Genomic DNA, 57,671 nt, shown 5'->3' with positions numbered 1-57,671 from the left:
AGGCTACGAATGGCTGAAGAAGCTGGATGTCAACACGAAAGAATATACCCAGGACCCTACGAATCTTTACTTGAAAATGGCTCGCCAGGAAGGCTCGCTTTCGTTGTGGAATCTGCAGGACATCATGATTCAAAAGGAGACGAAAAATCAGCCGTTTGACTTCATCTATCCGGCCAGCGGAGCTCCGATCCTGGTGGATGGCGTAGGCATCATCAAGGGCAGCAAAAACGAAGAAATTGCCAAGAAGTTCTATGAGTTCCTGTTCGAACCGAAGCTTCGTTCGGAGCTTGCGGAGAAGCTGTTCCAAATTCCTACACGCAGTGATATCAGTAAAGATACGCTCCCGGCGTGGCTGAAAGGCATTGAACTCAAGCCGATGGAACTGGACTGGGCAACGATGGCCGCCAAGGAAAAGGAATGGATGGACTATTGGGATCAAAACATTAAAGGCAAAGGCGCAAAATAAAGGGCATGCGGGCGGAGTGAAAGCTCCGCCCCAACATTCCAGCCGGGGGGTTAACGTTTTGATTGATGTGACTTTGGAGCATGTAGGCAAGCTGTTCGGCACGGTCAAGGGCGTGGACGACGTCCATATCCAAATTAAGCCGGGGGAATTTTTCACGTTTCTGGGACCGAGCGGCTGCGGCAAAACGACGACGCTGCGTATGATCGCGGGCTTCTACATCCCCAGCTCGGGCCGAATTTTGTTCGGCAACCGCGAGGTCACGGGGCTGCCTCCCCACAAACGCAATACCGGTATGGTGTTTCAAAACTACGCGCTATTCCCCCATTTGACGGTGTTTGAGAATATTGCCTTCGGTCTGCAAGTCCGCAAAAAATCGAAAGCCGAAATTAAGGAAAAAGTGGAACAAGCTCAAAGATTGGTTCATCTTGAAGGATACGGCAGCCGCCGAATCGATCAGCTGTCGGGGGGCCAGCAGCAGCGTGTCGCTTTAGCGCGCGCATTAGTCATCGAGCCGCAAATCTTGCTGCTTGATGAACCCTTGTCCAATTTGGACGCCAAGCTAAGGGAAGAAACCAGACTCGAAATCAAGAGGCTTCAGCTAGAGCTCGGCATCACGACGATATACGTCACGCACGACCAATCCGAAGCGATGTCCATGTCGGACCGCATTATGGTCATGCAAGGCGGAGTCGTGCAGCAGATTGGAAGCCCTCAAGACATATATAACAAGCCCGTCAACCGGTTTGTCGCTTCGTTTATCGGCGAGACCAATCTATGGGAGGGAACGGTGGAACGGGTGGAGGACGGAGAAGCCTACGTGCGCTTGACTCCGGATACGGTCATCCGGGGTTACTGCCGGAACGCATCCTCCGGGAACGTCATCCGACCGGGCTCCCGGATTACCGTTTCCGTCCGCCCGGAACGAATTCGCGAAGCGGATGCCGGTTCCGCGGATGAGACGAATACGGTTCAAGGCGATGTGGTGATCTCCGAGTTTACCGGAGTCAGTATGAATTATATAACGGAAACCGGCTTCGGCCCGTTGAAGGCGATGTTCCTGGGTCAAGGACACAATCTGAAGGCAAGCGGCGACCGGGTTTTCTTGATCATCCCGAAAGAGAGCGTCTATTTCTTAAATGACGGGAGGGAGTGACTGATGAAGACGCCGTTGGAGCCGGCAGCCCCGCCCGTCAACCGCTGGACGCTGCTCACTTCGTCCCGTTATTTCATTTATGTGCTTGTCGCCCCCTTGTTCCTGGTGCTGCTTGCTTATGTGGTGTTTCCGTTTTTTCAAACGTTTGTCGACAGCTTTAGGATTCAAGGGCAATTCTCGATGCAAAATTACGCCAAGTTTTTCAGCCTGAAGCATTCCGCGAACCTGGAGGCGCTTTGGACCTCCGTTTACATTTCCGTGATTAGCGTCATCACCTGTGCGATCGTCGGCGTCACGATGGCTTTTCTGCTGGAGCGGTACGAATTTCCGGGCCGCAAAATGTTAACGGTGCTGGCTATGGTGCCGATGGCGCTGCCTCCTTTAATCGGGGTGCTGTCGTTTACCTTTTTATACAGCGAAAGCGGAATTATTCCCCGCACATTGAAGCTGTGGTTCGATCTGGAGCAGGTTCCTTTTTCGTTAAAAGGTTTCTGGGGCGTTATTATGGTTCATACGTTCACGATGTACACGTATTTCTACATGACCGCCTCCACGGCGATTAAAGGTCTGGACCCTTCTCTGGAGGAAGCGGCCGCCTCGTTAGGCGCAGGACGCTTGTACGTATGGAGACGCGTCATCCTGCCGATGCTGACGCCGGCGATGGTTGCCTCCTCCTTGCTGGTATTCATGATCTCGATGGCTTCGTATACGGCTCCGCTTATTTTCGGCATCGACCGTACGATGACCATGCAAATTTATTTGTCGCGGACGAACGGCTCTCTGGATATGGCGGCGACGCAATCCACGATCCTATCGATCGTATCGATCCTCTTCCTGCTGCTGATGCGCTGGTATCAAGGGCTTCGCAGCTACCAGAATGCGAGCAAGGGGGTCAGCATTCACCGGACCGAAGTCAAGAGCGCGCTAGGCAAGTATACCGCTATGGCGCTGTCGACGCTCGGCGTGACGATCCTGCTGCTGCCCATTCTCGTGCTCGTGCTTATTTCCTTTTCCGTGGACGGGACGTGGACGTACCAAATCCTGCCGCCGGAATATACGACCAGACACTATGTAGAGCTGTTTACCGACAGTAAAACGTGGAGACCGATAGCGAATTCGTTCGAGATGAGCGCGATTGCCACCCTCGGCAACGTCCTGTTCGGCGTAGCGGCTGCGTATGCGATGGTTCGTCTGAAATTTAAAGGTAAATTTCTGCTCGACCTGCTGATCATGCTGCCTTGGGCGCTGCCCGGTACGGTCGTAGCGGTCAATCTGATTTCCGCGTTCAGCGAACCGTCCGTTTTCTCCTTCAATCAGGTGCTGATCGGGACGTTCTGGATTTTGCCGATGGCTTATTTCGTCCGGCATTTGCCGCTGGTCTTCCGCTCTACCTCGGCGACGCTGATGCAGATGGACAGTTCGGTAGAGGAAGCCGCCCGGAATTTGGGCGCTACGTGGTGGTACAGCTTTCGGCGCGTTGTGTTTCCGATGGCTTTAAGCGGTATTCTCGCGGGAACGCTGCTCGCTTTCGTGCAGGGCATCGGGGAGTTCGTTTCTTCGATCCTTCTGTTTACGAGCAGAACGTCGCCGATTTCGGTAGAGATTTTCCAGCGTATGTACGCCTTTGACTTTGGTACCGCATGCGCCTATGGGGTGCTGCAAATTGTACTGATCGTTATCGTTCTGTTCGTCACCCGGAAAATGACCGGAGGCAATGCCGGGACCGCCATCTAAGGGGCTCCCGGAGGCACCCTTGTTCGCCAACCATTCGTTCGATCATCTCGCGGTGAATTCCTAGGGTTCGAATGCCGCGTTGTGATATAGGGCGGGAAACGGCCGTTTCCGCTTAATTAGGAAGGGATATAAGGAGGAACAGGATGAGTCTACGTGCACGCGTTACGAAGAAATATGTATCCGCCGTTACCGGTCTTGCCGTGGCAGGCACACTAGTTCTGTCGATGGCACCCGCGCCGGCGAATGCGGATCGTGGAGTCGTGGATCTGTGGAAGTCGATCAAGCCGTTAACGACCGTCGCTTCCGCCATGAACACAGGCGCCCACCCGGACGATGAGCACAGCGCGACGCTGGCTTACCTTTCTTTGGGCAAAGGGGTGAACACTTACAGTATCATCGCGAATCGCGGCGAGGGCGGACAGAACGAAATCGGCAGCGAGCTGGGCAACGCTCTCGGCATCATACGGACCCGTGAATTGCAGGAAGCCTCCAAAATTACGAATGTCTCGCTCCGTATGCTGAGTGAAACCATCAACGACCCGATCTATGATTTCGGTTTCTCCAAAAGCCCGGATGAAACTTTGCTGAAATGGGGAGATTCGGTTGTCTACGAACGGCTGATCAGGCAAATTCGCGAGCTGCGTCCCGACGTGGTCGTGCCTGCCTTTCTGAACGAAGATTCGACCCACGGGCACCACCGGGCTATTAATGTGATCACGGTGAGAGCTTATCAAGATGCCGCAGACCCGAAAGTGTTCCCTGAACATTTGCAGAACGGGCTGCAGCCTTGGCAAATTAAAAAACTGTACGTGCCGGCAAACGACAAGACATACAGCGTAGCCGTTCCCGTGGGAGATTACGATGAAATTTACGGCGCCTCCTACACGCAGCTCGGGGAAGAATCCCGCTTCATGCATAAGAGCCAGGGCATGGGCCGCCATGTGGATGAAGGTCCGATCAACAGCTATTATACGTTATTGCAATCCACCGTACCCGGTAAGGAGAAGGAAAAGGACTTCTTCGAAGGGATCGCTTTTACGTTTGAAGATTTGGCCAAAGAGCTGGAAGCGAAAGGAAAGGATGCTCAAGTTGTCAAGGATTTGCGCAGGCTGCAAACCGATGCCGATCAGGTGATTGCCGCTTATCCCGCGTTTTCCGAAGTTGCCGGGAAAGTGGAGGCCATGAAAGCCGGCGTTCAGAACGCTTTGACGGATGTAGCGAAATCCGCTTTGGATCAGGCGACGAAATATGATCTGACTTACCGTCTGCACGTGAAGGAAGAACAGTTGAACAAAGCAAGCATGGAAGCTGCATCTTTGGTGGCCAAGGTGAAGCCGGAGACCGGTGAGCTCGTGCCGGGCCAAACGATGAAAATAACGGTAACCGCCTATAACGGCGGGAAGGTGCTGCTGAAGAACGTTACGCTGAAGCTGAACGTTCCGGAAGGATGGACGGCCAAGGCGGCGGGCAGCAACGTTGTCGGGCTTCTCGCTTATAACCAGACGGCTTCAACGGTTTTTGAAGTAAACGTGCCGGAGGACGCGGCGGAATTTAAGCCTTATGACAAACCGATTATTACCAGCGATGTCGAATACGAAGTGAATGGAGTGAAGAACAAGGTTCAGGTTGTGCCGCCCAATGCGGTCGCCGTGCTTCCTCCGTTCTCCATGTCACTCAGCCCAAGCGCGGCGATCTTGAATACATTGAAGACCGATGAGCCGATTCCTGTGAAAGTGACCGTGCGCAACTACAACCCGGGCGCAGCCAAGGCATCCATTTCGCTGAAGCTGCCGGAAGGCTGGAAGACGGATGCGGCGCAGGAACTGAGCTTCGCGGCCAAAGGGGAAGTGAAGTCCGCAGGCTTCTCGGTCGTCCCTGCTGCGCAAGTGGCGAACGGCAGCTACACGATTCAAGCCGTGGCTACGAGCGGCAGCAGCCAAACCTCGAGAGGCGCACAGGTGATTCAATACGCTCATATCGGCAAAACCTATATGCTGCAGCCTGCGGAGGTGAAGGTGGAGGCCTTCGATCTGGAAGTGCCGAAAGGCTTGAAGGTCGGCTACGTATCCAGCGGGTTCGACAACATTGACCAATACCTGCAGCAGGTCGGAGTCGACGTAACGAAGCTGGAGGAGAAGGACATCCAGTTCGGCGATTTGTCTTCCTATGACACCATCGTTCTGGGCATTCGCGCCTATGCTTTCCGGCCGGAATTGATTCCAAGCAATCAGCGGCTCTTAAGCTACGTGGAGAACGGCGGAAATCTCGTCGTACAGTACCATAAGCCGGAAGACAAGTGGTCGCCGGGCTTGGCTCCGTATCCGATTAAAATCGGAGAACCGTTGATTAAATGGCGCGTTACGGACGAAAATTCCAGAGTGACCCTGCTGGCGCCGGATCATCCGATGTTCAACTATCCGAACAAAATTACGGATGCCGACTGGAATAACTGGATTCAGGATCGTTCCGCTTATAACCCGGCGGAATGGGGTAAGGAGTACACGGCTTTAATTTCCAACGGCGATCCTGGAGAGAAGGAGTTTACCGGCACGTTCCTGACGGCTCCATACGGCAAGGGCATCTATACGTACAGCTCTTTGGTCTGGTATCGCGAAATTCCGAGTCTTGTTCCAGGCTCGATCCGGTTGTTCGTTAACATGATCTCCCAGCATCAGTAAAGGCGCGAACCGGAGGACCTTCCCGGGTCCTCCGGCATTCGAAAATTTCAGGTGAAGCGAGGCAACAGGAATCCATGAATGTAATGACGATCCACGGAAGAGATGCCGGGAAGCTTATGGCACAGGCACGATTTGCCGTTGTGCCTTTAGGGTCGATTGAGTATCACGGGCCGCATTCCCCGCTGGGAACGGATGTCCTGCTGGCTCAAGGCTTTGCCGAGAGGATCGATCCGGACCTGCAGCCGTTGGTCTATCCTCCCATACCCTATACGGCCTGCCCCGGTAAAACTCGTGATTATCCCGGGACGATTTCCATTCGACCGTCCGTATTCATCGAGTATTTGACGGACTTAACCGAGGGCATCTGTTCCTCGGGAATTCGCCGCATTTTGCTGCTTAACGCTCATGATGCCAACATGGGGCCTTCCAGAACCGTCGCGGAAGCCGTGACGGCCCAGTACCCTGACGCCGGCTTTTTATTGGTCAATTGGTGGCAGATGGTGGAGACGGGGCTCATGGAGCGGAAGGGATTGTTCCACGGAACGGCCGGACGCGGGCACGGAGGTCCTTATGAAATGTCCGCGGTCAAAGCGATGCATCCCGGCTTGGTCGAAGTGTCCGATTCCGACGTGGAGTTAGATTCATGTCCTCCTTTATCGCCGCTGCCTTATGTGCTTGTAGAAGGCAAACCTCAAGGCTGGGACGGCTATACAGGCAGAATCAAGCAAACTTCGCTGGAGGCCGGCAAAGTCATTGTGGAGGAAGCCTCGCGCCAGATGAACATGCTGATCCGGAACTGGCTGAAATGAGTAGAAAATAAACGGGAGGAATAGCCGTATGAGCTGCAAAGATCAGATTATCCAGTCGGAAGGTCATCTGTTTCCTGGGAAAACCTATGCCGAATGCGTATTGGAGCCCGCCTTTAACGAAGCCAAGAGGCATCTGCTGGGTCCGATGATGGCGATTAACAAAGCCCATCTCATCATGCTTGCGGAGCAAAAGCTTGTATCCCCCGAAGAAGCGGGGGCGATCGCCAAGGCTCTTCACGGGATCGATCTGAATAAACTCAGGCAATGCTCGTACACGGGACAATTTGAAGACCTGTTCTTCCAGGTCGAACATGAGCTGCTGGACAAAGCCGGGGATATCGCCGGCAATTTGCATCTGGCCAGAAGCCGCAACGACATGGGCATCGCCATCTACAGGATGACGCTTCGGGAGAAGCTGCTGGTTACGGTATCCTCCGCCTTGTACTTAAAGGAAAACCTGCTCGCTTTCGCCGAGGAGCATGTCCATACGATCATGATCGGCTACACGCATACGCAGCAGGCTCAGCCTACTACTATGGCTCATTACACCATGGCCGTCGTCGATTCCTTAAGCCGGGACGTAGAAAGGATGTTTCGCGCCTACGCAAACTGCAACCGCAGTTCCATGGGCGCGGCGGCTTTGACGACATCCGGTTTTGCTATTTCCCGGGAAAGAATGCGTGAATTGCTCGGGTTTGACGGCTTGGTCGAAAATTCTTATGACGCGATCGGAGGAGCCGATTATGTGGCCGAGATCTGCACGGCGGCTCAGCTGGCTGCGATAAATCTGGGCCGTGTCGTGCAGGATCTGCTGCTCTGGTGCACGCAGGAATTCGCCGTGCTTCAAGTATCCGCTCCATATGTGCAAATTTCATCGATCATGCCGCAAAAGCGCAATCCGGTTTCTCTCGAGCATATGCGATCCCTGCTGTCCTCCTGCGTGGGCAGCGCGAATACGGTACTGACGATGATTCATAATACGCCTTTCGGCGATATTGTCGATACGGAGGACGACCTGCAGCCGTATGCCTGGAAAGCGCTGGCGATTCTGGATAACATCTATCGGCTGTTGGCTTCCGTAATTGGCACCATGGAGGTCAATAAAGAAGTGCTGCGCAAACGAACCGAGGGCAGCTTCGCTACCGTAACCGAGCTTGCCGACACCTTGGTGCGAACGGACGGGCTGTCCTTCCGCAAGTCCCACCATATCGTAAGCGGCATCGTAAACAAGGCGCTTGCGCAGGGCTTGGCGGCTAACGGCATTACGCTTGAACTGGTGAATGAAGCTGCGCAAGACGTGATCGGCCGCAGCGTTACTTTGAATGAGGATCAGCTGAGGCAAGCCCTGGATCCCGTTCATTTCGTCACGATCCGTTCGCTGCCGGGCGGGCCGAGTCCCCTTGAGATGGAGCGCATGATCGCAGACCGGAGGGAGCGGCATATCAGCCATTTGGAGTGGAATTATGCGTCCGAAGAAAGATCCCGTCAGGCGCTTCAACATTTGGACACGGTCATTCAAGACTGGAGCCGGTCTTAGTGGGCGCGCGGACATTCTCTCTGCTGGCCGTCGATGGCGGAGGCACGAAGTGCCGTGCGGTCGTTGCGGATGTTCGGGGCGGTTGGCTCGGTGAAGGTCGGGCCGGCTCCAGCAATTATCAAAGCGTCGGCCAAGACGCGGCCGCGCGGGAAGTTTCCCTTGCCGTGAAGGCGGCTTTGACAGACGCGGGTTATGCGCCGGAGCGGGACGGAAGCGGCGGCGTCAAGCTCGGCTGTGCGGTATTTGCTTTGGCGGGGCTGGATACGGAACAGGATCGGACTGTGCTGACGGCATTGGTAGTGGAAGTTCTTCACGGGCTGGACATTCAGGTTGACCGGTTAATCATTGAGAATGACGGCTTCGCCGCTCTGCTGGGAGCAACCGATGGGGCGCCCGGCGTTCTCGTTATCGCCGGCACCGGATCGATCGTGTACGGCGTGAATAAGGAAGGGATGAACTGCCGGGCGGGGGGCTGGGGACACCTCGTAGGCGACGAAGGCAGCGGCTACTGGATCGGCAAAAAAGCCATCACGGCGGTTATGAAAGCCGAAGACGGCCGGGGGCGACCGACCCGGTTAACGGAACGGCTCCTCTCCCATCTCGGCTTGAATAATGCCGAAGAGCTGTACAATTGGACCTTCTCTCCGGAATATTCGGTTGAACGGGTAGCCCAGCTGTGGGAAGTCGTCAGCCAAGCCTTGAACGACGGGGATGAGGCCAGCCGCTTGTTAGTTGAAGAGGCGGCTGATGAACTGTACCAGGGAGCGTCTGCCGTCATCCGCAATTTGAGTATGGAGAACGAGAAATTTTCCGTTATTTTGCAGGGAGGCGTACTGCAAAACGCGCCGTACTTGCGAGGGCTGATTTGCGGGCGGATCCGTTCCGATTTTCCTTCGGCTCAGTGGGATTCCGCCAAGAAAGAACCGATTTACGGCGTTATTTCCATGGGACTGGCTCATATACGCCAAATAGGGCTGCACGAATCGTAGCTCCAATCTTATGGAGGTGAATGGCATGGAAAACAAAAAGAAACTGCTCTTTATTTTTGCGCATCCCGACGATGAATCGTTTGCCTGCGGGGGGACGATGGCCAAATGCTCCAGCATGGGTCATGAGCTCGTTCTGGTATGCGCCACATCGGGTTGTAAAGGCAGATGCGGCCCGTTTTCCTTCCAAACGCGTGAGCAATTGGTTGCCCATCGGGAAGGGGAGCTGAGGCAGGCCTGTCATATTCTTGGCGTCTCGAGCTTGATTCTTTACCGGTATCCGGACGGATATTTGAAGGACCAGGACCGCACGGAACTGATCGGGAAATTGAAAGACACGATTGTCGATCAGCAGCCTGACGTTGTCGTTACTTTTCCGCCGGACGGGGTTACGGGACATCCCGACCATATCGCGATCTCGGAAGCTGCGGAGCAGGCGATGCTGCTGGCGGAGGAGCTGCTTGCACGGAACCGGCTCCCGGCGTTCTATTATTCGTCGATTCCTCATTACTATAAGCACTGCGCGGACAAAGGCCCGGACCGGTTATTTCCGATTACCGGCAAGGTCGATATTCGTGAATTCCGCGCGATCAAGGGACAGGCGCTGCAAGCCCACCAAAGCCAGGTTTACTCGGTTAATCGCGCTTACCCCGGCGTCATGGAGGGCGACTTATCGGTCATCGGACCTTACGAATACTTCACGCTGGTTCGTCAACATGGACAACCGGTACCTATAAACAAGGATGTCAAGGACATTCCGCTCATGGAGCTGATCTAAAACATTCCATGCGGGTATTTCCGTTTAGGGATGCGTATTCTTGTCAAAAATGAGATACTAAATGCACTAAAAGACGGGGAAAAGGGGCCTGAACATGAATAAAGCGGGTTTGCTGCGTGAACCGAAACAACGGAAGCTGCTGTTCAGCGCTGGACTTAGCTGGTTATTCGATGCGATGGAAGTCGGGATGATCTCATTTATCGTTGCTGCGCTAGCTGTCGATTGGCATTTAAACGCGCAGCAGGTTGGATTTCTGACAGCGGTTAATTCAATCGGAATGGCCGTCGGAGCGGCAGTGGCGGGCTCGTTTGCGGATCGGTACGGACGCCGGGCCGTGTTGCTCTGGACGCTTCTCATTTTCTCTGCCGCAAGCGGGCTGTCCGCCCTGGCGACCAGCTTTGCCGTATTGTGCGCGCTTCGCTTCATCGCAGGCTTCGGATTAGGCGGGGAGCTTCCGGTCGCTTCAACGCTTGTCTCCGAGTCGGTGCCTGCCCATGAGAGGGGGCGTGCCGTTGTGCTGCTCGAGAGCTTCTGGGCCGGCGGATGGATCGTCTCCGCACTGATCGCCTATTTCATCATTCCTCATTATGGCTGGAAGACTGCCTTTATCATCGGCGCTTTACCGGCATTATACGCTTTGTACCTAAGACGGGCGATACAGGATTCGCCTCGTTATACCGCGCAGCAAGACCGAAAGCTGTCGTTTGGGGAGCGGCTGGCTTCCGTATGGTCATCGTCGCACCGCAGATCCACGATCACGCTCTGGATCTTGTGGTTGATGGTCGTATTCTCCTATTACGGCATGTTTCTGTGGCTTCCGTCCGTTATGGTGATGAAGGGCTTTAGTCTCGTGAAAAGCTTTCAGTACGTCTTCATCATGACGCTTGCACAGCTGCCCGGATATTTTACCGCCGCTTACTTGATTGAAAAGCTCGGCCGAAAGTTCGTGCTCGTCACCTACCTGCTGCTTACGGCTGCCAGCGCTGTATGGTTCGGTAACGCCGGTACGGAAGCGATGCTGATCGCGGCCGGGGCTTCCCTCTCCTTCTTTAACCTTGGGGCCTGGGGAGCCATGTATGCCTACACACCGGAGTTGTACCCGACGGCAGTCCGCTCCACGGGTGTCGGGCTTGCGGCTGCCTTCGGACGGATCGGCGGTGTAATGGGTCCCTACCTTGTAGGCATACTGATAGCACAAAACGTTGCGCTTAGTTCGATATTTATAATATTTTTCGTTGCCATTATTATCGGAGCGCTTGCCGTGTTATTCTTCGGAAAGGAAACAAAAGGGACGAACCCGGATCAAGTCGCCGATGAGCGCAAGGGCAGGCAGTGAAACAAATAGGCCCGCGATCTCGTCTGAATTTGGAAGGGTGACGATAATCGTATAAACGGAGAAGGATTACAGGATGCAAAATCGGATAAAGACATTGGAATTTAAAAGAAAATGTTTGGAATTTCATTATAGTCAAGCGGCAAATGCGGCTAACGCATTGACGCCTGATCGTTTCCATGTATGCGTGAGCGAGTTTGCAGCTATGATGGAGGTCATGCATACCTGTATTGAAATCGCCAGATCTTGTGTATTTGATAATAACGCTGTTGATTTCAAAGCGTATCTGAAAAGCATGGATGATGAAGTGAAAGCGGAGTTGCTTTATATACAGCAATGGGTTGAAGCCAACAGAGTCGATCATCTCATTCATTTGCGGGAAACCCCTGAATTACATGCGGTCATCAAGCCGCTGCCTAAGCGTCATGAAACCGGATATTATCAACAAAGGGAATTAGTTCCTTATATGATGAAAGTAAAAGGTTTGGCTGAACAAGTCATATCCGATTTGATGGATCTGTACAGGCAGGATCATATAAGCTTTGATCAAAGCTGGAGAACGGTTGATGTGTACAGAAGTTCTCTGGCTTGTAAAGCTTGCGGTACGCAGGTTACAAGGACGCTAAGGCACCTGGGGGATTTGAGAGAAATTTCTTTAAAAGAAAAAGAAAGTTATGTACCGCGGTTTTCCTATGTTTATGGGCATGAAATCATTAGGGCCGATCTTCTTCCCTACCAGGGTGCGAATGAAATAACGGATGCTGAACTTATCGTCCATATCGAAAGTCTGGATACGACGACAATCCGAAAGACAGCGGGCGGATGCTGCGGTCCTGATGCATCGGTTTTTAATATTTTTTGTAAAAACGGACATCCTATCGGAAAAGAAGGTTCCGATTGCTGGATGCCGCACTTTATACGCATTCCTTTGCAAGGTATCAAGAAGCATGACCTGATCAGATCGAAAGTTCGTCAAATACAGTCTCCTTCCCGCGCTCAATCGCAGAGGATTAGCCCATAAGGACCTGGCGGTGATCTTCCGCCAGGTTTTTCTTCGTTCGCGCGCCTCGCGCCCAGCCAGTAGGGGCACAACTAACGGGAGCGAGTCCGGTCGAGGCAAGCAAGTGTCCAAGTGTCCCCGGCTTGTCATCCGTTGACATAGCAGGATTTGCCAAGTAAGATAAATTAACGGATTCGCACAGTTGATTTGAAACCTTATACAATACTTGTAAGCATGACGATGCGACGTCCATTTTTATCAATATATCGGGGTGCAATTTTTATGGCAAGCATTAAAGAAATCGCCCAATTGGCTAACGTTTCCCAGGGAACCGCCTCTATTGTGCTAAACGGCAAAGGAGATCAATACCGCATTTCCGCCCTCACGCAGCAAAAAATATATGAGGTTGCCAGGCAGCTCAACTATCGGCCCAATATTTCGGCCAGACGTCTTCGAAGCGGAGGCGAAACGGTACTGCCGATCATCGCTCTCTTCTGGGCGCTGGATACCCGAACCGTGTTAATCAGCCGGTTTTTGCACGGGCTGCAGAAGGAGCTTGCTTCCATAGAAAGTGAGTACGAGCTGCTCATTCAGCCTTATGTCGGCACCAAATTGAAAGAAATGCGAAGCTTGATTACGGGCACAAGGTTTAACGGTGCAATTATCGCTATTCCTACGGAAGAAGACGAGGAATTTTTGGAGCAGGCTCAATTGAATGTGCCTATCGTGCTGTATCAGAGAAGTTCGGCAAAATATGCTTCGGTGTACGTTGACAGCTACGGAACGGGGAAAGACGTTGCCGCCATGTTTGCCGCGCGGGGACACCGTAAAGTAGGGGCGCTCGTGCCGAACGTTTCGTCCAAGGCGATACGGCTTCGCAAGGAAGGCTTCTTGGCGAAAGCCGCAGAGCTCGGTCTGCATGTGGAGCCGGAGCATATCCTATTCTCCGATTTCTCGGAACGCGGAGGGTATGAGGCGATTCAGCGGATGGTTGAGACCGACGGGCAGCTGCCGTCCGCATTGTTTGTCATCAGCGATCAAATGGCGGTCGGTGCATTGTCGGCGCTGCACACCTATGGAAAGCGCGTCCCGCAGGACATCGAAATGATCGGCTATGACGACGATGAAGTGACCCGGTTTACGATCCCATCCCTGTCAACCGTACACTTGCCTGTAGAAGAAATGGCCGGCGAGTGCGTCCGTATGCTGACGGATTTAATGCATCACAAAACGACGGGGCCGTCATCAAAAATCTTCGATGCGCATATCGTCGTTCGCCAGTCGTGCGGGGCCAATTGAATCAAGCGAAAGCGAAGGAAGACGGGCCGGGCGCTCAACCGATGGGAATCGGTTGAAGCGCCCGGTCCTTTTTTTAACCGCCGAAAGGGGCTCCGATCAGGTGCTTTTTTTCTTGCTAAAACGTTTTTACAAAAAGGATTGACGTGAAAACGTTTGTAAAATATAATAAAAACGTATTAGCAATACGATTTAGCAAAACGTATTAGCAAGAAGCGTCAGACCGCATTGCTTGCAAGGAGGTGAAGCATGGCCAGTATTAAGGAGATCGCTCAATTAGCAAACGTATCTCAAGGAACGGCATCCATGGTACTGAACGGCAAGGGCGATCATTATCGGATATCGGCCGCTACGCAGGAGAAGATTATGGAGGCGGCCAGGCGGTTAAACTATCAACCGAACATCTCGGCCAGACGCTTGCGAAGCGGCGGAGAAACCGTTCTTCCGATCATTGCGTTATTTTGGTCGATCGATACCCGAGCTGCGCTCATCAACCGGTTTTTGAAAGGGCTTCAACAATCCATCAATGCCATAGCGGATGAGCAAGAATACGAGATATTGATTCAGCCTTACGTTGGCACCAAGCTGAATGAAGTTCACAGTCTGCTAACGGGCACGCGATTTAACGGGGCGATCATTGCGAACCCGACAGAGCAGGATGAAGCGTACTTGGAAGAAGTAACCCCGATGGTGCCGATTGTATTGTACCAACGCAGTTCCAACAAATACTCGTATGTCAATGTCGACAGTTATTTGACCGGCGAGAAAGTGGCGGAGTTGTTTGCGAGCCGCGGCCATCGTCAGGTGGGAGTGATTGTACCGGACGTTTCTTCCAGCGCGATCCGGCTGCGTATGGAAGGGTTTCTGAATAAAGGACGCGAGCTGGGCATGGAAATTCAGGAGCAGCATCTGGTGTTTGAAGATTTTTCCGAAAGAGGCGGTTATCAAGCCGTGCAGCGTCTGCTCGCTCATGGGAGCGCTCTTCCTACGGCGTTGTTCTCCGCGAGCGACCAAATGGCGGTCGGCGCGTTGATGGCATTAAACGAAGCGGGGAAAGCGGTTCCGCAAGATGTGGAAATCGTGGGTCATGACGATGATGAAATTACGCAATACACAGTGCCGACGCTGACGACGGTTCATCTGCCCGTTGAACAAATGGCGGACGCCTGCTTCCATTTGCTGGCCGGGATGATGCAGCATCGGTATCAGCAATCCGTCAGTAAAGTGTTTGAGACGCATCTGGTCATTCGCCGGTCCTGCGGCGATTTTCAAGGAAGAACAAGCAGCTTAAATGCGGATTCGGACGTCACATAGCAGGATCGACGCTGGAACGCTTTAAGATATAACCAACAACTACGGGAGGGTTTCACGAATGAAATTCAAAAGGGTGTCGGCGATTCTTGCATCAACCGCGTTATTTACAGTATTTGCAGGTTGTTCGAACAATAGCGACCAGCCTGGCGCCGGACAGCCGGCCGCGAGCGGCGGAACGGCTTCGCAGAGCGGACCGGTCAAGATCGATTATTGGGGCGGCTGGACGGGTCCCGACCTGGAAACGATGAAAGGCTTGGTTGAAAAGTTCAATGCCGAGCAGAGCAAAATTCATGTTGAATTCAGCTCGATGCAGTGGACGCCGTTGTTTACGAAATTTTTGACCGAAATGAAGGGCGGAGAACCGCCGGAGGTTCTGGCTATGCATCCGTTCGAAATCGGACAATTTGCCGAGATGGGCGTATTGGATGCGAAAACCGTTGAGTCGGTCAAGATGAATAAAGCGGATTACTCCGAATTTGCCTGGGGCGGTACGCTGTATAAAGGAACGCAATATGCGGTGCCGCTTGATGTGCATATGCACGGTGTTTTCTATAACAAAGATCTGTTCGCTAAAGCCGGTGTAAGCGCTCCACCGACAACGGGAGAAGAACTTATCGCCGCCGCCCAGAAGCTGACGGTAGACAAGAACGGCAAGCATCCGAACGAAGCGGGCTTTGACGAGAACAACATTACACAGTACGGCTTAGGGTTCAGCATGAACCATCACGCGTTCTATCAGTTCTACGCTTTGCTCAACCAACAAGGAGACAATCCGTTCAAGGAAGATATGAAGAAGCTGGTGCTCGACGAGCAAAAAGCGGCTAAAGCTTTAGGCTTCCTGGAGGATCTGATCTTTAAATACAAAGTGGTGCCTAAAGGCCAAAAATCTCCTGTCGATGACTTTACGTCCGGCAAAGTGGCAATGATCGTGGACGGCCCGTGGCAAATGCCGAAGCTGGAAGCTTCCGGCATCCAGTGGGGCAGCGCGCCATACCCGAAAGTGTTCGATAAGCAGGCCGCATGGGGCGCAGCAGAAGTTCTGACCTTCCCGGTGAACTCGAAGGCAAGCGCGGAAGAGAAAGCCGCTGCCGTTGAATTCGTGAAATGGCTGGACAAAAACTCGGGCGATTGGGCCAAATCCGGACAGCTTCCTTCCAGCAACGCAGGTATGGAAGTCGCCAAGAAAATGCCGGGCCGCGATGCATTTGTGAACAGCCTGAACAACGCGGTTCTCTTGCCGGCGCATCCGAAAGCCGCTCAGTTGTTCTCCAGCACGGCGCCAAGCCCGATCTTGACGGCTGCGCAGGATGCTGTGTTGAACAACAAGGATCCGCTTGAAATCGTGAAGAAGCTGCAGAAAGATATGGACGCCTTGCTCGCGGAATAATCCCGATCCCACCAAGGATACGGCCGAATGAACGTTCGATCGATCGTCCGTTCGGCCGTATCCGATTCACTTATCAACTACATGTTATTTTAGCGGAAGGGTTGTAGAATCTATGAAAAAACAAGGAAAGGTTGCGGCGCTGTTTCTCTTGCCTTACTTGTTGGTCTTTCTCGTATTCCGTTTCGGACCGAGTGTGGCCGGCTTATTCGTCGGCTTTATGAAGTGGAACATCGTAGGCACGGCATCCTTCGCAGGCTTGAACAACTTTATTAAGCTGTTTCGCGATCCGATTTTTTACACATCGTTAAAAAACACATTGGTTTTTCTGCTCATGACACTGCCGCCGCTCGTTGTATTCAGCTTGCTGCTGGCGATCCTGCTTAACCAAAAATTGCGGTTTCGCAATGCGGTACGGACCATTTCGATCATTCCGTACGTCTTGATTCCGGCTGTCGTCGGGATTATCTGGAACTGGCTGTATGACAACAACTTCGGGATTTTGAACTATTATTTGAAGCTGGTCGGGCTGAACCCGGTTGAATGGCTGACGAATGAAAAATACGCGCTGTTCTCTGTAGCGATCGTGACCGTGTGGTCTTTCCTGGGCTATAACATGATTCTGTATTTGGCCGGTTTGCAGGACATTTCCAAAGACTTGTATGAGGCGTCGGAGATTGACGGAGCGAACAAGTACCAGACGTTTCTGAAAATCACGTTCCCGTTATTGAAGCCGATCACCTCGATGATCATCACGCTAACGCTCATTAACACGATCCAAGTGTTTGACCAAATTTTCGTCATGACCAACGGCGGACCAGGCACGGCGACCCTGACGCTTGTTCAATACTTGTACGGCACCGCTTTCCAAAATTACAACTTGGGTTACGGATCGGCGCTCGGTGTTGCCATCTTGGCTATCTTGATCGTGATGGTTCAAATCCAATCCAAATTGCTGAAGCTGGATGACTAGGAGTGAATGTTAGCATGAATGCGAAAAAGTTACCGGTATACCTTGTCATGATTGTCGTGAGCATCATATTCTTGTTCCCTTTGCTCTGGTCATTCCTATCGTCGCTCAAGCCGGAGGCCCAGATCGTAAGCTACCCGCCGAAATGGGTGCCGGAAGTCATTACACTGGAAAACTACACGATGGTTTTGAAAAACTATCCCTACCTTAGCTGGATGATGAACAGTGTCGGGATGACTGTCGCTTCGACTTTGTTTGTTCTCGCCTTGACGACACTCGCCGCCTATGCGTTCGGCCGCTTGCATTTTACGGGCAAGAAAGTGATCTTCACGCTCGTCGTATCGATGCTTTTAATTCCGATTCAAGCGTACATCGTTCCGTTATTTCTCTTGGTATCCAAGTTAGGCCTTCTGAACAGCTATTATGCCATTGTTCTTGTGGCGGGCGCCAACGTTACGAGTGTCTTTATTCTTACCAGCTTCTTCAAGAGTATTCCTAAAGAGCTGGAGGAAGCGGCTCGGATTGACGGCTGCCAGGATTTCGGGATTTTCGGTAAAATCATGCTTCCGCTTGCGAAGCCTGCCGTATCCACCGTCACCATTCTCATGTTCATTACGAACTGGAACAACTTCCTGTGGCCGTTGATAGCGATTCGCGAAAATTCCTTGAAGCCGCTAGCGGTCGGTATCGCACAGTTCATGGGCGGCGCCAACTCGACCGCGCAGTTTCAGTATGGGACTTCGCTGGCAGGGGCTTGTATGGCGATTATTCCGTCCATCATCGTTTTTCTTTCCCTTCAGCGGTATTTTGTTGAGGGCATAGCCAATACCGGGATTAAGGGATAGATTGTTCACAGGAGGAAATCAGCATGGAATTTACACCCGTTGTCAAAGAGCTTATTTTTGACACAAATAAGCCGTTTGCAAGCTGTCATGCCTCTCATCTGACGCTGCTGCCGAACGGTGACATTCTTGCCGCCTGGTTCGCCGGAAGCGAGGAAGGGGCGGACGATATCTCCATCTGGGGTTCGCGGCGCGAAGGCGGAATTTGGACGAAGCCGGTCCAGCTCGCGGATGAGGTGAACGAACCGCATTGGAATCCGGTGTTTCACAGGAAAGCGGACGGCGAACTCGTTCTCTTCTATAAGGTCGGTCGTTTGCTGAAGGAATGGTACACCATGGTCAAGACGTCCCGGGATGAAGGCCGAAGCTGGTCGGCGCCGGTCGAATTGGTTGCAGGAGACCGCGGAGGCCGGGGGCCGGTGCGCAACAAGCTGATCGTGCTGAAGGACGGAACTTGGCTTGCTCCCGCTTCGACGGAAGACGGCATTTGGCAGTCGTTCGCGGATCGGTCCGAGGACGAGGGGAAGAGCTGGACCAAGAGCGGAGACATTCGCATCGAAGAGCTGGACTACGGGAACATTCAGGAAGTGACGGACAGCGATATTCCGGTTTCCAAGCAATCGTTTATCGGCCGGGGCGTCATTCAACCTACGTTATGGGAATCGGAGCCCGGGAAGGTTCATATGCTGCTGCGCAGTACGGAAGGCTTCATCTATAGAAGTGATTCCGACGATGGCGGCCGTTCCTGGTGCGGCGCATACCCGACATCGCTTCCGAACAACAACAGCGGCATCGATGTGGTGAAGCTGGATAACGGTACGCTGGTACTCGCGTTTAACCCGGTCGGCGACAATTGGGGACCGAGGTCGCCCCTCGTGCTGCGCGCTTCCGAGGACAACGGTTTGACGTGGGGAAGCGAGTTTGTGTTGGAGAACGAGGCCGGGGAATATTCCTATCCCGCCATTATTGCCGAAGGAAACAACTTGTATATGACGTATACGTGGAAAAGAGAAAGTATAGCTTTTAGACAAATATCCGTGGGATGAAGCGGAATATAGATATGGAAACCTACTACGGATCGTGAGGGAGAACCGGATGATGAAACAAATTCCTGCGGGTGTGTGGCCTACAATGATCACCCCGTTCACAGAATCGAACGAGATTGATTATGACGCTTTGGAACGATTGATCGATTGGTATATCGGGCATGGCGTTGACGGATTGTTTGCGGTATGCCAGTCGAGTGAGATGTTCTTCTTAAGCAAGGAAGAGCGAGTGAAGCTTGCGGCATTCGTGAAGGAAAAGGCTGCGGGCCGAGTTCCTGTTATTGCATCGGGGCACATATCGGATAAGTACGAGGATCAGGTCGAGGAACTGAAGGCGCTTGCCGATACGGGAATCGATGCGCTTGTGTTAATTACAAACCGGCTGTCCTCGGAAGGAGAACCGGACGCGACCTGGAAGCGAAATTTGGAGAAGCTGCTGAAGGAGCTTCCGGAAGAAACACCGCTCGGATTCTACGAGTGTCCGTTCCCTTACAAAAAAATCATTTCCCCGGAAGCGCTGAAATGGTGCGCTGAAACCGGCCGTTTTCTGTTTCTGAAAGACACCAGCTGCGATGCCGAGAATATAAGATTGAAATTGGAAGCCGTTCAAGGGACCGGCTTGAATATATATAACGCGAACACGGCCACGCTGCTCGAGACGTTGAAGCTCGGCGTCACCGGGTACAGCGGCGTCATGGCCAACTTCCACCCGGAGCTGTATGTCTGGCTCATGCAAAACTGGCAGCAGAAGCCGGAGGAAGCGGATCATCTGAGCAATTTCGTAAGTATCGCTTCCTTCATCGAGAAACAATTGTATCCGGTTAACGCCAAATATTATTTGATGCTGGAAGGGGTTCTCTCCAACTATCATTGCCGCTCCAAGAACCATCTGGACTTTACGGCTACCAACCGGCTTGAGATCGAGCAGCTGCATCGCTTGTCCAAGACGGTTGCCAAGACATACGGAATTTAAAAATAAACGTTTGTTTAAAACCAAGGAGGAAAACCATGAACTCGTCCCGATTCGTAAACCGTTTGCAAGGAGATATGCCTAAGATCGGAATTCGCCCTATTATTGACGGCCGCCGAGGCGGTATCCGTGAATCGCTGGAAGAGCCGACGATGAATATGGCCATCGCTTGCGCCAAATTTTTGAGCGAAAATTTGCGTCATTCGAACGGGCTGCCGGTCGAATGCGTCATTGCCGATACGACGATTGGCGGCGTAGCGGAAGCGGCGAGAGCAGCCGAGAAATTCCGCAAGGAAGGCGTAGGCGTTACGATCTCGGTGACGCCGTCCTGGTGCTACCCGCTTGAGACGATCGATACGGATCCTTTCATGCCTAAAGCCATCTGGGGCTTTAACGGGACGGAAAGACCGGGTGCCGTATACTTGGCATCGGCGCTGGGGGCGCATAATCAGAAAGGGCTGCCGGCCTTCAGCATTTACGGCAAGGATGTTCAGGATATGGGCGACAGCTCGATTCCGGAGGACGTTCAAGAGAAGCTGCTGCGCTTTGCCAAGGCGGGCCTTGCCGTCGCTACGATGCGGGGCAAGTCATATTTGGCGCTCGGCACTGTGTCCATGGGGATCGCAGGCTGCATCGTGGACGAATCGTTCTTCCAAGACTATTTGGGCATGCGCAATGAGTATGTGGATATGACGGAATTTGTCCGGCGGATGGAACGGGGAATTTACGATAAGGAAGAATTCGAACGCGCTTTGGCATGGACCAAAGAAAATTGTCATATCGGCGCAGATGTGAATCCTCCTGAGCTGAAGAGAACCGACGAACAGAAGGAGCAAGATCTGGAGACGGTTGTCAAAATGACGCTGATCGCCCGCGACCTGATGATCGGGAATCCGAAGCTCGCGGAGATGGGCTACGAGGAAGAGGCGCTCGGACATAACGCGATCGCCGCCGGTTTCCAAGGACAGCGCGCCTGGACCGATCACTTTCCGAACGGCGACTTTATGGAAGCGATATTGACCAGCTCGTTCGATTGGAACGGCATTCGCGAACCGTTCATAATGGCTACCGAGAACGATAACCTCAATGCGGTCACGATGCTCTTCGGTCACTTGTTGACGAACAGCGCGCAAATATTCGCCGATGTGCGTACGTATTGGAGTCCGGAAGCGGTCAAGCGCGTGACGGGACATGAGCTGACCGGGCCTGCTGCCGGCGGGATCATTCACTTGATCAACTCCGGACCTGCGGCACTGGATGCGACTGGCGAGCAAACAATCAACGGACAGCCGGCCATGAAGCCATTCTGGGACATTACGGACGATGAAGTGAAGAAATGCCTGGATGCGACGAAGTGGTGTCCGGCAGTCGATTTCTTCCGCGGAGGCGGGTATTCGACAGACTTCACGACGCGTGGCGGCATGCCGATGACGATCGCACGGATTAATCTGATTAAAGGCATCGGCCCGGTCCTGCAGCTTGCAGAGGGCTATTCGGTCGAGCTTCCCGAGGACGTTCACGATGTGCTTGACCAGCGCTCCAACCCGACTTGGCCGACGACCTGGTTCGTGCCGAAGCTTACCGGGAAAGGCGCATTCAAAGACGTCTATACGGTCATGAATAACTGGGGCTCGAATCATTGCGCCGTCAGCTACGGTCATGTCGGCGGAGATTTAATTACGTTAGCTTCGATGCTGCGGATTCCGGTTTGCATGCACAACGTTCCCGAAGATCAAATATTCCGTCCTAGCGCATGGTCGGCGTTCGGTGTGAATGAGCCGGTGGGAGCCGATTATCGGGCATGCTCGACCTTCGGCCCGTTGTACCGTTAGAACGGAGGAACATGCGATGGGAAAACGATATGCGATAGGAGTCGATTACGGGACGGAGTCCGGCAGAGCCGTCATCGTTGACGTCGACAACGGTGAGGAGCTTGCCGTCCACGTGACGCCGTATCCTCACGGTGTGATCGATGAACGCTTGCCGGGGTCCGGCAAGCCGCTGGAGCCGAACTGGGCGCTTCAGCATCCGGACGATTACATGGAGGTCCTAAGACGGTCGGTTCCCGAGGTGCTGCGCATTTCGGGGGTTGATCCGGCGCAAGTGATCGGCATCGGGATTGATTTTACGGCGTGCACCATGCTCCCTGTCGATGAGGACGGCAATCCTCTATGCGATCAAGAGGCTTACCGCGATGAGCCGCATGCGTATGTCAAGCTGTGGAAGCATCATGCGGCGCAGGACGAAGCCAACCGGATTAATGAAACGGCCGAGGCGCGGGGCGAGCTGTTCTTAAGCCGGTACGGCGGTAAAACCTCGTCGGAATGGATGGTCGCCAAAGCGTGGCAAATCATGAATGAGGCTCCTGAAGTGTATGAGGCGGCCGACCGGTTTATGGAGGCTGCGGACTGGACGGTTCTTCAACTAACCGGCAATCCGGTCCGCAGCAGCTGCGGCGCAGGCTACAAAGCATTCTGGCATAAAGCGGACGGCTATCCTTCGCCCGACTTCTTCAAAGCTTTGGATCCGAAGCTTGAACGATTCGTGGAAACGAAGCTGGCGGGCGACGTCGTGTCGCTTGGAACGAAAGCCGGCGAATTGACGGCGGAAGCGGCTGATATGCTGGGGCTGCGTGCCGGAACGGCAGTTGCCGCCAGCATCATCGACGCGCACGCGGGCGTTCCGGGTACCGGGGCCGTTCGCTCGGGTCAAATGGTCATGGCCATGGGCACCTCATTGTGTCATATGCTGCTGAGCGACAAAGAAATTCATGCCGAAGGCATCAGCGGTGTCGTGGAAGACGGCCTCATTCCCGGGCTTTACGGGTATGAGGCGGGTCAGCCCGCGGTAGGGGATCTGTTCGGCTGGTTTGTTGACCACCAGGTGCCCGGCTACGTGCTGGAAGCGGCGGCAAGCGAAGGGCTCAGCGTTCACGGCTGGTTGGAACGACGGGCAGCGGAGCTGAAGCCCGGCGAGCACGGCTTGCTGGCGCTCGATTGGTGGAACGGCAACCGTTCCGTGCTGGTGGATGCCGATTTAAGCGGCATGATCGTCGGATTGACGCTCCAGACGAAGCCGGAGGAAATTTACCGTTCCTTATTGGAAGCAACCGCCTTCGGCACACGTAAGATTATCGATACGTTCGAGGCGGCGGGCGTCGAGGTGAACGAACTGTTCGCCTGCGGAGGCTTGCCGCAGCGCAACCGTCTGCTGATGCAAATTTATGCAGACGTGACCGGCCGTGAGATCAAGATTGCCGCGTCGACCCAAACCCCTGCGCTTGGGGCGGCGATGTTCGGAGCCGTGGCTGCGGGGGCCGAACGCGGCGGCTACGACAGTATAGCCGAGGCTGCTGCGAAGATGGCGCATGTACGTGAGGAAACGTATCTCCCGAATGCTGCGAACAAGGCTGTTTACGACGAGCTGTACGCGGCTTACAACCGGCTGCATGATCTATTTGGCCGGGGCGGCTGTCAAGTGATGAAAGAGCTTCTGAGCATCAAGCGACTGCAAAGTGAAGCGTAACGGATAGAGAAATAGAAGAAACGCCTTCATCAGAACCTTTACCGGGTTTGATGGAGGCGTTCTTTGTTTTGAGGAAATCCTTTTTTTGACATGGGGAAAATTAATCGGTAACATGATTTTGAATAACGATAACCAACTGTTGGGCAAATAAGGAGGAATCGAGAAAATGGAAATTATATACCATGGACATTCTTGCGTTCAAATCGTAACCGGGGACAAATCGCTCATCATCGATCCGTTCCTGCGGGGCAACGCCCTGGCGGTAACCAAACCTGAGGACATTAAGACGGACGCGGTTCTTCTGACACATGCGCATATGGATCATATATTGGATGCGGAGCCGATCGCCAAAGCCAATGATGTGCCGGTCGTAGCCACGTTTGAGCTTGCAGCCTACATGTCCTGGAAGGGACTCCGGACGATTGGCATGAATACGGGGGGAACCGTCGATCTGGGTTTTGCGAAGGCAAAAATGATTCAAGCGTTCCATAGCTCGGGGATCGTGCTGGAGGACGAGCAGCGAATTGTGTACGGCGGCATGCCGGGCGGCTTTATCGTTACCGCGGAGGGCATTACCGTACTTCATGCGGGTGACACGGCGCTTTACGGCGATATGAAGATGATTGGAGATCGTCATTCGATTGACGTTGCCTTCATTCCCATGGGCGACCATTATACGATGGGACCTGAAGATGCCGTCCAAGCGGCGGAATGGTTCGGGGCCAAGCTGGTCGTACCGGTCCACTATGATACGTTCCCGGCTATTCGGCAGGACGCTGAAGCGTTCGTTCGCAGTCTGGAGGAAAAAGGTATACAAGGCCGGGTGCTCAAACCGGGCGAGCAAATGACGGTTAAATCGTAACCCTGTACGACTATCGGCTTTTCAAGAATCGGTACAAGGCAACTCGGCGTTCTAGGCGAATTTGCTTTGTCAAATATCAGGCACGAATGTATCTGTTTCGAAAGGGCTCCGTATAGGAGCCTTCTTTTTTTATGTGCCGGAGATGAACGGTACCGCTCAGGAGGAATATTGTCGAAATTTGTTTCAAAATGTAGTATATTGACGGAAAATAGATTGATAAGTATCCAATCATGGAATAAGATGAAGAGAAAAGTTGTGTAAGCGTTTGATTTTGGAACAAACCATTGTGGTGAAGATCGTGTTGCTTGGGAAATTAACGGATAAAGAAGGTGAACATGCTGGACGCTTTATTACGAACCTGCCGGTTGAATTCATTGATTATAGAATCGTTGTCCGAACCTGCCGTATTTATAAACAAACAGGGCGCTATTCATTTTGTAAATCAATCATGGATTAACTTTCCGATCCATAGCGGCGAGAAATTAGATGCCTATCTCGGTATACGTTATTTGAATTTATATGATGGCGACGACGATCTTAAGCAAGGGATCGCCCGTGTAATGTCAGGTCTGCCGTCTTACAAACATGAGTTTGCTGTGCAAATCAATGAGGATAAACAATATTTTTTAATGAAGGCAACGCCTATCGAGGATCATGGAACCGGGATTTTGGGCGTTTTCATGATTTATTTTAATATTACAAATCAAAAAAAATTGGAGCAAATGTTAAGAAAAAAAGAAGAGCAATACCGGCTCATTGAAGAACACTCGCAAGATATGATCAAAATCACAGATATTCACGGCAAGATCGAGTATGTATCTCCATCCCATCAGCACCATACCGGACATTGTAACGATGAATTCGACATCTTCCATTACTTACACGAAGATGATGTAATTAAATTGAAAGAAACGTATCGAGAGATGATACAAACGAAAGACTCGTATGTGCTGGAAATTCGGAACAAGATCAGGAACGGTCAATGGGTCTGGTATGAAGCCGCATGTTCCCCGATCTTGTCGGACGAAGGCGAAGTCCATCAAATTTTAATCGTTTCGAGGGATATCACCGTTAGAAAACAAACCATGCAAGAATTGGAATTTATGGCGTATCACGATTATTTAACAGGGCTTTATAACCGCCGGAAGATCAAACTCATTTTGGATGAGACGCTGGAGGAGGCGGTTCGCCAAAATGAAGATTTTGCTTTGCTGATTATGGACATCGACCAATTTAAAACCATCAATGACACGTATGGCCATGATGTAGGCGACATGGTTTTGAAGGAGTTTTCCAATCGCTTGCTGAACTGCAAGCGGGAAGGTGACTTTGTAGGCCGATTAAGCGGAGACGAATTTACCGTTATCATGAAAAACATTCATGGCAAACAGGAAATAACCGCTTTTATACACCTGTTCCTGCAATCGCTGGGGGACCCCTTTCCTGTGCCGGATTTAAATGACGGCATCATCGTAAATTCAAGTATAGGGTACTCTATATATTCGGAGCATGGAACCAACATGATGAAGCTTTTTAAACATGCGGATATTGCGTTGTACAAGGCAAAGAAGAAAAGTAAAAAGGGCAGAGGCAAGTCTGCCTTGCTCAATAGACAAATATGAGCTGGTTGTATCGGCAAGTGTCGGTATAAGCAGTTACCCCCGAGGATGCTCCCATTCTTAAAGATCTGATGAAAAACGCCGCCATCGCCATGTATGATGCGAAAATTTCCGGTAAACGCACCGTTAAAGTATATACACCTTCGTTAAACCTGGCTGCATATAAAAAATTTACACGGGTCAGCGACTTTCAAAAGGCAATTGACAATCATGAGTTTAGTTAGAAGCACAAGGGGATTCGTTTAATTACGGTTCCCTTTTTGTCGTGGTTTTCAAAATGAAAGAAGACAGTTGACACTTTAAACTGTTACAAATATAATGACAGTAAGCGAACTGTTACTAAAACGATCTCAGATAGGTTGGCTTAGTAAAAAGAAAGAGGTGACCGGATATGAATCCAGCAAACGATGCGTTGATTAGAGAAGGCGATTGGGTAAGCGGCACATCCGTTAAGGATGAAAAATTTATCGGATACGTCGAGTCGATGAACGAAAATGGCGAACTGAAGGTTGTGGTGACACAATGCGACCTTCAGGAAACGGTGGGTACGACCATCGAAACCAAGCTTGCCAGAGTAAAGAAGTTGCCGGCCTACACACCGTCAGCTCCGGAAGAAGTGCGCAGTTTGATTGAACTTGCTCTGATGACGCATGATAAAGAATGGTTCGAACAACTGAGAGCCAGGCAGTCTGCAGCCTCCGCAACCGGATCGGCTAGCCGGCAGCACACCCATCATGCGCCTGCTTCAAGGCTGTTTGGAACGGCTCCAAAAAATCGGAGCGGGTCCTGATGAAATGCTAAAAAGCATGAAACCAGAACAAACTAGCTACAGATATTGTTTATAAATTGGGGAGGAATCATACCTTTGGACACAAAATACAAGCCTTTATTCGAAACTTTCAAGTTTAAAAGCGGCATTCAACTGAAAAATCGCATCGTGATGGCGCCAATGACCAACTTCTCATCGCACGAGGATGGCACAGTCAGCGACGCGGAAGTCAGCTACTATGCCCGCCGGTCGAACGGGGTCGGCATGGTGATTACCGCCTGCACCTATGTAACCCCCAACGGCAAAGGATTTCAAGGTGAGTTTGCCGGCGACCGCGACGAGATGATTCCAAGTTTACGTCGTCTGGCTGAAACGATTAAGGAACAAGGTGCCAAGGCTGTCCTGCAAATTTTTCACGGCGGCCGGATGTGTCCCCCGGAACTGGTTGACGGCGATGTCGTAAGCGCCAGTGCCGTTGCTTCGGAACAGGAAGGAAGCGTCGTGCCGAGAGCTTTGTCTGATTCGGAGATCGAGGCGATTGTTCGCGATTTTGGAGAAGCTACCCGCCGGGCTATCGAAGCCGGATACGATGGCGTCGAAATTCATGGAGCCAACGGTTACTTGATCCAACAGTTTTTCTCCCCGCATTCCAACCGCCGCGAAGACCGCTGGGGAGGAAGCTTGGAGAAGCGCATGACCTTCCCGTTAGCTGTTGTGGAGGAAGTGAAGCGGGTTGTGGCCAAGCACGCGAAGCAACCGTTTCTGGTGGGTTACCGCTTTTCCCCGGAAGAAGCGGAAACTCCCGGGATCACGATGGAGGATACGCTGCAATTGGTCGATGCGTTAGCAGACCGGGATCTCGACTACATCCATGTATCGTTAATGGATTTCTGGTCCAAACCTAGACGTGGCGCAGACGAAAGCAAGTCTCGGATCGAATGGATCCGCGAGCGTGCCGGTAACCGTGTGCCTGTCATCGGCGTAGGCTCGCTTCACAGTGCGGATGATGCGCTGAAAGCTTTGCAAACGGGAATTCCGCTCATTGCTCTGGGCCGCGAGCTCATTATCGAGCCCGATTGGGTTGTGAAAGTAGCCGAAGGCCGGGAGTCGGATATCCAAACTACCTTAACGAAAGACGATCAGGAGCGTCTGGTCATCCCGGATCCGCTGTGGCAGGCCATCATGCATACGCCGGGCTGGTTTCCGGTCGTTTAACCCCTGACCGCTTTAAGCCATTGAAGACAGGCAGTCCCTTGCGAACGGCCTGTCGCGCACTAGCGTTTCGAACGGAACGCAAACAGCCCCGCTACCTGCAACGGTAACGGAGCTGTTTTTTTATATAGGATCAATCATAGCCGTTCTTATTTTTTTACTTAGCAAAATTGTGCTTGCCGATTTTTACGGTTTGCGGGCGGGACCAAATCCACGCGCTGGTCGCCGTATCCGGATTGAAATAATAAAGCGAATTGTTTGTAGGGTCCCAGCCGCGAACAGCGTCCTGTGCCGCCAAATAAGCGGTTTTGTTAGGCGTTAACCAATATTGGCCGTCATCGACTGCTGTGAACGCTCCCGGCTGAAACACGACATCGCGGATATTGTCCGGGAATTGGGCGGATTGAATCCGGTTCATGACTACAGCCCCAACGGCAACTTGTCCTTTATAAGGTTCTCCGCGGGCCTCGCTATTAATAATTTTGGCCATAACGTCCAGTTCGCTTCGGTTCAGCGAATACTTTTTTAAGGCTTTCCAGGTATTTGGGCCAACGACGCCGTCTGGCGCCAAGCCGTAATCTTTTTGGAATTTACGAACCGCCGTTAAGGTTTGGGTTCCGAACTGTCCATCTAACGCCGTTTGATAATATCCTAATGTTTTTAAACGGAACTGTAAGTCCCACACATCCCCGTTTGACGTCCCTTTGGTTAATACCGCAGGCTTCGTTGCCGCCTGGGCGTGCCCTTCATGAAATGTGCCGGCACTTATGAGCAGTACCGCGACAAGAAAGGCGAATGCGTTCATTCGCATCATGGATGATCCTCCCCTTTCCTTCACCCATTATAAATTAATAAAATTTGTGTTCAATACATAAATGATGGAAATCAGTCGTCCGGCCTTGCTGCTGCTGATGTTTCGCAACCTCGTTACCGTAATCGGAAAGCGTAACAAAAGCGGATCGTTCATCATACTTGTAATGTATTCGGAGCAGTTCCTGCAAGGCTGCGGAAGGAGGAATCTCGGTGGGCGCTGTTGTGGCAATTGTAGGAGAAGGGCTGCTGGCGGACTTCGTGTGCGAAGCCTTGTCCGGCCCGCACCAAGTCTTTCGTCAGACGGATTTCAAGGCAATTGTACCGGAAGCGGCGGAATTGGTGCTGGTGCTGCAGGATGATTGGAACGCTTCCGTCAATCAGGAAGCGGAAGCGGCACTGCAGCCCAGCGGCAAGATTTGGCTTAGCGGCTTCGCTTCATCGGACGAGGGCGTAGTCGGACCACTGGTTCGACCGGGTACGCCGGGATGCTCCCAGTGTGCGGACATGCGCCGGCAAATGGCGGGACGCGGTCAGGAGATGTCGGAGCTGCAGATGATGCTGCTGGTGAACGGGGGAATGCCGCGTCAGCGGCGGGCGTCCCGAACAGCGCTTTGGCAGCTGAGCCGCCTGCTTGCAGCGGAGGCCCGGAGGGTGCTGCAGGGCGGCCGGGCCCGCTCGGAAGGACGGGTCTATCTCATGAACATGAACACGCTTGAGAGCTCGCTTCACTTCTTTCTGCCCGACCCGTTGTGTCCGGTTTGTGGGCGGATACCCGACGATACACCGGCGGCATCCCGAATTTCGCTGCAGCCTAATCCTAAGATCAGCGCCTCCAGTTATCGCTGCCGTCCGCTGGACGACCTGAAGAAAGTTCTCGTTAAAGACTATCTGGATGACCGGACCGGTCTTCTGAAAGGGAAGATGATTGATCTCGTGTCGCCGTTTGCCGATGTTTGCGTGAGCTTGCCGTTGTTCGCGCAAGATGAGATAACGGCCGGCCGAACGCATTCGTATGTGGAAAGCGAGCTGACTGCTATATTAGAGGGCTTGGAACGAAACTGCGGGATGGCTCCCCGCGGCAAGCGGACCGTGATGAATGACAGCTACCGCCATGTGGCGGAGCAAGCGCTCAATCCGGTCACGGTAGGGGTATATACGAAGGAACAGTATGCGCAGCCCGATTTTCCGTTCCAGCCGTTTGATCCGGACCGGCCCATCGATTGGGTTTGGGGCTATTCGTTCCTGCGGGAACGTCCGATTCTGGTTCCGGAGCTGCTTGCCTATTACAGCGTAGGTTTTGGGGAAGGGTTTGTGAACGAAGCATCCAGCGGTTGCGCGCTGGGTGGAAGTTTGGAAGAGGCCGTGTTATACGGCATATTGGAAGTGGTGGAACGCGACTCGTTTCTGATGACCTGGTACGCGCAGCTGCCTGTACCGCGCCTGGATCCTTATTCAGCGGGCGATCGGCAATTGCGGCTGATGGTCGACCGTCTGCAGGCGGTGACCGGGTATAAGCTGCATTTGTTTAACACAACGATGGAGAATGGAATTCCGAGCGTAGTGGCCATCGCCAAAAACAGCAAACCGGCGGGAGTGAATCTCATCTGCGCGGCCGGGGCTCATTTGGACCCGGTAAGAGCCGCGAAGAGTGCGATTCATGAGCTGGCCGGCATCCTGCCGATGCTAGGCGAGAAATTGGAGACAAACCGGGAAGATTATGTACCTATGCTGCACGATGCGTCCCTGGTGCGGCAGATGGAAGACCATTCCATGCTGTACAGCTTGCCTGAAGCCGAGGAGCGCCTGCATTTTTTACTGGATGGCAGCCGCCCTCTGCGCACGTTTGATGAGGAGTTCAAGCTGAAAGACAGGCGTGCGGATTTGACCGATGATCTGAAGGACGTCATTCAGACGTTCGGCCGGTTGAACCTCGAGGTGATTGTCATCGACCAGTCCACGCCGGAAACGTTACGAAACGGATTATATTGTGTCAAGGTGCTGATTCCGGGGATGCTGCCGATGACGTTCGGGCATCACCTGACCCGCTTGGCGGGACTGGAAAGAGTACTGACCGTACCGGCAGAGCTGGGGTTTAGGAAGCAGCGTTTGGCTATCGATCAGCTGAACCCGCATCCGCACCCGTTTCCCTAACCTGAAAGGCATGGCAGGTGAAGAAAGGACCTTGCCGTCAACAAGATCCTTTCTTCGGATCGATAATAAGAGCCAGCCGCGAAGAACAATAACAAGCAGAATGAACAGAACAAGGATGACGCCCGTGCTAGTGAACCCTCCGCAAGAACCGCCGCCTAAAAATCCCCTAGATAACGCCTCCTTTCCTTAGGAAGTGGTATATTGTATGGCGGGAGGCGTGCTCTTTTCTTGGACTCCGTGTAAAATGTGTCCGGGAAATCTTGATCCCGGCTTTGATTCGTTGGCGGCAAAGGGGCGGCCGCATATGCAAACACTCCCATTATTGCGTAAGATAGTACATCACAATAAGAGAGGGAGGAACGGCATGTTCGTATATGCGGCATTAGGCGATTCCATTACGTTTGGTCAAAATGCAAGTTCCGTCGAGCGAATGTATCCCAGCCTGATCATTTCCATGCTGCGTTCCAAAGGCATACAAGCCAAACGAATCGTGCTCGCTCGTCCGGGATGGACAAGCGCGGATCTGGTAGATGCATTGGATACGGATCCTTATCCGTTTCGTTTCGTCGATACGGTGACGGTATGGATCGGCGGGGTTGATCTCATTAGCGGCGGCTTGCAAATGCTTCAAGGCTCCGGCAAGTCTGGTTTGGAAGCGATGATTCGCCAATATGAAAGAAGACTCGGTGCCATACTCCGCCACATCCGCACGGCCGGATCGTGCGACGTGGTCTGCTGCACCCAGTATAACCCGTTTCCGAACAGTCCGATCGCCGTGACCGGCATAGGCTTGCTGAATCAGGTCATCAGCGGAACGGCTGCCCGAACCGGCTGCTGCGTTGCCCGTGTGGATCAATGGTTCTCCGGTAACGAGCCGCATTTGATTGACGGCTACCGGAGCGGCAGCGTCGAGGAGGTTCCCCGCGGAATCACAGCGGTGCATCCGAACGATAACGGGCACAGCGTCATCGCGGCAGGCCTTTTACCCATCGTTTATTCGGGCCGGAAGCGTTAAAAGCCGAAGAACTAGGGGGATTTATATGGCCCGGGGCAACTCCGATGCGCCACCCGGCAAACGACCGGCTCAGCGCGTGTAAAATGGCTGTCGCCGGCCTCCTAACCGCTGTATTTTTTCCTGTAATGGCTTAAGGCCAGAAGCGGCCAAATGTACCGATAGCTGTGGTAATGCATATAAAATGCACCCGGAAGGCCCGCCCCGGTAGGATAAGCGGCGGCCCAACCGTCCTCGCTCAATAGGGCGAGGAGCCTTTGCATGCCTTTCTCCACTTCGGGAACCGGCTTCGGATGAAAGGCGATCAGGGCGTCCAGCGCCCATGCGGTTTGCGACGGCGTACTGGCCCCGAGCGGCACATACCGCATAAGCCGATCGCTTCTGCAGGATTCTCCCCAGCCGCCGTCGGGATTCTGGATGCTGCTTAGCCAGCTGACGCCTCTTTGCACAGCGGGATGGCCCGTGTCTACCCCCGCCGAGATCATTCCCGTCATCGCGGCCCATGTGCCATATATATAGCAAATCCCCCAACGTCCGTACCACGAGCCGTCCTCTTCCTGATGATCGATCAGCCAATCCGTTCCGCGGCGAACGAAAGGGTGCTTTAGGCCGAGCCCTGCCGTATTCCCCAAAAATTCCAAGGTTCGTCCCGTCAAATCGGCTGACGAAGGGTCGATAGCCGCCGCTTGGGCTCCGTCGATCGGCAGCCAAGCGAGCAGCTTGTTATCCGTGTCTCGTTCGAATGCGGGCCATCCTCCATCGCGATTTTGCATCGACAACAGCCAATTCAGTCCGCGGTTCCATGCATCCCGGCTGGGGGGATCGCTCTGCGCCAACCGCTTGATCGCTCTTAACGCTGCTGTCGTATCGTCCACATCGGGATTGATCGTATTGGAGTCCGAAAACCCCCAACCACCCGGTACGGGATTCCGGTTATGGAGGCTCCAATCGCCCAAAGTCCGCTGTTGCTTGGAAACGATATAAGAGGCGGCGCTCCGGATCGCCTTGCTTTCGGGGGCAACCCCGGCTTCCTGCAGCGCGTGGGACAGTAATGCGGTATCCCAGACGGCCGATGGCGAGTTTTGCAGAAACATCTTCCCGTCCGAGCTGCAGACCATGGCCGTTAAGCCCCGAACCGCACGGGTAATGACCGGATGCTGCTTGTCATAGCCGAGCGCGAGCAGTGCGAAGATCATCAGAAATGTGCAGCTTGCATAGCTGTAGAGCGTTCCGTCCGGCTCGATCCTCTCCAGCATGTATTGCTCCGCCCGTTTGGCAGCGGCCATATGCAGCTTGCCAGGGATGCCGACGAGCTTCCCCAGGCCCGCCTTGATTTCATCAAGCAAGGCTTGAAAGCCGTCTGCGGGCTGTCGTTGACCGGCCGGGCCCGACGGGTCCAGGCTGCCTGACCGGGCGGCCGACAAGTCGGACAAGTCGGACAAATCGGGGGAGGCTTGCGTTTTCATAGCGAATCGGCGATCGGCCATGAGAAGAATGGGAGCAAGATGCACTCTCGCATAAGCGGAAAAATCGAAAAAGTTAAGCGGGAAAGACGGAGGGAGCAGCAAAAATTCAAGAGGAATGAAGAGTGAAGCCGGCCATGGATATTGACCGGTGGCCGCGAGCAGCACGATGGTCAGCAGGCTGTCGATGCTGCGTATCCCGCCTTTTGACAAGATGTACTGCTTGGCTTTCCTCATCGACTCGTCCGATGTGGCACTGTATCCCGAATACAAAAGCGCATAGTAAGCTTCCACCGTGGCGGACAAGTTCCCTTCCTCTTCATCGTGAAACAATTTCCAGGAACCGTCGGCTTGCTGGGCAGCTGCAATCCGGTCGTGCAGCTGCCGGATCAGGCTTTCGTCGGGCTCCTGCAAGGTTCGCAGGACAACGATCATATAGGCATCTGTTACCGTTCCGTTCTCAAAGCAAAAGCGCCATGACCCGTCTTCCTTCTGCAGCCGCAAAAGCTCTTCCGTCAGGCGCTGGATTTCCGAGTTTGTCTCGCTCATCGTATCCATCCGAGCATCCACCCTCCCTTGTCCCCTCGTTTCCCTTTTGAACCAATCGCGCCAATCAGCATCGCATACGTTCGCAATTGATCGTCTTCTCCATTATATGAAAGGTGATGCGGATAACATGCGATTCCGATTTTCTTCGTCGTTTCCGGTAGAAACTGGTAGGCTGGTGTTTACACTAGCTTTACAAGGGGTTAAATAATCAGAAAGTCGATTCATCCAAGAGGGGGGGATCCGGTTGATCAGTTTTCATCAGGTTCAGAAGCATTACGGCAGCTTTCACGTCTTAAAGGATATTAATCTGCGCGTCAACCTAGGGGAAGTCGTGGTCGTCATCGGTCCCTCGGGCTCCGGCAAAAGCACATTGGTTCGATGCATCAACCAGTTGGAGAAGATTACGAGCGGCGACCTGATTGTCGATAACGTGAAAGTGAACGACAGGGGCACCGACTTGAACAAGCTGCGCCGGGAGATCGGCATGGTGTTTCAACACTTTAATTTGTACCCGCACAAAACGGTTCTGCAGAACATTACGCTGGCACCCGTCAAGGTGCTTGGGGTATCGGAGACCGAAGCGAAAGAAACGGCGATGTTCTATCTGCAGAAGGTCGGCATCGCCGAGAAGGCCGGCAGTTATCCGGCGCAGCTGTCGGGCGGCCAGCAGCAGCGGGTGGCGATCGCCCGGGGACTGGCGATGAAGCCGAAGATCATGCTGTTCGACGAGCCCACCTCGGCACTCGATCCCGAGACGATCGGAGAAGTGCTCGATATTATGAAGACGCTGGCCAAGGAAGGGATGACCATGGTTGTCGTGACGCATGAAATGGGCTTTGCCCGCGAAGTGGCCGACCGCATCGTCTTCATGGATCAAGGGCGAATTTTGGAGGAAGCGCATCCGCGCGATTTCTTCTCCCAACCTCGGGAAGAACGGGCGCGTTTATTTCTTAGCCGTATCCTCAATCACTAATTTCATGAGAAAAGGGTGGATGAACGATGAAAAAAACGTGGAAAAGCATGGTAGGTCTCAGTTTGGCTGTTGTCTTAAGCGCGACGGCATTAGCCGCATGTACGCGGGTGGAGCCGGCGCCAAGCGCGAAACCGGAAGACAAAGCGCAGGTTACGCCTGCGGCAGGCACGCTCGCTGAAATGAAGAAGCGCGACAAATTCGTCGTCGGGGTCAAGTACGATCTGAACTTGTTCGGGCTGAAGGATCCGGGCACCGGCAAGGTCGAAGGCTTCGATATCGACATCGCCAAGGCGATCGCGAAGAAGGTGCTCGGCGACGAGAACAAAATCGAGCTGAAGGAAGTAACGTCCAAGACGCGGATTCCGATGCTGCGCAACGGCGAGATCGATGCGATCATCGCGACGATGACGGTTACGGAAGAGCGCAAGCAAGAGGTCGACTTCTCCGACATTTACTTCATGGCCGGCCAGTCGTTCCTCGTGAAGAAGGACAGCCCGATCAACGGAATCGCCGATATCAAGAAAGGCACGAAGGTTGTGACGGCTAAAGGCTCGACATCCGCTGTGAATGTTCGCGCCAAGGCGCCTGACGCCACGGTGCTTGAGTTCGAAAACTATGCGGAAGCGTTCACGGCGCTCAAGGCCGGGCAAGGCGACGCGCTGACGACCGATAACGCGCTGCTCTACGGGATGGCCAAGCAAGATCCGAACTACCGTGTCACGGAAGGCGCATTTACCGAAGAACCGTATGGCATTGCAATCAAGAAAGGCGATCAGGAGTTCGTCACGCTCGTCAACGATACGTTGAAAGAGCTGAAGAATAACGGCGAATACGACAAGATCTATGAGAAATGGATCGGATCGAAGCCTGCGAAATAATGTAAAGATGTGATGCAGAAGGAGAAGGGAGCTTGACGAATGCTTGATCTTACCGTGCTGACAGAGCATTGGGGGATGTACGCGGAAGGGTTCGGCAACACGGTCAAGGCAAGCGTCTTGGCGCTGATCGGCAGCTTCGTTCTCGGAACGGTGTTCGCCGTATTCCGCATAGCGCCTTACCGTGTGTTGAATTGGGCGGGTACCGCTTATGTGGAATTTGTTCGAAACATCCCGCTCATTCTCGTCGTATTCGTATTCTTCGTCGGCTTGCCCGCCGTAGGCGTCCGGCTTGATTCGTTCACAGCCGGAACGCTTGGGCTTACCGTATACACGGCGGCCTTCATCGCCGAGACGGTTCGCGCGGGGATTCTCTCCGTGTCCAAAGGCCAGATGGAAGCGGCCCGATCGTCGGGCCTGACGTACATCCAAGCGATGCTTCATGTCATTTTGCCGCAGGCCATCAAAATCGTGATTCCTCCGATCGGCAACCAGTTTATTAACCTGGTGAAGAACTCCTCGATTCTCGGCGTCATCGCCGGTCTCGACTTGATGTACTTCGGCGATCTTATCTCTACAAGGACGTTCATTACGTTTGACGTCTACATCATTGTCGGCTTATTCTATCTCGTTCTAACCGTTCCGCTCAGCCTGATGGTCGGGTACCTGGAGCGGCGTTTAGAGACGAACCGCTAAGGGGGGAGATCCATGGATTTTACAGGAGCGTACTCTCCCGAGCATCTGTCGTTCTTGCTCCAAGGATTTGGGGTCACGCTGGAAGTAGCCTTCTACTCGATCGTGCTTAGTTTTATCGTCGGGACCGTGCTCGGCGTTGTGCGTTACGCCAAAATTCCCGTCCTCTCGCAGGCGGTGGTATTGGCTGTGGAAACCGTACGGAACCTGCCGCTGCTGTTGATCATCTTCTTCACGTACTTCGCATTGCCGGAAATCGGCTTTAAGCTGGATAAGATGTTCGCCGCCGTGCTGGCCCTCGTTATTTTCGAGTCGGCGATGATCTCCGAGATCGTGCGAAGCGGGCTGAAGTCGGTCGAGAAGGGGCAGATCGAAGCGGCCCGGTCGTCGGGGCTGAACAATGTCCAGACGCTGTGGCATATCGTACTGCCGCAAGCGCTGCGGCGCATGGTGCCGCCGATCGTCAGCCAGTTCATCTCCTTGCTCAAGGACACCTCGCTGGCGGTCGTCATTGCCCTGCCGGAACTGATGAACCATGCGCAAATCATTAACGGCCGCAATGTAAACTATGTGATTCCGATCTTTGTATGCGTAGCAGTCATGTATTTTGCCGTTAACTATGCTTTGTCGGTGCTGTCCAGGCGGCTCGAGCGACGCGTTTCCTAAATTTCATTGGTGTTAAAGATCGCCATTTCTTAGTAATATAGGAATGGGGGTCTTATTTTTTATCGAAAAGAGGGAGCATGTGCGCGAGCGACTTGCCATCTTAACCATCATTATGTTCGCGACGGCGTTCTTCGGGGAAATGAAAGTAAATCCGTTCGGAGGCTCGTTCCGGTTCTCGTTAGGCATCGCCGCCTTCTTCTTCGGCTTACTGTGGTTTCGTTCCGTTCCCGTTATCCCCACCGGCTTGCTGACCGGCGCGTTCATCTTGTGCTTTCGTCTCAGTTTCGATCAATTTTTTTACGGAATCGCCTATACGGACAGTTTACAAGCCCACTTGCCGTCGGCCGTTTATTACGTCAGTTTTACGCTGTTGATCCATATGAGCCGGGCGCGACGGCACCTGGAATTTCCGTTTCGGGTCGGGTTAATCGGCACGGCGGTCGATTTTACTTCCAACATGGTCGAACTGCTGGTCCGCTACTCGCTGGGCGATCATATCTCGCCGACCTGGCAAAGCATCTCGCTTCTGCTGCTCTTCGCGTCCCTGCGCAGCATGTTCGTTGTAGGGCTGTATAACAATTTCTCCATTCGCCAATTGCGCGCCGTAGGCAAGGTTCGTCAGCAGGAATTGGAACGGCTTCGGATGATTAATACGAATCTCTATGAAGAAACCTTTTATTTGCGCAAATCGATGGCCCACCTCGAGGAAATTACGCGTAAAAGCTATCAGTTGTATAAGCGGTTGTGCGAGACGGATCATCAGGACGCTTCTACAGCCCTGCACGTTACGGAAAATGTGCATGAAGTCAAGAAAGACTCGCAGCGGATCTTGGCAGGCTTATCCAAGCTGATGCATCAAGAGGAGCTGGCTTCCCGAATCACCGTCATGGAACTGTGCGGCCTGGTCATTCGCACGAACCGGAAGTATGCGGAAATGTTAGGCAAGCCGATCGCTTTTCATGAATCGTGCGGCATTCCATTGGTCACGTCGCAAATTTATGCGCTGCTGTCGGTATTGAACAATCTGGTCGCCAACGCCGTGGAGGCTATCGGGCATGCGGGCCGGATCGAGCTTGCGGTTCATGTGGACGGGCGGGATCTCGTATTTCTCGTTGCCGATACCGGTCCCGGCATCCCGCAGGAGGAGCAGGAATGGGTGTTTCAATCCGGATACACGACGAAATACGATACGGAAGGGAATGCCTCGACGGGAATCGGGCTGACGCATGCGCTCGGGATTGTACATAGCTTGAACGGAACGCTAAGGCTGCTCCCGAGCTCCAGAGGGACGCGTTTCGAGGTAAGGATTCCTATCGATCAATTGCTCAGTAAGGAGGTGGTCGCATGCTCCGTTTCTACCTGATTGAAGACGATGCGGTCGTACGAAGAATGCTCGAGCGCATCATTAACGAAAGCGGGCTGGGAGAGATTGCGGGTCAGGCGGAGGATGGTCTTCACGTTTCGGCGGATCAGCTATACGGGATAGATGTCGTCCTGATCGATCTGCTGCTCCCAGGACTGGACGGCATTCGAACGATCCGGAAATTGCAGTCGGGGGGATTTGCCGGCCGGTTTATTATGATTTCCCAGGTGGAAAACAAAGAAATGATCGGGGAGGCTTACCAGCAGGGCATCGATACGTTCATCCAGAAGCCGATCAACCGCCTGGAAGTGCTGTCGGTCTTGAAGCGGGTGGCCAATCATATTACGCTCGCGGTATCGCTCCATTCGATACGCAAGTCGCTGCAGCTGCTGGATGAGAAGGGCAAAGAACAGACGGAGCCCGGAGGCGGCAGGAGCGAATCGGGCCTCGGCTACGGCACCTACGAGCAAAACAAGCTTGAGCAGAAGGTTCGTCAGATGCTGCTGCAGCTCGGCATCGCCGGGGAAGCCGGGGCCCCGGACCTGCTGCTGATGATGCAGTGGCTGCATCAGGACGAACGGGGGGAGGAGCTGCTGTTCGAGCTGCAGCTCAAGGAAATTTACATCCAGGTGCTGCACAAACTGCACGGTCACAAGGAAGACGACCCGGTCGTGCAGCGCGAGGTGCGCGCGATGGAGCAGCGAATTCGCCGCATGGTGCTGCAAGCCTTCACGCATCTGTCGTCGATGGGGCTGGCGGATTATGCGAATCCGACCTTCGAGCATTTTGCGCCTCGGCTGTTCGATTTCCAGGAGATCCGCTTACGCATGCATGAGCTGGAAGCCGATGTGAAATCAACGAAATGCCGGATCAACGTCAGAAAGTTTTTGTCGGTTTTCTACATGGAGGCGCTCGGATAAAGCAAGTCGAAACAAACAGCAATTCTACACAAGCCGGACGTAAAAGCTTCACGCGAAGACAGGTTGAGTATGTTATAGGTGATTAATAGCAAAGCCACACCCGTATACGCTGCGTATACGGTTTTTTTCAGTTGAACCAGAGGCCGAACCTCGCTCCAGAGAAGCAATGCGGTCAATAGCGCATACCCCGTGAGCAGCAGCGGGAAAAAACTTCAGATGAAAATTTAATATATAACACAGTTTATTTTAATAAAACAGTATTGAACATAAATAATTATTGTTATATATTTATATAAAATAATTTAAATGTTTTATAACATTAATACGGGAGGTTGTTTCCATGGAAAGATCAGGATGTCAAGGCAGTGAAGAACTGGAGAACCTGGCGTCGCACGGAAGTCCGAACGCGCTTCAAGCAGATTGCACCTGTGAGGAAACGGTTTTTTACCCGCTTTCCCCGGTTTTTTTAACCATGTATCATTCTTTGCTGCTGGAGGCCGGGTGAGGTTGTCCGTCTTACGAAACCGCACGCCGCATGACCTGGAACGAGGTGGATGATCAAAGAACAGCCCGTTTGCTTTCCTCAAGGAAAGCAAACGGGCTATTCGGGCGATACGCTTGATGGACAAAAGACAGGATGTAAAGTTAATTGTTATAAAACAGATTAATAATAAAAAAACAGTATTGCACAATGGTAAGTATTGTGATATAAAATATATATGAAATTCAAAACTGTATTAATACATTGGAGGAGGGGAGAACGACAATGGACTGTCCGAGATGTCACGGTAACGGAGAATTGGAGAGCAGCGCCGGGAGTGGAGCTTCAGGTTTGAATGAAGAGAAACATTACGGAGCGGACCGGGAGCGGGGAGCTTGGCCTGCCACCTGCCCCACCTGCGAAGGCAGCGGTTATTTAGAGGAATCGATGTAACTACAATATTAAAGGAGATTGATAACGATGAGTGATCGACAACAACAACAGGAACAATTGCAGGCAAGCTGGAGCTCCAAACGGTATGAAGGGATTACACGGCCTTATTCGGTTGAAGATGTGCTTCGTCTTCGCGGTTCTGTCTTGATTGAGCATACGTTGGCGGCTCGGGGGGCCAAGAAGTTTTGGGAGCTGGTCAACTCGGAAGATTTCGTTCCTGCTCTCGGTGCGCTCACGGGCAACCAAGCCGTACAGCAAGCGAAAGCCGGACTTAAGGCGGTTTATTTGAGCGGTTGGCAGGTAGCTGCCGATGCGAATTTGTCCGGTCACATGTACCCAGATCAAAGCTTGTATCCGGCTAACAGCGTTCCGCAAGTCGTGAAGCGCATCAATCAAGCGCTGCAGCGGGCCGACCAGATTCAACATTCCGAAGGCCAAAGCAGCATCGACTTCTTTCTGCCGATCGTGGCGGACGCCGAGGCCGGCTTCGGCGGACCGCTCAACGTGTTCGAGCTGATGAAGGGAATGATCGAAGCGGGGGCGTCGGCCGTTCATTTCGAGGATCAGTTATCCTCGGAGAAGAAATGCGGCCACTTGGGCGGTAAAGTGCTGCTGCCGACGCAGCAGGCCGTTCGAAACCTGATCGCCGCACGGCTGGCAGCCGACGTCCTGGGCGTAGAAACGGTATTGATCGCCAGAACGGATGCGAATGCCGCTCGCCTGTTGACAAGCGATATCGATGAGAACGATCGTCCTTTCCTGACAGGCGAGCGTTCGCCGGAAGGCTTCTACTATGTAAACGACGGCTTGGACCAAGCCATTTCCCGCGGTCTTGCCTATGCGCCTTACGCCGACATGATCTGGTGCGAGACGTCCGAGCCGAATCTGGAGGAAGCGCGCCGGTTTGCCGAGGCGATTCATGCGAAATTTCCAGGCAAATTACTCGCTTACAACTGCTCCCCGTCCTTCAACTGGAAGAAGAAGCTCGATGATGCCACGACGGCCAGGTTCCAACGTGAGTTAGGGAAAATGGGCTATAAGTTCCAGTTCGTAACGCTGGCCGGCTTCCACGCCCTGAATCACAGCATGTTTGAGCTGGCGTACGACTATAAGGATCGTGGAATGGCTGCATACTCCGAGTTTCAGCAAGCCGAATTTTCCAGCGAGGCTCGCGGGTATGAAGCGACCCGTCACCAGCGCGAAGTAGGAACGGGTTACTTCGACGAGGTGTCGCAAGTGATTGCGGGCGGTACCTCGTCTACCACAGCGCTTGAAGGCTCGACCGAGCAAGAGCAGTTTACCCATTGAGGACAGTCGACCCAAGAAGGAGAGGAATCGGATGGCCGGTAAGACGCTGCCGACAGGCATACAAATAACGGGCGAGGTTTCCAGCCCTGAACGGGAACATATCCTTTCGGCGGAAGCGCTTGAGTTCGTGGCCGAATTGGAACGCAAGTTCGGCGGGAGGCGGCAAGAACTTCTGCGCGAGCGCGACGTCCGGCAGGCTCGTATCGATGCCGGAGAACGACCCGACTTTTTGCCGGAGACGGCATCGGTTCGGGAAGGCGACTGGAGCATTGCTCCGGTCCCTGCGGATTTACAGGATCGACGCGTCGAAATAACGGGCCCGGCCGGTGACCGGAAGATGGTCATCAATGCGTTTAACTCCGGAGCTTATGTGTATATGGCCGATTTTGAGGATGCCAATTCTCCGACATGGGACAACTCGATGGACGGTCAGGTCAACTTGCGGGATGCGGTTAACGGTACGATCCGGTATAGAAATCCGGACGGAAAAGAATACCGGTTGAACGACAAAGCGGCGACTCTCAAGGTGCGCCCCCGCGGATGGCATCTCGAAGAGAAGCATATTCAAGTGGACGGCAAGCCCATTTCCGCTGCATTGCTCGATTTCGGACTTTTCTTCTTTCATAATGCGAGAGCTTTGCTGCAAAAGGGCAGCGGACCTTACTTTTATTTGCCGAAAATGGAGAGCCATCGGGAAGCCCGGCTGTGGAACGACGTATTCGTCCATGCCCAGGATGCGCTCGGCATCCCTCAGGGCACGATCAAGGCTACGGTGCTGATCGAGACGATTTTAGCGGCTTTCGAGATGGACGAGATTTTGTATGAATTGCGGGAGCACAGCGCAGGCTTGAATTGCGGCCGGTGGGATTATATTTTCAGTTACATCAAAAAACTGCGCAAACAGCCCGACGTCATTTTGCCCGACCGCGGTCTTGTTACGATGGAGACGCCTTTCATGCGATCCTATTCGCTGTTGGCCATCCAGACCTGCCATAAACGGGGGGCGCACTGCATCGGCGGCATGGCTGCGCAAATTCCGGTGAAGAACGATCCGCAGGCAAACGAAGAGGCGATGCATAAAGTGCGCGCGGACAAATTGCGGGAAGTCAGGAACGGCCACGACGGAACATGGGTTGCGCATCCGGGGCTCGTTCCGGTCGCCCAAGAGGTGTTCGACGAGCATATGCCGTCGGAGAATCAAGTGGACCGCCAACTGACGGATATCCGGATCGCCGCGAAGGATCTGCTTGAGGTGCCTTTAGGCCCGATTACGGAGAAGGGCGTTCGTACGAACGTGAGCGTTGGCCTGCTGTATTTGGAAGCATGGCTGCGCGGATATGGAGCCGTTCCCATCCACAATCTGATGGAAGACGTGGCGACGGCCGAAATATCCAGAGCCCAGCTGTGGCAGTGGATTCATCATCCGAAAGGGGTGCTGGAGGACGGCCGCAAGCTGACGGCAGATCTGTTCCGCCAAATTCAATACGAAGAGCTGGCGCGTATCGAAGCCGAGCTGGGCGAAGATACGCTCCGCACCCGGAAATTCGACGTGGCCTCCGCGCTATTCACGCAGATGACCGTCTCGCCGGAGTTTGAAGATTTTTTGACGCTGCAAGGCTACCGGTATTTAGATTAACAGAACAGCATCCGAACAGCATCCTTTTGGGGATGCTGTTCTTTTTGCGCCAAGTATACTATAATTGTCTAAATATTATAGTACAGTTCGGTGGGGTGCGGAACATGAACCTGGGCCATTCGGAGCTCAATACGAAGCATGAGCAAATTACGAAATACATCGAGTCGTTGAGTGTGGGCACGAAGCTGTCCGTACGGAAAATCGCTCAAGAACTGGATGTCAGCGAAGGAACCGCTTATCGGGCTATCAAGGAGGCGGAGAACAGCGGATTGGTCAGTACGAAACGCCGGATCGGCACGATCCGCGTAGAGAAGAAAGAGGAGCCCCACATCGATAAGCTGACGTTCGAAGAAATCGTCAATGTGGTGGAAGGGGTCGTGCTGGGCGGAGCGGCGGGCATCCAGAAGTCTTTGAACAAGTTCGTCATCGGCGCCATGCAGCTCGAAGCGATGCTTAAATATATTGAAGCCGGCAACCTGCTGATCGTCGGCAATCGTGTACAAGCCCATATGTGCGCGCTCGGTCAAGGCGCGGGGGTCTTGATTACGGGCGGATTCGATACGACTCCGGAGGTCAAGAAGCTTGCCGACGATCTGGAACTGCCGATCATCGGTACGACTTTCGATACGTTCACCGTGGCGACGATGATTAACCGGGCGATCGAGGACCGGTTGATCAAGAAGCAAATTATGGTCGTCGAGGACATCATCCGCAAGGATTCCCCGGTCTATTCCTTGCGGCCGACCAATACGGTGGAAGAGATGCAGGAGCTGGTCGTGGAAACGACCCATACCCGTTATCCGGTCGTGGATGAAGAGATGAGACCGGTGGGCATGGTGACGACGAAAGATATCCTGGGGGCCAAGCCTTCCGAAACGATCGGCAATTTAATGACGCACCATCCGCTTGTCATCAGCGCGCGAACGTCCGTCGCTTCCGCCGGTCATACGATGGTGTGGGAAGGCATTGAGCTGCTGCCGGTTATTGATGCAGAGCGGCGCATGATCGGCGTCATCAGCCGTAAAGATGTCATGAAAGCGATGCAATACATGCAGAAGCAGCCGCAAAATGCGGAAACGTATGAGGTACAAATTTGGTCCGGATTTGAAGAATTGCGCGACAAGGACGGCAAGCTGTTCTTCAAGGGGACGGTGACCCCGCAGATGACGAATTTTGAGGGCCTGGTCTCGGAAGGCGTCTTGTCGACCGTCATCATCAGGGCCGCTTACAGAACGGTACAGGAGCAGAAGAAGGGGGATTTGATCATCGACAGCTCCTCCAGTTATTTTCTGGTGCCTTTGCAAATTGACGATGTGATCGAAATCATACCGACGATCGTTGAGCTAAGCCGCAGATTTTGCAAAATGGATCTGGAAATAAGAAGCAATGGGATTCGAGTGGCGAGAACGATGGTAACGGCGCGCATTTTGTAAGGCCGCCGTCCCTGGAGTTTCATCGATAAGGAAGCACTGGCCGATGCGCGAAGGCGCAATCGGCCGGTGCTTCTTTGGTTAAGACGCATACACCTTTCACGAATGTTATATAATAATGAATAAAAGTCTTGAACTGTTTCGAATACTGTTATATAATAAAACACATCAGATCAAAATATTATATGATAGTGGAGGGTTTTATGATGATGAAATCAACCCGGTTTCTAGAGACGCTCGAGCCCAAATGCTGTGAGAAGTGCGGACAATCGGTGGAGCAGCTTGCAGATTGTCACACGAACGTTTGCTTTCAATGCAATGAGTCGAACTTTTATCCGTTATCCCCGGTCAATACAAACAAACCGTTTCACACCGTTGTTTACGAATGAGGGAGGGTGCAGCCATCGCAGCCGTCCAAACAACAGAAGATCGCAACCCATGAAGCCAATACGGTTCGTGCGGGTGCGATCTTCTTTGTTGTTTTTGGGATCCCCCAAACGCAAACGAAATCGACAGCTTGGGTCATGCGGTATAGAAAAAGCCGGACTTTCCAAGAGATCGACTCTTGAAAAAGCCCGGCTAAAGCCATGATGGCGGTTTATACGACCGTATACCTTCGAATTACCTGCTGAAGCTCCTGCGCCGAAGCATGCAGCGCCTCGGCGGATGCATGAATTTCCTGCATGGTCGCAAGCTGCTCCTGCGACGATGAGGACACCTGCAGCGCATTGTCGGCGGATACGCGGGAAATGCTGACGATTTCGCCCATGGAGGCGGTCACCTGCTGCGTACCGGCCGACATTTGCTCCGCGGCCGCCGATACTTCTTGAATTTGATGGGCCACATGCTCGACCGCGCTCATGATCTGTTCGAACGCGTCACCGGTTTGCTTGATGACCTCTTGACCTCGTTTCGTTTCAAGTACGCCTTCGTTCATATGTACGGACGCATCCTTCGTTTGCCCTTGAATGTGTTGAATCAGCTCGCTAATTTGAGCGGCGGCCGTCTTCGTTTGTTCTGCCAGCTTCTTCACCTCGGAAGCGACCACCATAAACCCGGCCCCGTGTTCGCCGGCTCTAGCGGCTTCAATAGAGGCGTTAAGCGCCAGCAAATTCGTTTGGATGGCGACGTCCGTAATCAAGCTGCTGATGCTGCCGATTTCTTGCGATCGTGCGCCCAGCTCCTCAATGACCTTGGCGGAAGTGTCGACGTGCTTGTGAATATTTTCCATCTGCTTGACAGCCTTGCGGACAGCGTCGTTCCCTTTCTGCGCAAGCTGGGACGTTTGCGTTGCGGCTTCGGAGACACTGGAAGACGTCTCGGCGATCCGCTGTACGCCCTGAGCCATTTCTTCCATGGCTGTGGACGTTTCTTCCGCGCCCTTCAGCTGCGTATTCGCACCCTGGGCAACTTCCTGAATGGCATCCGTGATCCGATTGCTGGTCTCGGTCGACTGGGAAGCGCTTTGCGTCAACGACTGGGCGGAGACCGCCACCCGTTCCGATACGGTAATGCTCGTCTGAATGGCGTTGCGGAACGCCTCGGTCATCTGATTGAACGAGTTGCCCACAATGGCAAGCTCGTCCCGGGTTTGAAGCTGTACCCGCGAGGTGAGATTGCCGTTTGTCACTTCCGTGGCCGTTTGCTCCAACGCGGAGACGGCTCGTTTGACTGACAAATAAAAGCTTATAAAAATATAGAGCAAGGCGAGCGTGATGAGCAGACCCAACAAGACGAGCAGCGTATTCTTCTGATGTAAGCCAGTTAGCTTCGTCTGCAGCAGATGCTCATAAGCCTTCAGCTCGGTGTCGTAATGAATTTGAGTTTGCTTGACGAGATTAGACAGGTCATCGAATACCGCTTTGGGAGTCTGATCTACTTGTTTAGGTATGATGATCTGATTGTTTATCCAGCGATTCAGTTGGAGAACGAGCTGGTTATGCTCCTGCCAAGCATCGAGAAGTTCGAAGCTCAGCATCTCGTTCTCCGTTCGGAGCGATTCAAGGTTGCCTTTAACGTTGTCCATCGACGTGCGGATTTGGTCCAGCAGCGATGTCAGGGTTCGTTCTTCCGCGGTGAAAATCGGCGTTTTCGCCCCCGCGTAATGAACGGCCAGAGCACGTGCTCGTCCGACGCGATCCATCAGAGTGGGGAATTGGCGGACTGTCGAGTCCATTAAATAATAGCTGTCTAGCTGGGAATCGAGCACGAGATGCGACGCATTGGCGATTTGCGTGATGATCGCCCGGGTATCCGTCAAGATGGCACCGTATTGGTCTAATGCATCTTGACCCGTGAGGCTGACGCCCCTTCCTTTCAGTTCCGACCATTTCGATTGAAGAGCTTTCCATTGTTCCGTCGAATTCAAGCTCTCGCCTAACCGGCCATCCAATTCGTTCAGCCCGGCCACGATTTGATTCAGGGCTTCCTCATTGGCGGCTAATTGGGACTTCAAATCTTTATCGCCGTGAATGGAACCGACAATCAATGCGCGGTGAACATCGACCGCGATCAGAAAGTCGTTTAACCGGCTCACGTACTCCAGACCGACCTGCTTTTGCTCGGTGAGAGCGATTTCTTTGGCGGACGCGGACAATTGCAAATACAAGAAGATGCTGAGCGGTACGAGCACAAGCAGTCCGATTAATAAAAACTTACTGGCATATTTGAAGCGGTTCATAAGCCCGATGCCGGGGGTGAAAATAATGAGGAACTTCTGACTGCGCTGAGTTCGATTGCCCTTTGCCATGCTAATGCCCTCCTGATTGTTGATCGAATACATAAAAAAGAGACCAGCCATCACCGGTCTCCGCGCCAGGTACCAGAGCCGAGCGTTCGGAAGCTGGCTGGCATACGAAACTCCCGTTTCGTGAAGCCCCTGTAGCTTTGCGGCCTGCACTTTCGTACAGTGTGCCTTTTCGTGTCTTATTTCCTAGATCCAGTCGTTTATATGAGCTTATCATACTATTATGTAATAGAATTGTAAAGATTTGTAGAAAGTTGTTCCATAATGTAGAATGGAAGGGTTTTTCGTCTTAATGCTATCGCACTAGAGTCGGAGAGCGGCGGCCGGCTTTCGCCGCCGGTGCAGGTCCGGATTTGCGCAGCCTGGCCGCTTGCGACGCGTCCTGCCGCTTTACTTCGCCTTAAAATGAACGACGGCGCTGTACGACAACTTGCCCGCATTGGGATCAAATACGGTGTGGTGCTGAACGGCAAATACGTCCAACATGAGCGCTTTGTTGTTTTCAATTTGCTGGTCGATTTGACGCTCCAGCGATTTCAAGTCGTACGCTTGAAAAAACTCCACCTTGTTTTCGATTCTTTCCAAACGGAACTCCACGGTAAATCCTCCTCGATCTCGGGTAGTATGCTGCTCTTATGATCACATCTTAACAGTATGCCGGGACGGATGCACGTACTTTCCGTTATCGGCTCCTCCCTCCGCGAACGCCTATCCCATCGCCTGCATAGGATGTAGGACTTCACGAGTCAAGGCGGGAGGGTGGTTTCGAGTGGATATTCAACTGGTTCCTCTGCATGGCGTGTACCTCGCGTTTATCGTTTTCATCATGGCGCTTCTTATTATGAGACGCGACACGGCCATGATTTGCGTGGTCGGGATTTTGTCGCTCGGCCTGCTGGCGACGGAAACCTTAAGCGGCTCCGTAGCCGGTATTTTTAACAGCTTTATTTATGCCACGAAGGAATTGATCGGCACCATTTTCATAATTTCCATCATCGTGGCGATGAGCAGGGTGTTGATCCAAACCGGCGTGAACGAGATGATGGTCGCGCCGCTGACCCGATTTTTGCGTACGCCGGCCTTAGCGTTCTGGGGGATCGGTCTGATTATGATGGTTCACCGAACTGTTCGGCAAACCGCCTTCCCCAAGGCTCGTACGGCATCGTCAACGACCTTGGCGTTGCGCTCGCTCACAATGTTCCGTTAAACGATGCGGTTGGTGCCCTCACGTTGGCCGTTACGGGTGCGATTACGGGTCTGGACGGCTCGGGGTTCTCCGGCATCTCGCTCGTTGGCTCGGTCGCGCAGCTGTTTGCAGGCGCAAGCGCCGCAGCTGCGGCCACCTTGACCGCGCTCGGGCAAGTGGCGGCCGTCTGGGTGGGCGGCGGAACCCTTATTCCGTGGGCGCTCATTCCGGCGGCGGCGATTTGCGGCGTGAGCCCCTTCGAGCTGGCGCGGCGCAATCTGAAGCCGGTGCTGATCGGCTTGGCGGTCACGACGATCGTGGCGATGTTTCTGATGTGAGCAGGGAAACCGCGTTCCGGCAGCGAATAGATGAAGGTATATACTTGGGGATGAGGCTATGAATATAAAAAAAGAGCAGAGCTCTTCGTGAGCTCTGCATGTTTGCAGTCAAGCTATGAGATAATAAAATAATGGCCTAGAGGTATTCCCCTTATTTAATCACGCGACGTGCTGTTACGTAAGTCTTGTCCCAAATGCTGCCTTTAAAATTGGAAATGGTAACTCCCACGCCGACTTTATACGTATGAAGTATTTTTCCGTCGCCCATATAAATGCTGACGTGATTAATAACCCCGTCTCTGTTCGTATCCGAGAAGATTAAATCGCCCGGCTTCAACTTGCTTTTTGGAACATAGGTGCCAGCTTTAGCCTGGTCCCTGGACGAACGGGGAATGTTGATGCCGTTTCGTTTAAATACATATTGCGTGAACGAGGAGCAGTCAAAGGCTTTGGTATTTCCGGCTTTAGCTCCGAATTGATAACGTGTCCCGAGATATTGTTTACCCGTTGAGATCACTTTGTCCGCTACGGAAGCATTGCTTGCGACGGCCGCTTGAGCCGACTGAGGCGCCAAGAACATGCTGCCCGAAAAAAACAGGGAGAGGCTAAGGCTGACTCCCACTAAGGTTTTACCGAGACGGTTTTTCTTCGTGTTGTTCATCTCTTATTTCCTCCCTTTAGGTTGTTGTTTGGATACGGCTTGTCCGCAAGAACAACGATACCATATCTTAAACTTCCATGAATTACCGGCGGTCGGAGCGAAGCCCTTCGCGCCTGGGATGAGCCGCTACTATTAGAATTTCATTAGAAAAGTTTAATGAAAAATTTCTTGACATCGAAAAATCTCAATAGCAGGGGGAGCTAAGCATGGTTTCAAGCCAAAATGACTTGCAGGAAGGGAGTCCGGGGAATTTGGCCCAAACGCAGCTAACGGATACGAATCAAGTCTTTGCCGGCATTAGAGGATGGCTGAGCCTGCCGGCTGTAGGCCTTGTTTATTCGTTGGCGGCAACGCTTGTCAGTTTGTTTATGAGTGACTCGAATGCTGCGGTCAGCAAGCCGCTTTATTACTTTTCCTATACGTTAAGCCTGCTGTCGATTCCTGTATATCTGATCCTCATTGCGAAATGGTGGAAGAGAAGCCGGACGCTCCCAAACTTAATGAAGGCTTATTATCTCGTAAATATAGGGGCTAGCTTGATGATCGCTATGTATTTGTACGCCGTTCAAAAGGAAAGCATCGATGAGATGAAGCTGGCAGCGAATACGGGCTTGACGGTAATCGTATCGTGGATCTGGATGATGTATTTTCATATATCCAAACGGGTAAAAGCTACTTTTACCGAGTAACGGTTTGATGAACGGAATTCAAGCCGTTAGAATCGTTTTCCCGCAAATGGGGTATACTCGTCGTAAACGTTGCAGCCGCGGCCGCCTTGGGCATTCGCTGGGGCGGAGCCGGATGCGCACTTTGCACCTTTGTGGGGGCCTTCTGCTGGAGCGCCTGATTTAACAAAATGTTTACATAGTTCACGTATGCGGTTAACATCCGTCTTCTATCCTATACCTATAGACTGAAGTACTCTCAGGAGGCGGATCTCATTGAAACGTTGGCTTAAGAAATACGCTGCTCACCTCATGCTGCTGATCCTTCTGAGCTTGACCGCTATCCCGTTTGAAGCGTTCGCGGGAAGCATCGGGCCTGCCGCGGCATTCCGGAACGAAGTCTTGCGTACGTCTACCGGGGAAGCGCCGCTCGTATCCGTAATGGAAGCTAAAGACCTCCCCGGTCAGCTCGTCACCGTACAAGGGGTCGTCGTGAAGAATCAGGTGCGAATCCGCGGCGGGAAGCGGTCGGTCCATATTCAAGACGAAACCGGAGGCATTCACATCTATGATTATCGCGGTCCCGATGCGAAGGCGGGGAATCGGATTCAGGTGACGGGCGTGGTTGGCGACCGCCAAGGCCTTCTGGAGATTCGTCCGACAGCCGCCCCGATTCAGGTGCTGCAAAAGAATAAGTCCGTACCTGCACCGAGCTCTCTGCAAATGGCCGATTTGAATCATGCCGGACGAGCGGAAGCGTTGAAAGGACAGCTGGTAAAGCTGCCCGGACAAATGAAGGAGCTTCCTGCCGGGCCCACGGATGGCGTTTACCGCATTCCGGTCGCGGATGAAGCAGGGAACGTCATTACGCTGGTTGCGATGGAGGATCTGCTTGATCTTCATGAGATTCGAGTTGGGGGCACCTATGAAATTACAGGCATTTTGAGTCAATACGAAACGTACGAAATCATTCCGCAGAGCCCTGCAGATCTGGTTGCGATAAATCCGAACAAATAGAACGACCTATTCAATGCCGGCTGCCGCTTCAAGCCGGCCTTATTTGTTTTTCTCAAGGAAGCTTCCTATAATGAAAGAATCACACGTTTACTAACTTTAGAAACAGAAGGCGGAATGAAGCAATGTTAACGGTTACCGGATATGAAGTGGAATTGGTCAAGGACCCTTATGGAATATTAGCGGGCAAGCGGTACGAGTTCGTCCTGGATATCGAGGTGCCCGAGGATGACGAATTGTACTCCGAACAGGGCCTGTATATTCGGGTCATTTATAAAGTCGAAGAAGACAGCAGCGGAATTGTCAAATACGAAATTTTCGAGCGAACGACGGAACGTTATCTGGAGTTTGAGATGGAAGACGATGAGATTGCGCTCGTGGATGCGTTTTGTAAAGAGCATTTGGCGCAAGCGGCGGAGTAGGATAAGGGAATGCCGACAGGCTCTCCCGAATCCCAAACCCGTTCGACCGTTTACAAGGCCTCTTCTTCGTTCGGATACCCCTGCATGCAAAAAGACTGCCTCTCGGGCAGTCTTTTTGCATAGGAAATTACGCTTCTATCGACTTATTAATCAGAACAGGGAGTTGTCTCGTGCCTTGTACCATATCCGAATTGCAAAATGGACAGACGGGACTTTTTTCAAACGTGAAGTTTTGTCTCATCCAACCGGTGCAGCTCTCTTCGCCGCACAGCCAAATGGATGTTTCCTCAATGGGGACCGGATCCGGTTTCCTGTACAATTGACGGCCTCCTCCTCGGCATCATGTTAGCCAGCGCATTTCTTACATGATATGCAGCTTATGGAGTGTTAGACCGAAAACTTGTCCGCGAGGAGCCAGGTGCCCATTAAGCTTACGAAGTGCTTATCCTTTACGGGGCAGGGGTTGGACGGACCTGTTGAAACAAGTTGATCGTGAACAGGATAACGCCGATGACGACCAACAGTGAACTCACGATCGTGATGGGCAGGAATGCCATATTTTCGGTCGTAATTTGCAAAGCGATGCTGATCTGCATGATCGGGAGGCCGATATTGTGGAGCCAGAAGTGTGTTTTGGCTAATTTGGTTTGCCCCGCACCCGGATAGAAATGATAGATAAGACCGAATAAAGCCATCGAGACCCAGCCGAGCAAGTTAAAGTGAGCGTGAACCGAGGTCAGCCTGAAATCGTGAATGATGCCCATCACCATACCGAGCAGGACCCCCACCGTAAAATAAATCGCAGCCAGCTTCAAGTAACGTTGTGCCACTAAAATCACTCCATTTTCCATAGTCGTACTTTTCTCAGTATATGAGCCTTTCGTCATTTCAAGAAGTTACACGTGCCATATGCATCGCCCATTCATTGCTCGGTGCATGCCCTTTTTTCGAGGGTTAGAAGACGTCACTGTTCCGTATAATCTATGAAACTATTACCAAATGAATGGAAATGTATAGTTGTCCTCCGGCTTCATCTATGCGACATACTTTATATGAAGTGGGTTCAAGTTAATCTACTTGTATCGGCTAAAAATATGGAGGTGAGCAAAGTTGCCGCTAAACAATATTGTAGTAAACGGGGGGTTCGAAACCGGGTCGCTGGTCCATTGGCTATCGCTGAACGCGTCTATTAACAGCGCTAACAGCCATTCCGGGTTCTTCAGTGCGCAGCTGAATGGAGGAGGCTTAAACTCGTTCATCGTCCAATTCGTTCCGATCACGGCGGGGGATAATCTGGAGCTGTTGTTTTCGTTGGCCAAACTTGGCGCCCTGCCGAACCCGATCGTCAGTACCTCGGTTTCATACTACGCCTTATTTAACTTTCTGGGGACCGGTTTGATTGTGAATAACATTTCCTCCCGTCTTCCGGATGCGGCGACGGACGATACTTGGCTCGAAGTGTACAATGTGACGACTCCGGCACCTGCAGGCACGACGCAAGCGTTGATCGCGATTAATGCGCTGCCGCAAGCCGGAACGGCTGACGTACTGGTAGACGATGTCGAGGCTCTGGTGGTCACAGGTGCAGGGGGAGCGACAGGAGCGACGGGCGTAACGGGAGCCACGGGGGCTACGGGAGCAACAGGAGCCACGGGAGCGAAGGCGTAACGGGAGCAACAGGAGCCACAGGGGCAACAGGACCTACAGGTGCGACAGGTGTAGTAACACAAATTTTAAACCAGCAGTTTACAGATATTGTTCCGTTTGATGTCCAAAATAACGTAACTCTAACACTGATCGCCACATTAGGTCCAGGTCAAAAAATAAAACTGGACGGGAATGTTTCAGGAGTTTTTGAGCAATCGGCTAATTCCACCCTTATCTATGGATTTAACATCTTCTTTAGGAGAGGCGTAACCATTCTTACTAATGAAATTGATGATGTAGTTTATTTCCTTAGTGGCGGTATTACCATTCAAGGTTTTTTTCAACAGATAAGTACGATTACATGGGTAGATGATCCGCCGCCAGGAACTTATACGTACACTTTCTTTATAATAGCCAGTACGGGTCCAGGAGTGAATTTGGCAAACAGCAACTTTGGGGAAAGAAGTTTCACGGGTACCATTTATAAAGGATAGACAGTGGACGGGCACTTGCCGATGTGTCTCATGATGAAGCTAGTGAAGGCAAGGAATCAGAGGAAGGGCTGGTAAGCAGCCTTTCCTCTCTTTTTTAAATCTTATATATAGTGTTAATAGAACCAAAAAATAGTTACTTGGAGTCAAATGGGGCTCTATTTTTCTACAAATCTACTAAACAATAGAGTAAGAATGGATGTTTGTCCTTTGGCATACGCCGACTCCATTCTCATTGTGGTGACATACCGTAAATTAAGTTGGTTCAAGGCAACATATGTGAATCGACTTAAATGAACTGGAGGTGAGTTAAATTGCCGTTAAACAATGTTGTTGTGAACGGCGGATTTGAAACGGGAACGCTGGACCCTTGGCTTTCGCTGAACGCGTCTATCAACAGCGAACACAGTCATTCCGGTTTTTTCAGTGCGCAGTTAAATGGCGGAGGATCAAACTCTTTTATATCCCAATTCATTCCAATTACGGCGGGAGAAAAATTAGAGCTGCTGTTTTCGGTGGCCAAGATCGGCGACTTGCCGAACCCAATCGTCAGTACGAGTGTTGCATATTATGATAGTGCATTTAATTTCCTCGGTATTGGCCTGATCGTGAATAACATCTCCTCCCGGCTTCCAGACGCGGCGACGGATGATACTTGGCTCGAAGTTTACAATGTGACGACTCCGGCACCCGCAGGCACAACACAAGCGTTGATCACGATTAATGGGCTGCCGCAAGCCGGAACAGCTGACGTACTGGTAGACGATGTTGAAGCTCTGGTGGTCAGCGGAGCCACGGGAGCCACTGGAGCTACTGGTGCGACAGGAGCCACTGGTGCGACGGGAGCCACGGGAGCGACAGGAGCCACTGGTGCAACGGGAGCCACAGGTGCGACGGGAGCGACAGGAGCGACAGGAGCCACGGGAGCGACAGGCGCCACGGGAGCGACCGGAGCGACAGGAGCCACAGGTGCGACAGGCGCCACGGGAGCGACAGGAGCGACGGGAGCCACAGGAGCGACAGGAGCGACAGGAGCCACGGGAGCAACGGGAGCAACTGGAGCCACAGGAGCGACAGGAGCCACAGGCGCAACGGGAGCGACAGGAGCCACGGGAGCAACGGGAGCAACTGGTGCCACAGGTGCGACGGGAGCCACAGGAGCGACCGGAGCCACAGGTGCGACAGGAGCGACAGGAGCCACGGGAGCCACAGGAGCTACAGGAGCAACAGGAGCCACAGGAGCGACAGGAGCCACAGGAGCGACGGGAGCGACGGGAGCAACGGGAGCAACTGGTGCCACAGGAGCGACGGGAGCGACAGGCGCCACTGGAGCGACCGGAGCCACAGGAGCGACAGGAGCCACTGGAGCGACGGGAGCGACAGGAGCCACGGGAGCGACAGGAGCCACGGGAGCGACAGGAGCCACGGGAGCCACGGGAGCGACAGGAGCCACAGGAGCGACAGGCGCCACTGGAGCCACGGGAGCGACAGGAGCCACAGGTGCGACAGGAGCGACAGGAGCCACGGGAGCCACGGGCGCGACAGGCGCAACGGGAGCCACAGGAGCGACAGGTGCCACGGGAGCGACAGGCGCCACGGGAGCGACAGGAGCGACAGGCGCAACGGGAGCGACAGGCGCAACGGGCGTAACGGGAGCGACAGGAGCGACAGGCGCAACGGGCGTAACGGGAGCGACAGGAGCCATTGGTGCAACAGGCGCAACGGGCGTAACGGGAGCCACGGGAGCCACGGGCGCGACAGGCGCAACGGGAGCCACGGGAGCCACGGGAGCGACAGGCGCAACGGGAGCCACAGGAGCGACGGGAGCCACAGGAGCCACGGGAGCGACGGGAGCCACAGGCGCAACAGGTGCAACGGGAGCGACGGGAGCCACAGGAGCGACAGGTGCCACAGGAGCGACAGGAGCCACGGGAGCGACAGGAGCCACGGGAGCGACGGGAGCCACTGGTGCAACGGGAGCCACAGGAGCGACAGGAGCCACGGGAGCGACAGGAGCCACGGGAGCGACGGGAGCCACTGGTGCAACAGGCGCAACGGGAGCGACGGGAGCGACAGGAGCAACGGGCGTTACAGGAGCCACGGGAGCCACAGGAGCGACAGGTGCCACGGGAGCGACAGGATCCGGTTCGTTACTGTCCAGTACAGATGCAGTTGCAGCGCAAATCATTACCATCGGAGATCCTCCAGCAACGGTTTTATCGTTGGGGGTAGTCGCTACAGGCACCGATTCGTTCAAAATCGACTCCATGGTTGAAGTCGAAATTGTATCCGGCGCTGTCATCAATGCTGTTGAATACACTATTACGTACCAGTTGCTGCTCGATGGAACTCCTATTGCCACCATAACAAGAGAAGACAACTCGGCTCAGAGTATCGCTATTGCCCGTACCATCATTGAAATTCCCAACATGACCTGGGTGGATACGCCTGGAGCTGGGGCGCATACGTATTCCATAGCAATCGCCGTAAATGGTACCAATATTACGGATGCGCAAGTTAACATTCGCGCATTGAACGTCATACAATTCACGTAATACTTGGTTGGGGACTCGGGATGCCTTCTTCAGGAGAAGGCATCCGTTCCTTTATTTTTTCTCCTCTCTATAACTTCCGGAAATGAGGATGATTCATGATAACCATCAGTTTGTGCATGATTGTCAAAAACGAAGAAGAAGTGTTGGCCCGCTGTCTGGATTCCGCCAAGGATATCGTCGATGAAATCAACATTATCGATACAGGCTCCGAAGACCAAACCGTGGAAATTGCGAAACGGTACACGGACCGCATTTTTCATTTTCCGTGGACAGGAAGCTTCTCGGAAGCGAGAAACCATGCCTTCACCTACGCGACGAAAGAGTACATTCTTTACTTGGATGCGGATGATGTCATCTTGGAGGAAGATCGCCGTCAATTTCTCGAGCTCAAGAAAACGTTGAATCCCGCGGTCGATTCGGTCTCCATGTTTTACAACGCCGGCACGGATGAGTTCGGCAACGTCACGCTGCGCTACCGGCGCAACCGGCTCATCAAGACGGCCCGCAACTTTCAATGGCGCGGCGACGTGCATAATTATTTGGAGGTCTCCGGCTACATTATTAATTCGGACGTGGCGATCACGCACAAGAAAACGAGACATAAAGTAGGTCGTAACCTGCAAATTTATGAGCGTAAAATCGAACGCGGCGACAAGTTCAGTCCCCGGGATTATTTTTACTACGGAAATGAACTCAGAGAAAACGGTCATTATGAGAAGGCGATAGATAACTATCAAAAAAATTTGGACCTTGCCGAAGGATGGGTCGAGGATAAAATTAATGCGTGTATCAACATGGCGGACTGCTACCGGTTCCTCGGCGATTTGAAAAAAGAACTGGAGGCTTTATGCAAATCGTTCGATTACGGCAAGCCCAC

Annotated in this window: 50 protein-coding genes, 2 pseudogenes and 1 riboswitch (1 of these 53 running past the window's edge); of the genes and pseudogenes, 44 read left to right on the top strand and 8 right to left on the bottom strand. The window is 53.0% G+C overall.

Features of this window, described 5'->3' with window-relative positions:
* The 23 genes from PVA01S_RS07325 to PVA01S_RS07215 form a co-directional block, all read left to right on the top strand.
* Window positions 1-466: the final stretch of an extracellular solute-binding protein gene (locus PVA01S_RS07325; RefSeq protein ID WP_127606609.1), read on the top strand. The gene continues 614 nt to the left of window position 1, outside the view; only the last 466 of its 1,080 coding nucleotides appear in the window; the start codon falls outside the window, past its left edge; its stop codon occupies window positions 464-466.
* Window positions 467-524: 58 nt separating this feature from the next.
* Window positions 525-1,619 (top strand): ABC transporter ATP-binding protein, encoded by a 1,095-nt coding sequence (locus PVA01S_RS07320; RefSeq protein WP_127606427.1) that lies wholly within the window; start codon window positions 525-527, stop codon window positions 1,617-1,619.
* 3 nt (window positions 1,620-1,622) lie between these two features.
* Complete coding sequence (locus PVA01S_RS07315) at window positions 1,623-3,353, top strand: ABC transporter permease (RefSeq protein WP_127606425.1); 1,731 nt, start codon at window positions 1,623-1,625, stop codon at window positions 3,351-3,353.
* Window positions 3,354-3,496: 143 nt separating this feature from the next.
* Window positions 3,497-6,031, top strand: coding sequence for an NEW3 domain-containing protein (locus tag PVA01S_RS07310; protein WP_127606423.1), 2,535 nt, complete (start codon window positions 3,497-3,499; stop codon window positions 6,029-6,031).
* A 74-nt stretch (window positions 6,032-6,105) separates the two neighbouring features.
* On the top strand, window positions 6,106-6,840 hold the full coding sequence (locus PVA01S_RS07305) for a creatininase family protein (protein WP_127606421.1): 735 nt from the start codon (window positions 6,106-6,108) through the stop codon (window positions 6,838-6,840).
* Window positions 6,841-6,868: 28 nt separating this feature from the next.
* Window positions 6,869-8,377 (top strand): argininosuccinate lyase, encoded by a 1,509-nt coding sequence (argH, locus tag PVA01S_RS07300; RefSeq protein ID WP_127606419.1) that lies wholly within the window; start codon window positions 6,869-6,871, stop codon window positions 8,375-8,377.
* On the top strand, window positions 8,377-9,366 hold the full coding sequence (locus PVA01S_RS07295; protein WP_127606417.1) for an N-acetylglucosamine kinase: 990 nt from the start codon (window positions 8,377-8,379) through the stop codon (window positions 9,364-9,366). The genes argH and PVA01S_RS07295 overlap by 1 nt, the downstream gene beginning before the upstream one ends.
* 25 nt (window positions 9,367-9,391) lie before the next feature.
* The gene (locus PVA01S_RS07290) at window positions 9,392-10,141 is read left to right on the top strand and encodes a PIG-L deacetylase family protein (protein ID WP_127606415.1); all 750 of its coding nucleotides are present in this window, start codon (window positions 9,392-9,394) and stop codon (window positions 10,139-10,141) included.
* 94 nt (window positions 10,142-10,235) lie between these two features.
* A complete protein-coding gene (locus PVA01S_RS07285) occupies window positions 10,236-11,477 on the top strand; it encodes an MFS transporter (RefSeq protein ID WP_127606413.1) in 1,242 nt (413 codons plus the stop codon).
* 73 nt (window positions 11,478-11,550) lie between these two features.
* Window positions 11,551-12,495 carry a hypothetical protein gene (locus PVA01S_RS07280; protein ID WP_127606411.1) on the top strand — a complete coding sequence of 315 codons (945 nt, stop codon included), beginning with the start codon at window positions 11,551-11,553 and terminating at the stop codon, window positions 12,493-12,495.
* Between the two features lie 261 nt (window positions 12,496-12,756).
* Window positions 12,757-13,773, top strand: a complete 1,017-nt coding sequence (locus PVA01S_RS07275) for a LacI family DNA-binding transcriptional regulator (protein WP_127606409.1) — start codon at window positions 12,757-12,759, stop codon at window positions 13,771-13,773.
* A gap of 246 nt (window positions 13,774-14,019) precedes the next feature.
* A complete protein-coding gene (locus PVA01S_RS07270) occupies window positions 14,020-15,084 on the top strand; it encodes a LacI family DNA-binding transcriptional regulator (RefSeq protein ID WP_127606407.1) in 1,065 nt (354 codons plus the stop codon).
* A 58-nt stretch (window positions 15,085-15,142) separates the two neighbouring features.
* A complete protein-coding gene (locus PVA01S_RS07265; RefSeq protein ID WP_127606405.1) occupies window positions 15,143-16,471 on the top strand; it encodes an ABC transporter substrate-binding protein in 1,329 nt (442 codons plus the stop codon).
* 112 nt (window positions 16,472-16,583) lie between these two features.
* Entirely contained in the window at window positions 16,584-17,441 is an 858-nt protein-coding gene (locus tag PVA01S_RS07260) for a carbohydrate ABC transporter permease (protein WP_127606403.1), read from the top strand.
* A 14-nt stretch (window positions 17,442-17,455) separates the two neighbouring features.
* Window positions 17,456-18,283 carry a carbohydrate ABC transporter permease gene (locus PVA01S_RS07255; RefSeq protein ID WP_054799787.1) on the top strand — a complete coding sequence of 276 codons (828 nt, stop codon included), beginning with the start codon at window positions 17,456-17,458 and terminating at the stop codon, window positions 18,281-18,283.
* A gap of 23 nt (window positions 18,284-18,306) precedes the next feature.
* Window positions 18,307-19,326 (top strand): sialidase family protein, encoded by a 1,020-nt coding sequence (locus tag PVA01S_RS07250; protein WP_127606401.1) that lies wholly within the window; start codon window positions 18,307-18,309, stop codon window positions 19,324-19,326.
* 49 nt (window positions 19,327-19,375) lie between these two features.
* On the top strand, window positions 19,376-20,299 hold the full coding sequence (locus tag PVA01S_RS07245; protein ID WP_127606399.1) for a dihydrodipicolinate synthase family protein: 924 nt from the start codon (window positions 19,376-19,378) through the stop codon (window positions 20,297-20,299).
* Window positions 20,300-20,334: 35 nt separating this feature from the next.
* On the top strand, window positions 20,335-22,128 hold the full coding sequence (locus PVA01S_RS07240) for an L-fucose isomerase (RefSeq protein ID WP_127606396.1): 1,794 nt from the start codon (window positions 20,335-20,337) through the stop codon (window positions 22,126-22,128).
* A gap of 16 nt (window positions 22,129-22,144) precedes the next feature.
* Window positions 22,145-23,821 carry a ribulokinase gene (locus PVA01S_RS07235; RefSeq protein ID WP_127606394.1) on the top strand — a complete coding sequence of 559 codons (1,677 nt, stop codon included), beginning with the start codon at window positions 22,145-22,147 and terminating at the stop codon, window positions 23,819-23,821.
* 166 nt (window positions 23,822-23,987) lie between these two features.
* A complete protein-coding gene (locus PVA01S_RS07230) occupies window positions 23,988-24,683 on the top strand; it encodes a metal-dependent hydrolase (RefSeq protein ID WP_127606392.1) in 696 nt (231 codons plus the stop codon).
* Window positions 24,684-25,018: 335 nt separating this feature from the next.
* Window positions 25,019-26,305 carry a sensor domain-containing diguanylate cyclase gene (locus tag PVA01S_RS07225; protein ID WP_127606390.1) on the top strand — a complete coding sequence of 429 codons (1,287 nt, stop codon included), beginning with the start codon at window positions 25,019-25,021 and terminating at the stop codon, window positions 26,303-26,305.
* A 388-nt stretch (window positions 26,306-26,693) separates the two neighbouring features.
* Window positions 26,694-27,092: a hypothetical protein gene (locus PVA01S_RS07220; protein WP_127606388.1), complete on the top strand. Its 399-nt coding sequence runs from the start codon at window positions 26,694-26,696 to the stop codon at window positions 27,090-27,092.
* Window positions 27,093-27,167: 75 nt separating this feature from the next.
* Window positions 27,168-28,286, top strand: a complete 1,119-nt coding sequence (locus PVA01S_RS07215; protein ID WP_127606386.1) for an NADH-dependent flavin oxidoreductase — start codon at window positions 27,168-27,170, stop codon at window positions 28,284-28,286.
* 154 nt (window positions 28,287-28,440) lie between these two features.
* Here the strand turns inward: PVA01S_RS07215 and sleB are convergent, their stop codons facing one another.
* Entirely contained in the window at window positions 28,441-29,097 is a 657-nt protein-coding gene (sleB, locus tag PVA01S_RS07210; RefSeq protein ID WP_127606384.1) for a spore cortex-lytic enzyme, read from the bottom strand.
* 209 nt (window positions 29,098-29,306) lie between these two features.
* Between sleB and PVA01S_RS07205 the strand changes: the two genes are divergently transcribed.
* The gene (locus PVA01S_RS07205) at window positions 29,307-31,247 is read left to right on the top strand and encodes a TOMM precursor leader peptide-binding protein (RefSeq protein WP_127606382.1); all 1,941 of its coding nucleotides are present in this window, start codon (window positions 29,307-29,309) and stop codon (window positions 31,245-31,247) included.
* Between the two features lie 69 nt (window positions 31,248-31,316).
* On the opposite strand, the pseudogene PVA01S_RS27180 reads toward PVA01S_RS07205, so the two are convergent.
* Window positions 31,317-31,403, bottom strand: a pseudogene (locus PVA01S_RS27180) (sporulation protein YjcZ); the annotation flags it as partial.
* A 208-nt stretch (window positions 31,404-31,611) separates the two neighbouring features.
* Between PVA01S_RS27180 and PVA01S_RS07200 the strand changes: the two are divergent.
* Window positions 31,612-32,262 carry an SGNH/GDSL hydrolase family protein gene (locus tag PVA01S_RS07200; protein ID WP_164751763.1) on the top strand — a complete coding sequence of 217 codons (651 nt, stop codon included), beginning with the start codon at window positions 31,612-31,614 and terminating at the stop codon, window positions 32,260-32,262.
* A 101-nt stretch (window positions 32,263-32,363) separates the two neighbouring features.
* On the opposite strand, the gene shc is transcribed toward PVA01S_RS07200, so the two are convergent.
* Window positions 32,364-34,280: a squalene--hopene cyclase gene (gene shc / locus PVA01S_RS07195; protein WP_412760920.1), complete on the bottom strand. Its 1,917-nt coding sequence runs from the start codon at window positions 34,278-34,280 to the stop codon at window positions 32,364-32,366.
* 235 nt (window positions 34,281-34,515) lie between these two features.
* On the opposite strand from shc, the gene PVA01S_RS07190 reads away from it, so the two are divergent.
* The 12 genes from PVA01S_RS07190 (at window position 34,516) to yhfH (ending at window position 45,458) form a co-directional block, all read left to right on the top strand.
* Window positions 34,516-35,244: an amino acid ABC transporter ATP-binding protein gene (locus PVA01S_RS07190; protein WP_054797253.1), complete on the top strand. Its 729-nt coding sequence runs from the start codon at window positions 34,516-34,518 to the stop codon at window positions 35,242-35,244.
* A 26-nt stretch (window positions 35,245-35,270) separates the two neighbouring features.
* A complete protein-coding gene (locus tag PVA01S_RS07185) occupies window positions 35,271-36,122 on the top strand; it encodes a transporter substrate-binding domain-containing protein (protein ID WP_127606378.1) in 852 nt (283 codons plus the stop codon).
* A 39-nt stretch (window positions 36,123-36,161) separates the two neighbouring features.
* The gene (locus PVA01S_RS07180) at window positions 36,162-36,815 is read left to right on the top strand and encodes an amino acid ABC transporter permease (RefSeq protein ID WP_054799779.1); all 654 of its coding nucleotides are present in this window, start codon (window positions 36,162-36,164) and stop codon (window positions 36,813-36,815) included.
* Between the two features lie 12 nt (window positions 36,816-36,827).
* Window positions 36,828-37,478 (top strand): amino acid ABC transporter permease, encoded by a 651-nt coding sequence (locus tag PVA01S_RS07175; protein WP_054797255.1) that lies wholly within the window; start codon window positions 36,828-36,830, stop codon window positions 37,476-37,478.
* A 79-nt stretch (window positions 37,479-37,557) separates the two neighbouring features.
* Window positions 37,558-38,841, top strand: coding sequence for a sensor histidine kinase (locus PVA01S_RS07170; protein WP_127606376.1), 1,284 nt, complete (start codon window positions 37,558-37,560; stop codon window positions 38,839-38,841).
* Window positions 38,823-39,761, top strand: coding sequence for a response regulator (locus PVA01S_RS07165; RefSeq protein WP_054797256.1), 939 nt, complete (start codon window positions 38,823-38,825; stop codon window positions 39,759-39,761). Before PVA01S_RS07170 ends, PVA01S_RS07165 begins: the two co-directional genes overlap by 19 nt.
* A gap of 340 nt (window positions 39,762-40,101) precedes the next feature.
* Window positions 40,102-40,266: a hypothetical protein gene (locus tag PVA01S_RS26530; RefSeq protein ID WP_155614219.1), complete on the top strand. Its 165-nt coding sequence runs from the start codon at window positions 40,102-40,104 to the stop codon at window positions 40,264-40,266.
* A gap of 261 nt (window positions 40,267-40,527) precedes the next feature.
* Window positions 40,528-40,695, top strand: a complete 168-nt coding sequence (locus PVA01S_RS26525) for a hypothetical protein (protein WP_155614220.1) — start codon at window positions 40,528-40,530, stop codon at window positions 40,693-40,695.
* A 27-nt stretch (window positions 40,696-40,722) separates the two neighbouring features.
* Complete coding sequence (gene aceA, locus PVA01S_RS07160) at window positions 40,723-42,003, top strand: isocitrate lyase (protein WP_127606374.1); 1,281 nt, start codon at window positions 40,723-40,725, stop codon at window positions 42,001-42,003.
* 31 nt (window positions 42,004-42,034) lie between these two features.
* Window positions 42,035-43,639, top strand: a complete 1,605-nt coding sequence (gene aceB, locus PVA01S_RS07155; protein ID WP_127606372.1) for a malate synthase A — start codon at window positions 42,035-42,037, stop codon at window positions 43,637-43,639.
* Between the two features lie 104 nt (window positions 43,640-43,743).
* Window positions 43,744-45,072 carry a DRTGG domain-containing protein gene (locus PVA01S_RS07150; protein ID WP_127606370.1) on the top strand — a complete coding sequence of 443 codons (1,329 nt, stop codon included), beginning with the start codon at window positions 43,744-43,746 and terminating at the stop codon, window positions 45,070-45,072.
* 203 nt (window positions 45,073-45,275) lie between these two features.
* Window positions 45,276-45,458: a protein YhfH gene (gene yhfH / locus PVA01S_RS07145; RefSeq protein WP_164751762.1), complete on the top strand. Its 183-nt coding sequence runs from the start codon at window positions 45,276-45,278 to the stop codon at window positions 45,456-45,458.
* 209 nt (window positions 45,459-45,667) lie between these two features.
* Here yhfH and PVA01S_RS07140 read toward each other — a convergent pair whose 3' ends face one another.
* Window positions 45,668-47,818: a methyl-accepting chemotaxis protein gene (locus PVA01S_RS07140; protein ID WP_164751761.1), complete on the bottom strand. Its 2,151-nt coding sequence runs from the start codon at window positions 47,816-47,818 to the stop codon at window positions 45,668-45,670.
* An 85-nt stretch (window positions 47,819-47,903) separates the two neighbouring features.
* Window positions 47,904-47,994, bottom strand: a riboswitch (cyclic di-GMP riboswitch).
* A 211-nt stretch (window positions 47,995-48,205) separates the two neighbouring features.
* Window positions 48,206-48,412, bottom strand: a complete 207-nt coding sequence (locus tag PVA01S_RS07135; RefSeq protein ID WP_127606364.1) for a YrzA family protein — start codon at window positions 48,410-48,412, stop codon at window positions 48,206-48,208.
* 172 nt (window positions 48,413-48,584) lie between these two features.
* On the opposite strand from PVA01S_RS07135, the pseudogene PVA01S_RS07130 reads away from it, so the two are divergent.
* A pseudogene (locus PVA01S_RS07130) lies at window positions 48,585-49,339 on the top strand (hypothetical protein).
* 151 nt (window positions 49,340-49,490) lie between these two features.
* On the opposite strand, the gene PVA01S_RS07125 reads toward PVA01S_RS07130, so the two are convergent.
* Window positions 49,491-50,000: a C40 family peptidase gene (locus PVA01S_RS07125; protein WP_127606362.1), complete on the bottom strand. Its 510-nt coding sequence runs from the start codon at window positions 49,998-50,000 to the stop codon at window positions 49,491-49,493.
* Window positions 50,001-50,206: 206 nt separating this feature from the next.
* Between PVA01S_RS07125 and PVA01S_RS07120 the strand changes: the two genes are divergently transcribed.
* The 3 genes from PVA01S_RS07120 (at window position 50,207) to PVA01S_RS07110 (ending at window position 52,101) form a co-directional block, all read left to right on the top strand.
* The gene (locus PVA01S_RS07120; RefSeq protein WP_054797259.1) at window positions 50,207-50,689 is read left to right on the top strand and encodes a DUF2569 family protein; all 483 of its coding nucleotides are present in this window, start codon (window positions 50,207-50,209) and stop codon (window positions 50,687-50,689) included.
* A gap of 252 nt (window positions 50,690-50,941) precedes the next feature.
* Entirely contained in the window at window positions 50,942-51,682 is a 741-nt protein-coding gene (locus tag PVA01S_RS07115) for a hypothetical protein (RefSeq protein WP_127606360.1), read from the top strand.
* A gap of 122 nt (window positions 51,683-51,804) precedes the next feature.
* A complete protein-coding gene (locus PVA01S_RS07110; protein WP_054797261.1) occupies window positions 51,805-52,101 on the top strand; it encodes a DUF6509 family protein in 297 nt (98 codons plus the stop codon).
* 127 nt (window positions 52,102-52,228) lie between these two features.
* Here PVA01S_RS07110 and PVA01S_RS07105 read toward each other — a convergent pair whose 3' ends face one another.
* Together PVA01S_RS07105 and PVA01S_RS07100 are read right to left on the bottom strand one after the other, a co-directional pair.
* Window positions 52,229-52,420, bottom strand: coding sequence for a cold-shock protein (locus tag PVA01S_RS07105; protein WP_127606358.1), 192 nt, complete (start codon window positions 52,418-52,420; stop codon window positions 52,229-52,231).
* A gap of 130 nt (window positions 52,421-52,550) precedes the next feature.
* Window positions 52,551-52,931 (bottom strand): cytochrome-c oxidase, encoded by a 381-nt coding sequence (locus PVA01S_RS07100; protein ID WP_141334055.1) that lies wholly within the window; start codon window positions 52,929-52,931, stop codon window positions 52,551-52,553.
* A 280-nt stretch (window positions 52,932-53,211) separates the two neighbouring features.
* On the opposite strand from PVA01S_RS07100, the gene PVA01S_RS27175 reads away from it, so the two are divergent.
* The 3 genes from PVA01S_RS27175 to PVA01S_RS07085 form a co-directional block, all read left to right on the top strand.
* Window positions 53,212-53,769 (top strand): NTTRR-F1 domain, encoded by a 558-nt coding sequence (locus PVA01S_RS27175; protein ID WP_174817567.1) that lies wholly within the window; start codon window positions 53,212-53,214, stop codon window positions 53,767-53,769.
* Window positions 53,770-54,553: 784 nt separating this feature from the next.
* Window positions 54,554-56,794 (top strand): NTTRR-F1 domain, encoded by a 2,241-nt coding sequence (locus PVA01S_RS07090; RefSeq protein WP_127606354.1) that lies wholly within the window; start codon window positions 54,554-54,556, stop codon window positions 56,792-56,794.
* A gap of 95 nt (window positions 56,795-56,889) precedes the next feature.
* Window positions 56,890-57,671, top strand: a 782-nt coding sequence (locus tag PVA01S_RS07085) for a glycosyltransferase family 2 protein (RefSeq protein ID WP_127606352.1), incomplete at its 3' end; no start/stop codon positions are given.

The sequence above is a fragment of the Paenibacillus validus NBRC 15382 genome, from assembly GCF_004000985.1.
In the GTDB taxonomy this organism is placed as follows: domain Bacteria; phylum Bacillota; class Bacilli; order Paenibacillales; family NBRC-103111; genus Paenibacillus_G; species Paenibacillus_G validus.
Note: the sequence above shows the minus strand (reverse complement) of the source record. Positions and strands in the feature narration are given on the sequence as shown.

Bases quoted from the DNA above. Each gene is read 5' to 3' on its own strand.
- PVA01S_RS07315 (WP_127606425.1), top strand. From the start codon at position 1,623: ATGAAGACGCCGTTGGAGCCGGCAGCCCCGCCCGTCAACCGCTGGACG.
- PVA01S_RS07310 (WP_127606423.1), top strand. From the start codon at position 3,497: ATGAGTCTACGTGCACGCGTTACGAAGAAATATGTATCCGCCGTTACC.
- PVA01S_RS07305 (WP_127606421.1), top strand. From the start codon at position 6,106: ATGAATGTAATGACGATCCACGGAAGAGATGCCGGGAAGCTTATGGCA.
- argH (WP_127606419.1), top strand. From the start codon at position 6,869: ATGAGCTGCAAAGATCAGATTATCCAGTCGGAAGGTCATCTGTTTCCT.
- PVA01S_RS07290 (WP_127606415.1), top strand. From the start codon at position 9,392: ATGGAAAACAAAAAGAAACTGCTCTTTATTTTTGCGCATCCCGACGAT.
- PVA01S_RS07285 (WP_127606413.1), top strand. From the start codon at position 10,236: ATGAATAAAGCGGGTTTGCTGCGTGAACCGAAACAACGGAAGCTGCTG.
- PVA01S_RS07280 (WP_127606411.1), top strand. From the start codon at position 11,551: ATGCAAAATCGGATAAAGACATTGGAATTTAAAAGAAAATGTTTGGAA.
- PVA01S_RS07275 (WP_127606409.1), top strand. From the start codon at position 12,757: ATGGCAAGCATTAAAGAAATCGCCCAATTGGCTAACGTTTCCCAGGGA.
- PVA01S_RS07270 (WP_127606407.1), top strand. From the start codon at position 14,020: ATGGCCAGTATTAAGGAGATCGCTCAATTAGCAAACGTATCTCAAGGA.
- PVA01S_RS07265 (WP_127606405.1), top strand. From the start codon at position 15,143: ATGAAATTCAAAAGGGTGTCGGCGATTCTTGCATCAACCGCGTTATTT.
- PVA01S_RS07260 (WP_127606403.1), top strand. From the start codon at position 16,584: ATGAAAAAACAAGGAAAGGTTGCGGCGCTGTTTCTCTTGCCTTACTTG.
- PVA01S_RS07255 (WP_054799787.1), top strand. From the start codon at position 17,456: ATGAATGCGAAAAAGTTACCGGTATACCTTGTCATGATTGTCGTGAGC.
- PVA01S_RS07250 (WP_127606401.1), top strand. From the start codon at position 18,307: ATGGAATTTACACCCGTTGTCAAAGAGCTTATTTTTGACACAAATAAG.
- PVA01S_RS07245 (WP_127606399.1), top strand. From the start codon at position 19,376: ATGATGAAACAAATTCCTGCGGGTGTGTGGCCTACAATGATCACCCCG.
- PVA01S_RS07240 (WP_127606396.1), top strand. From the start codon at position 20,335: ATGAACTCGTCCCGATTCGTAAACCGTTTGCAAGGAGATATGCCTAAG.
- PVA01S_RS07235 (WP_127606394.1), top strand. From the start codon at position 22,145: ATGGGAAAACGATATGCGATAGGAGTCGATTACGGGACGGAGTCCGGC.
- PVA01S_RS07230 (WP_127606392.1), top strand. From the start codon at position 23,988: ATGGAAATTATATACCATGGACATTCTTGCGTTCAAATCGTAACCGGG.
- PVA01S_RS07225 (WP_127606390.1), top strand. From the start codon at position 25,019: ATGCTGGACGCTTTATTACGAACCTGCCGGTTGAATTCATTGATTATA.
- PVA01S_RS07220 (WP_127606388.1), top strand. From the start codon at position 26,694: ATGAATCCAGCAAACGATGCGTTGATTAGAGAAGGCGATTGGGTAAGC.
- sleB (WP_127606384.1), bottom strand. From the start codon at position 29,097: ATGATGCGAATGAACGCATTCGCCTTTCTTGTCGCGGTACTGCTCATA.
- PVA01S_RS07200 (WP_164751763.1), top strand. From the start codon at position 31,612: ATGTTCGTATATGCGGCATTAGGCGATTCCATTACGTTTGGTCAAAAT.
- shc (WP_412760920.1), bottom strand. From the start codon at position 34,280: ATGGATACGATGAGCGAGACAAACTCGGAAATCCAGCGCCTGACGGAA.
- PVA01S_RS07185 (WP_127606378.1), top strand. From the start codon at position 35,271: ATGAAAAAAACGTGGAAAAGCATGGTAGGTCTCAGTTTGGCTGTTGTC.
- PVA01S_RS07180 (WP_054799779.1), top strand. From the start codon at position 36,162: ATGCTTGATCTTACCGTGCTGACAGAGCATTGGGGGATGTACGCGGAA.
- PVA01S_RS07175 (WP_054797255.1), top strand. From the start codon at position 36,828: ATGGATTTTACAGGAGCGTACTCTCCCGAGCATCTGTCGTTCTTGCTC.
- PVA01S_RS07165 (WP_054797256.1), top strand. From the start codon at position 38,823: ATGCTCCGTTTCTACCTGATTGAAGACGATGCGGTCGTACGAAGAATG.
- PVA01S_RS26530 (WP_155614219.1), top strand. From the start codon at position 40,102: ATGGAAAGATCAGGATGTCAAGGCAGTGAAGAACTGGAGAACCTGGCG.
- PVA01S_RS26525 (WP_155614220.1), top strand. From the start codon at position 40,528: ATGGACTGTCCGAGATGTCACGGTAACGGAGAATTGGAGAGCAGCGCC.
- aceA (WP_127606374.1), top strand. From the start codon at position 40,723: ATGAGTGATCGACAACAACAACAGGAACAATTGCAGGCAAGCTGGAGC.
- aceB (WP_127606372.1), top strand. From the start codon at position 42,035: ATGGCCGGTAAGACGCTGCCGACAGGCATACAAATAACGGGCGAGGTT.
- PVA01S_RS07150 (WP_127606370.1), top strand. From the start codon at position 43,744: ATGAACCTGGGCCATTCGGAGCTCAATACGAAGCATGAGCAAATTACG.
- yhfH (WP_164751762.1), top strand. From the start codon at position 45,276: ATGATGAAATCAACCCGGTTTCTAGAGACGCTCGAGCCCAAATGCTGT.
- PVA01S_RS07140 (WP_164751761.1), bottom strand. From the start codon at position 47,818: ATGGCAAAGGGCAATCGAACTCAGCGCAGTCAGAAGTTCCTCATTATT.
- PVA01S_RS07125 (WP_127606362.1), bottom strand. From the start codon at position 50,000: ATGAACAACACGAAGAAAAACCGTCTCGGTAAAACCTTAGTGGGAGTC.
- PVA01S_RS07120 (WP_054797259.1), top strand. From the start codon at position 50,207: ATGGTTTCAAGCCAAAATGACTTGCAGGAAGGGAGTCCGGGGAATTTG.
- PVA01S_RS07110 (WP_054797261.1), top strand. From the start codon at position 51,805: ATGTTAACGGTTACCGGATATGAAGTGGAATTGGTCAAGGACCCTTAT.